General features: G+C 71.2%; 53 protein-coding genes, 1 tRNA gene and 1 rRNA gene (1 of these 55 running past the window's edge). 20 read left to right on the plus strand and 35 right to left on the minus strand.

All coding sequences use genetic code 11. The features are described from left to right. From EDF28_RS00260 to infC, 16 genes are all read right to left on the minus strand, one after another. Positions 1-216, minus strand: a 16S ribosomal RNA gene (locus EDF28_RS00260); the annotation flags it as partial. Between the two features lie 536 nt (positions 217-752). Beyond that, a complete protein-coding gene (gene tyrS / locus EDF28_RS00265; RefSeq protein ID WP_123936793.1) occupies positions 753-2,066 on the minus strand; it encodes a tyrosine--tRNA ligase in 1,314 nt (437 codons plus the stop codon). Between the two features lie 127 nt (positions 2,067-2,193). Beyond that, positions 2,194-2,889: a DNA-3-methyladenine glycosylase gene (locus EDF28_RS00270; RefSeq protein ID WP_185094101.1), complete on the minus strand. Its 696-nt coding sequence runs from the start codon at positions 2,887-2,889 to the stop codon at positions 2,194-2,196. Continuing rightward, complete coding sequence (gene argH, locus EDF28_RS00275) at positions 2,886-4,322, minus strand: argininosuccinate lyase (protein ID WP_123936794.1); 1,437 nt, start codon at positions 4,320-4,322, stop codon at positions 2,886-2,888. The genes EDF28_RS00270 and argH overlap by 4 nt, the downstream gene beginning before the upstream one ends. Positions 4,323-4,387: 65 nt before the next feature. Further along, the gene (locus tag EDF28_RS00280) at positions 4,388-5,584 is read right to left on the minus strand and encodes an argininosuccinate synthase (RefSeq protein ID WP_123936795.1); all 1,197 of its coding nucleotides are present in this window, start codon (positions 5,582-5,584) and stop codon (positions 4,388-4,390) included. Positions 5,585-5,593: 9 nt separating this feature from the next. Beyond that, positions 5,594-6,556 (minus strand): ornithine carbamoyltransferase, encoded by a 963-nt coding sequence (argF, locus tag EDF28_RS00285; protein WP_123338475.1) that lies wholly within the window; start codon positions 6,554-6,556, stop codon positions 5,594-5,596. Further along, a complete protein-coding gene (locus EDF28_RS00290; protein WP_260154610.1) occupies positions 6,553-7,722 on the minus strand; it encodes an acetylornithine transaminase in 1,170 nt (389 codons plus the stop codon). The genes argF and EDF28_RS00290 overlap by 4 nt, the downstream gene beginning before the upstream one ends. Before the next feature lie 50 nt (positions 7,723-7,772). Then, positions 7,773-8,825 (minus strand): acetylglutamate kinase, encoded by a 1,053-nt coding sequence (argB, locus tag EDF28_RS00295; RefSeq protein WP_123293376.1) that lies wholly within the window; start codon positions 8,823-8,825, stop codon positions 7,773-7,775. After that, positions 8,825-10,033, minus strand: coding sequence for a bifunctional glutamate N-acetyltransferase/amino-acid acetyltransferase ArgJ (gene argJ / locus EDF28_RS00300; RefSeq protein WP_260154446.1), 1,209 nt, complete (start codon positions 10,031-10,033; stop codon positions 8,825-8,827). Before argJ ends, argB begins: the two co-directional genes overlap by 1 nt. Further along, entirely contained in the window at positions 10,030-11,127 is a 1,098-nt protein-coding gene (locus EDF28_RS00305) for an N-acetyl-gamma-glutamyl-phosphate reductase (RefSeq protein WP_123936797.1), read from the minus strand. The genes argJ and EDF28_RS00305 overlap by 4 nt, the downstream gene beginning before the upstream one ends. Positions 11,128-11,205: 78 nt before the next feature. Next, complete coding sequence (gene pheT, locus EDF28_RS00310; RefSeq protein ID WP_123936798.1) at positions 11,206-13,698, minus strand: phenylalanine--tRNA ligase subunit beta; 2,493 nt, start codon at positions 13,696-13,698, stop codon at positions 11,206-11,208. After that, complete coding sequence (gene pheS / locus EDF28_RS00315) at positions 13,698-14,738, minus strand: phenylalanine--tRNA ligase subunit alpha (RefSeq protein WP_111086283.1); 1,041 nt, start codon at positions 14,736-14,738, stop codon at positions 13,698-13,700. Before pheS ends, pheT begins: the two co-directional genes overlap by 1 nt. 92 nt (positions 14,739-14,830) lie before the next feature. Next, positions 14,831-15,694 carry an RNA methyltransferase gene (locus EDF28_RS00320; protein ID WP_123936799.1) on the minus strand — a complete coding sequence of 288 codons (864 nt, stop codon included), beginning with the start codon at positions 15,692-15,694 and terminating at the stop codon, positions 14,831-14,833. Positions 15,695-15,759: 65 nt separating this feature from the next. Then, positions 15,760-16,143, minus strand: a complete 384-nt coding sequence (rplT, locus tag EDF28_RS00325) for a 50S ribosomal protein L20 (RefSeq protein WP_111086285.1) — start codon at positions 16,141-16,143, stop codon at positions 15,760-15,762. Positions 16,144-16,170: 27 nt separating this feature from the next. Further along, positions 16,171-16,365, minus strand: a complete 195-nt coding sequence (rpmI, locus tag EDF28_RS00330; RefSeq protein ID WP_111086286.1) for a 50S ribosomal protein L35 — start codon at positions 16,363-16,365, stop codon at positions 16,171-16,173. 60 nt (positions 16,366-16,425) lie between these two features. Further along, the gene (infC, locus tag EDF28_RS00335; protein WP_123293372.1) at positions 16,426-17,121 is read right to left on the minus strand and encodes a translation initiation factor IF-3; all 696 of its coding nucleotides are present in this window, start codon (positions 17,119-17,121) and stop codon (positions 16,426-16,428) included. Positions 17,122-17,409: 288 nt separating this feature from the next. Here infC and EDF28_RS00340 point away from each other — a divergent pair, with 288 nt between their 5' ends. After that, positions 17,410-17,766: a DUF1844 domain-containing protein gene (locus EDF28_RS00340; protein ID WP_173170823.1), complete on the plus strand. Its 357-nt coding sequence runs from the start codon at positions 17,410-17,412 to the stop codon at positions 17,764-17,766. Between the two features lie 102 nt (positions 17,767-17,868). Here EDF28_RS00340 and EDF28_RS00345 read toward each other — a convergent pair whose 3' ends face one another. Beyond that, complete coding sequence (locus tag EDF28_RS00345) at positions 17,869-19,188, minus strand: phosphotransferase (RefSeq protein ID WP_123936800.1); 1,320 nt, start codon at positions 19,186-19,188, stop codon at positions 17,869-17,871. Positions 19,189-19,329: 141 nt separating this feature from the next. Here EDF28_RS00345 and EDF28_RS00350 point away from each other — a divergent pair, with 141 nt between their 5' ends. From EDF28_RS00350 to EDF28_RS00365, 4 genes are all read left to right on the plus strand, one after another. Further along, a complete protein-coding gene (locus tag EDF28_RS00350; RefSeq protein WP_123936801.1) occupies positions 19,330-20,790 on the plus strand; it encodes a CHAD domain-containing protein in 1,461 nt (486 codons plus the stop codon). Positions 20,791-20,839: 49 nt separating this feature from the next. After that, positions 20,840-21,295, plus strand: coding sequence for a MaoC/PaaZ C-terminal domain-containing protein (locus EDF28_RS00355; protein ID WP_123293369.1), 456 nt, complete (start codon positions 20,840-20,842; stop codon positions 21,293-21,295). A gap of 87 nt (positions 21,296-21,382) precedes the next feature. Continuing rightward, positions 21,383-23,245 carry a glycoside hydrolase family 2 protein gene (locus tag EDF28_RS00360; RefSeq protein ID WP_123936802.1) on the plus strand — a complete coding sequence of 621 codons (1,863 nt, stop codon included), beginning with the start codon at positions 21,383-21,385 and terminating at the stop codon, positions 23,243-23,245. Between the two features lie 151 nt (positions 23,246-23,396). Continuing rightward, the gene (locus tag EDF28_RS00365; protein WP_185094102.1) at positions 23,397-24,626 is read left to right on the plus strand and encodes a hypothetical protein; all 1,230 of its coding nucleotides are present in this window, start codon (positions 23,397-23,399) and stop codon (positions 24,624-24,626) included. Between the two features lie 30 nt (positions 24,627-24,656). On the opposite strand, the gene EDF28_RS00370 is transcribed toward EDF28_RS00365, so the two are convergent. Further along, positions 24,657-25,706 carry an amidase domain-containing protein gene (locus EDF28_RS00370; RefSeq protein ID WP_185094103.1) on the minus strand — a complete coding sequence of 350 codons (1,050 nt, stop codon included), beginning with the start codon at positions 25,704-25,706 and terminating at the stop codon, positions 24,657-24,659. Positions 25,707-25,816: 110 nt separating this feature from the next. Between EDF28_RS00370 and EDF28_RS00375 the strand changes: the two genes are divergently transcribed. After that, positions 25,817-26,200: a hypothetical protein gene (locus EDF28_RS00375; RefSeq protein ID WP_123936804.1), complete on the plus strand. Its 384-nt coding sequence runs from the start codon at positions 25,817-25,819 to the stop codon at positions 26,198-26,200. 87 nt (positions 26,201-26,287) lie between these two features. Here the strand turns inward: EDF28_RS00375 and EDF28_RS00380 are convergent, their stop codons facing one another. From EDF28_RS00380 to galU, 5 genes are all read right to left on the minus strand, one after another. Further along, positions 26,288-28,120, minus strand: a complete 1,833-nt coding sequence (locus EDF28_RS00380) for a hypothetical protein (protein WP_123936805.1) — start codon at positions 28,118-28,120, stop codon at positions 26,288-26,290. 213 nt (positions 28,121-28,333) lie between these two features. Continuing rightward, positions 28,334-28,409 (minus strand) — tRNA-Ala (locus EDF28_RS00385). 73 nt (positions 28,410-28,482) lie between these two features. Beyond that, entirely contained in the window at positions 28,483-29,574 is a 1,092-nt protein-coding gene (locus tag EDF28_RS00390) for a hypothetical protein (RefSeq protein WP_123936806.1), read from the minus strand. A 99-nt stretch (positions 29,575-29,673) separates the two neighbouring features. Beyond that, on the minus strand, positions 29,674-30,333 hold the full coding sequence (locus EDF28_RS00395) for a GNAT family N-acetyltransferase (protein WP_111086296.1): 660 nt from the start codon (positions 30,331-30,333) through the stop codon (positions 29,674-29,676). A gap of 87 nt (positions 30,334-30,420) precedes the next feature. Next, positions 30,421-31,311: a UTP--glucose-1-phosphate uridylyltransferase GalU gene (gene galU / locus EDF28_RS00400; RefSeq protein ID WP_111086297.1), complete on the minus strand. Its 891-nt coding sequence runs from the start codon at positions 31,309-31,311 to the stop codon at positions 30,421-30,423. Positions 31,312-31,426: 115 nt separating this feature from the next. Here galU and EDF28_RS00405 point away from each other — a divergent pair, with 115 nt between their 5' ends. The 3 genes from EDF28_RS00405 (at position 31,427) to mscL (ending at position 32,869) form a co-directional block, all read left to right on the plus strand. Next, positions 31,427-32,011: a 5-formyltetrahydrofolate cyclo-ligase gene (locus EDF28_RS00405; protein WP_123293363.1), complete on the plus strand. Its 585-nt coding sequence runs from the start codon at positions 31,427-31,429 to the stop codon at positions 32,009-32,011. 1 nt (position 32,012) lies between these two features. After that, positions 32,013-32,297, plus strand: coding sequence for an FmdB family zinc ribbon protein (locus EDF28_RS00410; protein ID WP_123293362.1), 285 nt, complete (start codon positions 32,013-32,015; stop codon positions 32,295-32,297). Positions 32,298-32,368: 71 nt separating this feature from the next. Next, positions 32,369-32,869, plus strand: coding sequence for a large conductance mechanosensitive channel protein MscL (gene mscL, locus EDF28_RS00415; protein WP_123936807.1), 501 nt, complete (start codon positions 32,369-32,371; stop codon positions 32,867-32,869). Positions 32,870-33,010: 141 nt separating this feature from the next. On the opposite strand, the gene EDF28_RS00420 is transcribed toward mscL, so the two are convergent. Further along, complete coding sequence (locus EDF28_RS00420; protein WP_123936808.1) at positions 33,011-33,595, minus strand: CDP-alcohol phosphatidyltransferase family protein; 585 nt, start codon at positions 33,593-33,595, stop codon at positions 33,011-33,013. Between the two features lie 367 nt (positions 33,596-33,962). Further along, positions 33,963-37,844: an ATP-binding protein gene (locus EDF28_RS00425; RefSeq protein ID WP_123936809.1), complete on the minus strand. Its 3,882-nt coding sequence runs from the start codon at positions 37,842-37,844 to the stop codon at positions 33,963-33,965. Positions 37,845-37,985: 141 nt separating this feature from the next. Between EDF28_RS00425 and EDF28_RS00430 the strand changes: the two genes are divergently transcribed. From EDF28_RS00430 to EDF28_RS00445, 4 genes are all read left to right on the plus strand, one after another. Next, positions 37,986-38,858, plus strand: coding sequence for a CoA ester lyase (locus EDF28_RS00430; protein ID WP_111086303.1), 873 nt, complete (start codon positions 37,986-37,988; stop codon positions 38,856-38,858). Between the two features lie 10 nt (positions 38,859-38,868). Beyond that, positions 38,869-39,336: a DUF6264 family protein gene (locus EDF28_RS00435; RefSeq protein WP_123936810.1), complete on the plus strand. Its 468-nt coding sequence runs from the start codon at positions 38,869-38,871 to the stop codon at positions 39,334-39,336. A 108-nt stretch (positions 39,337-39,444) separates the two neighbouring features. Continuing rightward, positions 39,445-40,692, plus strand: coding sequence for an FAD-dependent oxidoreductase (locus EDF28_RS00440; protein ID WP_123936811.1), 1,248 nt, complete (start codon positions 39,445-39,447; stop codon positions 40,690-40,692). A 145-nt stretch (positions 40,693-40,837) separates the two neighbouring features. After that, the gene (locus tag EDF28_RS00445) at positions 40,838-41,716 is read left to right on the plus strand and encodes an aldo/keto reductase (RefSeq protein ID WP_123936812.1); all 879 of its coding nucleotides are present in this window, start codon (positions 40,838-40,840) and stop codon (positions 41,714-41,716) included. A gap of 95 nt (positions 41,717-41,811) precedes the next feature. On the opposite strand, the gene EDF28_RS00450 is transcribed toward EDF28_RS00445, so the two are convergent. Next, a complete protein-coding gene (locus tag EDF28_RS00450; RefSeq protein WP_123936813.1) occupies positions 41,812-42,297 on the minus strand; it encodes a hypothetical protein in 486 nt (161 codons plus the stop codon). After that, the gene (locus EDF28_RS00455; RefSeq protein WP_123936814.1) at positions 42,297-42,707 is read right to left on the minus strand and encodes a hypothetical protein; all 411 of its coding nucleotides are present in this window, start codon (positions 42,705-42,707) and stop codon (positions 42,297-42,299) included. The genes EDF28_RS00450 and EDF28_RS00455 overlap by 1 nt, the downstream gene beginning before the upstream one ends. A 114-nt stretch (positions 42,708-42,821) precedes the next feature. Here EDF28_RS00455 and EDF28_RS00460 point away from each other — a divergent pair, with 114 nt between their 5' ends. Next, on the plus strand, positions 42,822-43,787 hold the full coding sequence (locus tag EDF28_RS00460) for an NAD(P)H-quinone oxidoreductase (RefSeq protein WP_123936815.1): 966 nt from the start codon (positions 42,822-42,824) through the stop codon (positions 43,785-43,787). Here EDF28_RS00460 and EDF28_RS00465 read toward each other — a convergent pair. Continuing rightward, positions 43,784-44,503: a TetR/AcrR family transcriptional regulator gene (locus EDF28_RS00465; protein ID WP_123936816.1), complete on the minus strand. Its 720-nt coding sequence runs from the start codon at positions 44,501-44,503 to the stop codon at positions 43,784-43,786. The two genes, EDF28_RS00460 and EDF28_RS00465, sit on opposite strands and share 4 nt — an antisense overlap. 76 nt (positions 44,504-44,579) lie before the next feature. Here EDF28_RS00465 and EDF28_RS00470 point away from each other — a divergent pair, with 76 nt between their 5' ends. After that, entirely contained in the window at positions 44,580-46,022 is a 1,443-nt protein-coding gene (locus tag EDF28_RS00470) for a DHA2 family efflux MFS transporter permease subunit (protein ID WP_123936817.1), read from the plus strand. Between the two features lie 15 nt (positions 46,023-46,037). On the opposite strand, the gene EDF28_RS00475 is transcribed toward EDF28_RS00470, so the two are convergent. The 7 genes from EDF28_RS00475 to EDF28_RS00505 all read right to left on the minus strand — a co-directional run bounded on the left by EDF28_RS00475 (position 46,038) and on the right by EDF28_RS00505 (position 53,217). Beyond that, entirely contained in the window at positions 46,038-46,814 is a 777-nt protein-coding gene (locus EDF28_RS00475) for an amino acid ABC transporter ATP-binding protein (RefSeq protein ID WP_123936818.1), read from the minus strand. Next, positions 46,811-47,689 carry an amino acid ABC transporter permease gene (locus EDF28_RS00480; RefSeq protein WP_123293349.1) on the minus strand — a complete coding sequence of 293 codons (879 nt, stop codon included), beginning with the start codon at positions 47,687-47,689 and terminating at the stop codon, positions 46,811-46,813. The genes EDF28_RS00475 and EDF28_RS00480 overlap by 4 nt, the downstream gene beginning before the upstream one ends. A gap of 4 nt (positions 47,690-47,693) precedes the next feature. Continuing rightward, positions 47,694-48,515: an ABC transporter substrate-binding protein gene (locus EDF28_RS00485; RefSeq protein WP_123936819.1), complete on the minus strand. Its 822-nt coding sequence runs from the start codon at positions 48,513-48,515 to the stop codon at positions 47,694-47,696. Positions 48,516-48,763: 248 nt separating this feature from the next. After that, positions 48,764-49,561 (minus strand): DUF3800 domain-containing protein, encoded by a 798-nt coding sequence (locus tag EDF28_RS00490; RefSeq protein ID WP_123936820.1) that lies wholly within the window; start codon positions 49,559-49,561, stop codon positions 48,764-48,766. A gap of 25 nt (positions 49,562-49,586) precedes the next feature. Continuing rightward, positions 49,587-50,084, minus strand: a complete 498-nt coding sequence (locus EDF28_RS00495) for a cupin domain-containing protein (RefSeq protein ID WP_260154449.1) — start codon at positions 50,082-50,084, stop codon at positions 49,587-49,589. Next, positions 50,081-51,532 (minus strand): amidohydrolase family protein, encoded by a 1,452-nt coding sequence (locus EDF28_RS00500; RefSeq protein ID WP_311394730.1) that lies wholly within the window; start codon positions 51,530-51,532, stop codon positions 50,081-50,083. The genes EDF28_RS00495 and EDF28_RS00500 overlap by 4 nt, the downstream gene beginning before the upstream one ends. Continuing rightward, complete coding sequence (locus tag EDF28_RS00505; RefSeq protein ID WP_185094104.1) at positions 51,529-53,217, minus strand: adenosylhomocysteinase; 1,689 nt, start codon at positions 53,215-53,217, stop codon at positions 51,529-51,531. Before EDF28_RS00505 ends, EDF28_RS00500 begins: the two co-directional genes overlap by 4 nt. A gap of 49 nt (positions 53,218-53,266) precedes the next feature. Between EDF28_RS00505 and EDF28_RS00510 the strand changes: the two genes are divergently transcribed. From EDF28_RS00510 to EDF28_RS00530, 5 genes are all read left to right on the plus strand, one after another. Further along, complete coding sequence (locus tag EDF28_RS00510; RefSeq protein ID WP_123936822.1) at positions 53,267-53,542, plus strand: glutaredoxin domain-containing protein; 276 nt, start codon at positions 53,267-53,269, stop codon at positions 53,540-53,542. 124 nt (positions 53,543-53,666) lie between these two features. After that, positions 53,667-54,506 (plus strand): amidohydrolase, encoded by an 840-nt coding sequence (locus tag EDF28_RS00515; protein ID WP_123936823.1) that lies wholly within the window; start codon positions 53,667-53,669, stop codon positions 54,504-54,506. Between the two features lie 42 nt (positions 54,507-54,548). Then, positions 54,549-55,418, plus strand: coding sequence for a fumarylacetoacetate hydrolase family protein (locus EDF28_RS00520; protein WP_123293343.1), 870 nt, complete (start codon positions 54,549-54,551; stop codon positions 55,416-55,418). Next, positions 55,418-56,221 (plus strand): SDR family NAD(P)-dependent oxidoreductase, encoded by an 804-nt coding sequence (locus EDF28_RS00525; RefSeq protein ID WP_123936824.1) that lies wholly within the window; start codon positions 55,418-55,420, stop codon positions 56,219-56,221. The genes EDF28_RS00520 and EDF28_RS00525 overlap by 1 nt, the downstream gene beginning before the upstream one ends. Before the next feature lie 87 nt (positions 56,222-56,308). After that, positions 56,309-56,933: the 5' portion of a FadR/GntR family transcriptional regulator gene (locus EDF28_RS00530; protein WP_111086323.1), read on the plus strand. Its footprint extends 53 nt past the window's final position; the window shows 625 of its 678 coding nt (coding positions 1-625); the start codon lies at positions 56,309-56,311; its stop codon lies off the right edge, out of view.

Here is a 56,933-nt window from a genome sequence, read left to right on the forward strand (position 1 = left end):
AAAAAATCTTTCCACCACCAGACCATGCGGCCGGTAGTCATATCCAGTATTAGACGTCGTTTCCAACGCTTATCCCAGAGTCAGGGGCAGGTTACTCACGTGTTACTCACCCGTTCGCCACTAATCCACCCAGCAAGCTGGGCATCATCGTTCGACTTGCATGTGTTAAGCACGCCGCCAGCGTTCGTCCTGAGCCAGGATCAAACTCTCCGTAAAAAAATACAGACCCAACACCCGAAGGCATCAGACCGAGTTGATTCTGACTGTTGACTGTCTACTGACAATCTTCAATCCAAAAGGAATTGCATCATGACCTGAACAACCGAAGCTGCCCAGGCACGAGGTCAATCAATAAATTGGCATTGACAATGTGCACGCTGTTGAGTTCTCAAGGACCAGACGCACTCGCTCTTCGGCTCAGGTTCGAGCTCCAGCCACGAGGCTTGTGTACTTGGCTTGCCACCGGTGTGTCGTCGGACCCGGAGGTCCTGTGGCTCATCCCCGAGGGGAGAGAACCGGTGGGCTTGTCATCCTAGGCGTCGAAGCGATCGGGCACAAGGCCAGATCTGATCTTCAGTGGAGGATGGTCCCGCTTGAGGGCCGACGTGCTCTGGGCTTTCGCTCCAGCCGCTCCGCCGCACCTTTGGGGTGACGAGTAGGAACTTTACGCAGGCCTGGGCGAGTGTGCCAAGCCAGGCCCGATCCCGGGCGTGTCGCGTTGTGCAACACGCGTCGCCCGGGTGCCGGGGCGATCAGGCCAGCGTCACGCCGGCGAGGGTCTTCTTGCCGCGGCGGAGCACGAGGACTCCCCCGGGCAGGGCGAGGTCCGACAGCGGTGCGGTGGCGTCCTCGGCTCGGACGTTGTTCACGTACACGCCGCCCTGGTCGATCGCCCGCCGCGCTTCGCCGAGGGACTTCACGAGCTCGGTCTCGACGAGTGCCCGGGCCACGTCGGCTCCGGCCTCGATGGTGACCGACCCCGGCAGCTCCGCGATCGCCGACCGCAGGGTGTCCGGATCCAGCGCACCGAGGTCCCCGTTGCCGAACAGCGCGGCCGCAGCGTCGATCGCGGCCTGGGTGGCGTCGAACCCGTGCACGAGCGAGGTGACCTCGAACGCGAGGGTCCGCTGCGCTTCGCGCCGGAACGGTTCGTCGGCGACCGCCTGCTCGAGTCGCTCGATCTCGGCACGGGACAGGAACGTGAACTCCCGCAACCGGGCGATCACGTCGGCATCCGCCGTGTTGAGCCAGAACTGGTACAGCGCGTACGGCGACGTCATCTCGGCGTCGAGCCAGATGGCGTTGCCCTCGCTCTTGCCGAACTTCGTGCCGTCCGAGTTCGTGATCAAGGGTGTCCCGAGCGCGTGCACCGTCGCACCCTCGGCACGACGGATGAGCTCCGTCCCCGAGGTCAGGTTGCCCCACTGGTCCGAGCCACCCGTCTGCAGCGTGCAGCCGTACTGCCGGAAGAGCTCGCGGTAGTCGAGGCCCTGCAGGATCTGGTAGCTGAACTCCGTGTAGCTGATCCCAGCGTCGGAGTTCAACCGCGCGGCGACGGCGTCCTTCTTGAGCATCGAGTTCACCCGGAAGTACTTGCCGACGTCGCGCAGGAAGTCGATGGCGGACATCGGCGACGTCCAGTCCAGGTTGTTCACCAGCCGGACGCCGTTGTCACCGTCCGGGCTCAGGAACCGTGACACCTGCCCCTGCAGACGCGCCACCCACTCGGCGACGGTCTCGCGGGTGTTCAGCGTGCGCTCCGCCGTCGGACGTGGGTCGCCGATGAGCCCCGTCGATCCCCCGACGAGCGCCAGCGGCTTGTGCCCGGCGAGCTGCAACCGACGCATGGTCAGGAGCTGCAGCAGGTTGCCGCAGTGCAGCGACGGTGCCGTGGGGTCGAAGCCGCAGTAGTACGTGATCGGATCACCGTCGAGGGCCTCTTGGAGTGCGGTCTCGTCGGTCGAGACCTGCACCAGACCGCGCCAGCGCAGTTCGTCCCACACCGAGGCGAAGGTGGGGTCGTTCTGCTGGCGCGTCAGGACGTCTTGAGCGGTATCACTGGACACCCCGCCATCGTAGCGGCGGCGCACCACCGACAGCGCGCCGTCGACCGGGAGGCCCGTGGTGCGTCTGGGCCCACGCCGCCGGTTCCGGCGCGACGCGCCAGCGGCGGGCCGGCCGTGCCGGTGGGGATCAGTCGAGGGCACCCTTGTGCCGTCGGTACGTCGAGACCGTCGGGTCGCCCGTCAACCAGAAGCGCCAGGGGTACTGCGCACCGCCGGCGATGCCGCCGACGCCGGTGCGCGGTCCGCGCGAGATGCGCGGGACCGGACCCGTCCCGCCGGGGCCGGGTGTGGTCTCGGTCAGGAGTTCCTCGATGACCCGGGCCGGCGGGGCGGAGGCGAGCCGCGCCTCCAGGCCGGGTGCCAACGTGAGCACGAACGGACCGGACCCGTCGAGCAGCGAGGTGCCGTCGTCCTGTCCGAGCACCGCGCCGAGGGCACCACCGAGGTTGCCGGGGCCACGCGCCATCGCGACGTCGGCGACCGACGGGCCACGTCGTCCGCGTGCGGTGTCGACGCCCTCGATCACCTGCGCACCGCGGAGCAGGGAACCGGAGGAGGTGCCGGCCGGTGCACTCACGACGTTGACGCAGGTGTGGATGCCGTACGAGCGGTACGCGTACAGGGTGCCCGGCGACCCGAACAGGTGGCGGTTGCGCTCGGTCGGACCGCGGTGGCCGTGCGAGCCGGGGTCGGTGGGGCCGAAGTAGGCCTCGACCTCGGTGATGCGCAGGGTCACGCCACGGCCCGCGATCGTCGCGCCGAGCAGCGCCGGTGCGATGCGCGGCGCCGGCTCGGCGAGCATCGCGAGCAGCCCCTCGGTCATCGCGTGAAGGGTGCGCCCTCGGCCAGGTCGTGGACGCGACGCGTGACGGACGCCAGCTGCTCGGCCACACGGTCCGGAGCGGTCCCGCCGACACCCGAGCGGGACGCGACACTGCCCTCGATCGTGAGCACGGCACGGACCTCGGGGGTCAGGTGCTCGGAGACCGACCGGTACTCGTCGTCGGTCGGGTCGTCGAGCTCGATGCCGCGCTGTTCGCAGTACCGGACCAGCGCACCGGACACCTCGTGCGCATCGCGGAACGGGACGCCCTGGCGGACCAGCCACTCGGCCACGTCGGTCGCGAGCGAGAAGCCCTGCGGCGCGAGCTCGGCCATCCGGTCCGTGTCGAACGTGAGCGTCGCGATCATGCCGGTGAAGGCCGGCAGCAGGACCTCGAGCGTGGCGACCGAGTCGAAGACGGGCTCCTTGTCCTCCTGCAGGTCGCGGTTGTAGGCGAGCGGCAGTCCCTTCAAGGTCGCGAGCAGGCCCGTCAGGTTGCCGATCAGACGACCGGACTTGCCGCGCGCGAGCTCGGCGATGTCGGGGTTCTTCTTCTGCGGCATGATGCTCGAGCCGGTCGAGAACGCGTCGTGGAGCCGGACGAAGCCGAACTCCTTCGTGTTCCAGAGGATGACCTCTTCCGACAGACGCGAGACGTCGATGCCGATCTGCGCGAGGACGAACGCGAACTCGGCGACGACGTCGCGGGCGGCCGTGGCGTCGATCGAGTTGTCGGCCGGGCGGTCGAACCCGAGCTCCGCGGCGATCGCGGCGGGGTCGAGGCCGAGCGAACTGCCTGCGAGGGCACCGGCGCCGTACGGGCTCACGCTCGCGCGGCCCGCCCAGTCGCGGAGGCGCTCGAGGTCGCGGACCAACGGCCACGCGTGCGCCAGCAGGTGGTGCGCGAGGAGGACGGGCTGCGCGTGCTGCAGGTGCGTGCGACCCGACATGATCGCCGACGGGTGCTCGTTGGCCTGCTGGGTGATCGCGTCGACCAGGTCGATCACGAGTCGGCCGATGCGCCGCCCGTGGTCGAGCATGTGCATGCGGCCGAGCGTCGCGATCTGGTCGTTGCGGCTGCGGCCGGCGCGGAGCTTGCCGCCGAGTTCCGGACCGAGGTCGGCGATGAGGAGACGCTCGAGGGCACCGTGGACGTCCTCGTCGGACTCGTCGGGCTGCAGCGTGCCGTCGGCGTGCGCGGCCTCGAGCCGGTCGAGTCCGGCGAGCATGCGCTCGAGCTCGTCCGCCGTCAGGTACCCGGCCGTGTGCAGGGCCCGGGCGTGCGCGCGGGAGCCGGCGATGTCGTACGGGGCGAGCTGCCAGTCGAAGTGCGTCGACTTCGAGAGCGCTGCCAGGGCCGCACTCGGGCCGTCGGCGAAGCGGGCGCCCCAGAGGGCTCCGGTGTTGGTGGCGTCGGTCTTCTCGTCGGTCATGTCGTCCTGCGTCGTTGTCGTCGGGCCGGGTGGCGGCGGTGTGTCGTCCGCCGGGTGGCGTGCTGTCAGTTCGCCGCGTCGCGGCGGGCGGAGATCTTGCTGGGGAGCGACCAGAGTTCGATGAAGCCCTTCGAGAGGGACTGGTCGAACGTGTCGCCGGTGTCGTACGTGGCGAGGTCGAAGTCGTAGAGGCTCTGCTCCGAGCGACGGCCGGTCACCGTCGCGCGACCGCCGTGCAGCTGGAGGCGGACGTCGCCGGAGACGTGCTGCTGGGTGTGGTCGACGAAGGCGTCGAGGCTGCGCTTCAGCCCGCCGAACCACAGGCCGTCGTAGACCAGGTCGGCCCACTCCGACTCGACACCACGCTTGTAGCGGTTGACGTCCCGCTCGAGGGTGAGGCGCTCGAGCTCCTCGTGCGCCGTGATGAGCGCGATCGCCGCCGGGGCCTCGTACACCTCACGCGACTTGATGCCGACGAGGCGGTCCTCGACGACGTCGATCCGACCGACGCCGTGCTTGCCCGCCACGGCGTTCAGCTCCTGCACGATCCGCAGCACACTGAAGCGCTGCCCGTCGAGCGCCACCGGGACGCCGCGCTCGAACGTGATGATCACCTCGTCCGGGTCCCGCGGCACGGCGGGGTCCTGCGTGTAGGCGTAGAGGTCCTCGGTCGGGGCGTTCCACGGGTCCTCGAGGAAACCCGTCTCGACCGCACGGCCCCACACGTTCTGGTCGATCGAGTACGGCGACCGCTGCGATTGCTGGATCGGCAGGGCGTGCTGCTCGGCGTACGCGATCGCCTTGTCCCGGGTCAGGGCGAGGTCACGCACCGGTGCCACGCTCCGCAGGTCCGGGGCGATCGCCGCGACGGCGGCCTCGAACCGGACCTGGTCGTTGCCCTTGCCGGTGCAGCCGTGCGCGACGCTGTCGGCGCCGAGCTGCTTCGCCGTCAGCGCGAGGTGCTTCGCGATGAGCGGGCGGCTCAGCGCCGACACCAGCGGGTAGCGCTTCTGGTACAGCGCGTTGGCCTTGAGGGCCGGCACGATGTACTCGTCGGCGTACTCGTCCTTGGCGTCGACCACGATCGACTCCACGGCCCCGCAGTCGAGCGCGCGCTGTCGGATCGCGTCGAGGTCCTCGCCGCCCTGGCCGACGTCGACCGCCAGCGCCACCACCTCTTTGCCGGTGGCGTCACGCAGCCAGCCGATCCCGACGGAGGTGTCGAGGCCGCCGGAGTAGGCGAGGACGACGCGGTCAGCCATGCGGTGCGCCTACGCGGTCGCCACGGCGTTCGCCGTTGCCGTCGTCGCGCCGTTCGCGGCGAGGAGCCAGGCCAGCAGCGCCTTCTGGGCGTGCAGACGGTTCTCCGCCTCGTCCCAGATGATGCTGCGCGGCCCGTCGATGACGTCGGCGGTCACCTCGTAGCCACGGTCGGCGGGCAGGCAGTGCATGAACACCGCATCGTCGGCAGCGTGCGCCATCAGGGCGTCGTCCACGCGGTACCCGGAGAAGGTGTCGAGGCGCGACTGCTTCTCGGACTCCTTGCCCATCGAGACCCAGGTGTCGGTGACCACGACGTCGGCACCGGCGACCGCTGCCACCGGGTCGGTCACGACCAGGACGGAGCCGCCGGTCTCGGCCGAACGGTGCTCGGCGTCGGTGACGACCTGCGGGGACGGCGAGAACTCGGCGGGAGCCGCGACGCGGACGTGCATGCCCGCGGTCGCGCCGGCGAGCAGGTACGACTGCGCCATGTTGCTCGCGCCGTCGCCGATGAACGCCACGGTCTGGCCCGCCAGCGTGCCGCGGTGCTCGCGGATGGTGAGCAGGTCGGCGAGCAGCTGGCAGGGGTGGAAGTCGTCGGACAGTGCGTTGACGACGGGGACGGTCGTGCCGGCGGCCATCTCCTCGAGACCGGCCTGACCGTAGGTGCGCCAGACGATCGCCGACACCATGCGCTCGAGCACGCGGGCGGTGTCCGACGGGGTCTCCTTGCCGCCGAGCTGGCTGTTCGCCGTCGAGATGATGAGCGGGCTGCCGCCCAGGTCGGAGATGCCGACGTGGAACGACACCCGGGTGCGGGTCGACGACTTGTCGAAGATGACCGCGACGCTCTGCGGGCCGGCGAGGGGCTTCGCACCCCAACGGTCGGCCTTCATCTGGTCGGCGATGTCGAGGATCGCGGACTGCTCGGCCTGGCTGAGGTCGTCGTCCCGGAGGAAGTGGCGGGTCATGCGGAGGTCTCCTGGGCGGCAGCGACGGCCGCGAGGCTCTGGGCGAGGATCGACACGAACTCGTCGATCTCGGCGTCGGACACGATGAGCGGCGGCGCGAGGCGCAGGCTCGACTCGTTCGGGGCGTTGATGATGAGGCCACGCTCGAGGGCGGCGGAGTTCACCGCGGCCGCGATCGGGCCGGTGAGCCCGACGCCGATGAGCAGACCGGTGCCGCGGACCTCTTCGACGAGCGGTGAGCCGATGCCGGCGATGCCGGTCCGGATCCGCTCGCCCTTGACCACGGCGGCAGCGACGAGGTCCGCGCGTTCGATCTCCTCGAGCACCGCGTTCGCCACGCGGGTGCCGAGCGGGTTGCCGCCGAAGGTCGAACCGTGCTGACCGGCCGAGAACAGGTCGGACGCCCACCCGAAGGTCACGAGCGCACCGATCGGGAAGCCGCCGGCGATGCCCTTGGCCACCGTGACGGCGTCGGGGGTGAAGCCGTGGCCCTGGTAGGTGAACCAGTTGCCCGTCCGGCCGACACCGGTCTGGATCTCGTCGAGGATCAGCAGCGCACCGTGCTCCTCGGTCAGCCGGCGCGCGGCGAGCAGGAAGCCCTCGGGCAGGTCGACGACGCCGGCCTCGCCCTTGATCGGCTCGATGACGATCGCCGCGACCGTGTCGTCGATGGACGCCTCGAGCGCAGCGACGGTGGAGTCGATGTGCTCGACGCCCGGGATCATCGGCAGGAAGTCCTGCTGCAGCGCGGGCTTGCCGGTGAGCGCGAGCGCCCCCATCGTCCGGCCGTGGAAGCCCTGCTTCAGCGCGAGGATGCGGGTCTTCTGCCCGTCGGCGCCCTTGTTCAGGCGCGCGAGCTTGAACGCCGCCTCGTTCGCCTCGGCCCCGGAGTTGCCGAAGTACACCCGCCCGGCGTCGCCCGCACCGGTGATGCGCTTGAGACGCTCCGCCAGCTCGAGCTGGGGCGGCGTCGCGAAGTAGTTCGACACGTGCACGAGCTTCGCGGCCTGGTCGGCGATCGCCTCGACCAGCACGGGGTGCGCGTGGCCGAGCGAGTTCACGGCGATGCCCGCCAGGAAGTCGAGGTACTCGTTGCCCTCGACGTCCCAGACACGGCAGCCCTGTCCGCGCTCGAGCATGATCTTCGGCGGGGTCAGGGATCGCATGAGCGACGCCCCGAACCGGTCGTTCCAGGTCTCGGTCTGCGTCTCGCTGCTCACGGCTGCTGCCCCTTCTCGGTCGTGCTGGCCACGTGTTGGCCGGTGCTGGTGCTCGTCGACGGTGCTGCCACTCGTCGGCCGATCTCGGCGTGGGTCATCTGGTTCTCGGTGCGTCGGCTCGGGTCCGGGATCACCTCGGTGCCCGCACCGCGCAGGGTGAAGACCTCGAGCAGGATCGAGTGTGGGATCCGGCCGTCGATGATCGTCGCCCCGCCGACCCCGCCGACCACGGCGTCGAGGCACGCGGTCATCTTCGGGATCATGCCCGACTCGAGCGACGGCAGGAGCGCGCGGAGTTCCTCGACCGCGATGAGGTCGACGAGCGAGTCACGGTCCGGCCAGTTGCGGTACAGGCCGGGGACGTCGGTGAGCATGATGAGCTTCGACGCACGCAACGCGATCGCCAGGGCACCCGCGGCCGCATCGGCGTTCACGTTGAGCGCCTGGTCCGGGTGGGCGTCGTCGATCGCGATGCTCGAGACCACCGGGATGCGGCCAGCCTCGATCGCGGCGAGCACCCCTGACGGGTCGACGTGGGTGATGTCACCGACGTGCCCGAGGTCGTACTCCTGCCCGTCGACGACCACACCCTTCTGCTCGCCGGTGAACAAGGACCCGCCGTCGCCGAACACGCCGACGGCCAGGCCCTCGCCGTGCTCGTTCATCAGGTCGACGATCTCGCGGTTGACCTCGCCAGCCAGGACGTCGCGGACGACCGAGATCGCCTCGGTCGTGGTGACGCGGTAGCCGCCACGGAACTCGGACTCGATGCCCTGTTCCTTGAGCGCGGCCGAGATCTGCGGACCCCCGCCGTGCACGACGACGGGGTGCAGTCCCGCGTAGCGGAGGTAGACCATGTCCTCGGCGAACGCACGCTTGAGGTCCTCGTTCACCATCGCGTTGCCGCCGAACTTGACGACGACGACCTTGCCGGAGAACCGCTTGAGCCACGGCAGGGACTCGATCAGGGTCGCGGCCTTGACGGCGGCGAACTCGTGCTCTTCTTCCTTCGTGAGGGGCGTCCCGGCCCCTTCGGTGTCGTTCGCCATCAGCTGGAGTACGCGCTGTTCTCGTGCACGTAGTCGTGCGTGAGGTCGTTGGTCAGGATCGTCGCCGAGTGCGTCCCGACGCCGAGGTCGATGCGCACGTGGGTGTCCCGCGGCGTCAGGTCGACGGTGTCGCTCGGCTGGTCCGGGGCGCCGGCGTGGCAGACCCGGACACCGTTCATGCTGACGTCGACCGCGTACGGGTCGAAGTCGGCGTCCGTGGTGCCGATGGCCGCGAGGACCCGGCCCCAGTTCGGGTCGTTGCCGAAGACGGCCGCCTTGAACAGGTTGTTGCGCGCGACACTCCGGCCGACGGTGACGGCGTCGTCCTCGGTCGCGGCGTGCACGACCTCGATCGCGATGTCGTGGCTGGCGCCCTCGGCGTCCTGCTGCAGCTGGCGGGCCAGGTCGGCGCAGACCGCGGTCAGGGCTTCCTGGAAGTCGCCGACCTCGGGCGTCACCCCGCTCGCACCCGACGACAGCAGCACGACGGTGTCGTTCGTCGACATGCAGCCGTCCGAGTCGACGCGGTCGAAGGTGATGCGGGTGGCCGCGCGGAGCGCCTGGTCGAGCTGGTCCGGGGTCTGCACGGCGTCGGTCGTGATCACGACGAGCATCGTCGCGAGTCCGGGTGCGAGCATGCCCGCACCCTTCGCCATGCCACCGACGGTCCAGCCGTCCTCGGTCACCACGGACTGCTTCGCCCTGGTGTCGGTCGTCATGATGGCCGTGGCCGCGTCCGGGCCGCCATCACCGGTGAGCGCAGCGCCCGCGAGGTCGACGCCCCGGAGCACGTTGTCGCGGAACGTCTGGTCGCCCACCCCGATGAGGCCGGTGGAGCAGACGACGACGTCACCGGCGCCGATGCCGAGGGCGTCACCGACGGCTTCGGCGGTCAGGTGCGTGGTCTGGAACCCGAAGGGGCCCGTGAAGCAGTTGGCGCCGCCGGAGTTCAGGACGACGGCCCGCGCGACGCCGTCACCGACGACCTGGCGGGACCAGATCACCGGGTGCGCCTGCGCGCGGTTGCTGGTGAAGACCGCGGCCACGGCCGCGTCGGGGCCGTCGTTGACGACGAGTGCCACGTCCGGCTTGCCGCTGGTCTTCAGGCCGGCGGTCACGCCGGCAGCGCGGAAACCCGCTGCCGCGGTGACGCCCTGGAGGCCCGGTTCGCCCTGGGTGGGCTCGCTCACGTCGGTGAGATCGGTCACGGTGCGACTCCGTCCACGCTGAGGCCCAGGGTCTCCGGCAGACCCAGGGCGATGTTGGTCGACTGGACGGCGGCACCCGCCGTGCCCTTCGCGAGGTTGTCGAGTGCCGTCACGGCGACGACGCGGCCCGCGGCCTCGTCGACCGCGATGCCGACGAGTGCGGTGTTCGCGCCGATGGTGTCCGCGACCCGTGGGAACTCGCCCTCGGGCAACAGGTGCACGAACGGCTCGTCGGCGTAGGCCTGCTCCCAGGCGAGCCGCACGTCGCGGGCGCTGACACCCGGGGTGAGCTTGGCCGTCGTCGTCGCGAGGATGCCCCGCGACATCGGGACGAGCACGGGCGTGAACGAGATCGTCACGCCCGCGGCACCCGCCACGATCAGGTTCTGCTGGATCTCCGGGACGTGCCGGTGCGTGCCGCCCACCGCGTAGGCGCTGGCGGAACCCATGATCTCGGACGCCAGGTAGGTGTTGGCGAGCTTCTTGCCGGCACCGCTCGGGCCGACGCTCAGCACGGCGACGATGTCGTCCGACTCGACGAGCCCGGCCTGGATGCCCGGCTGGATGCCGAGCGTCACCGCGGTGACGTTGCACCCGGGGACCGCGATCCGCTTGGTGCCGACCAGGGCCGAACGCTGCTTGCCCTGCGACGCGATGTCCTCGACCTCGCGCCACTCGTCGGCCGAACCCGGGGTCGGGGCGGCGAGCAGGAGCTCCGGCAGACCGTAGGTCCAGGCGCCGTGGTAGTCGCCGCCGTAGAACTGCTCCCAGGCCGCGGGGTCCGTCAGCCGGTGGTCCGCGCCGCAGTCGACCACGAGGGCGTCGTCGCCGAGCTCCTCGGTGATCGCCCCCGACTGACCGTGTGGCAGCGCCAGGAACACGACGTCGTGCCCGCGGAGCGTCTCGGCCGTCGTCTTCTCGAGGGTCAGGTGCGACAGCGACCGGAGGTGCGGCTGCGTCGCGATCAGCGGCTGTCCGGCGTTCGAGAACGCCGTCACCGTCCTGACGTCGAACTCGGGATGGGCGGAGAGCACGCGCAGGAGCTCACCACCCGCGTAGCCGGAGGCTCCCGCCACGGCGACGGATACGGACATGGGATTCCACCTTTGGTCGGACTGGTCGTCGAGAGAGTCGGAGGCGGCGACCCCGGGCGGTGCTGATCCCGTCGTGGGTCAGTCGCGCAGGGTCGCCCCGAATCGCTCGCCGGCACGTCGGACTGCGCCGTCACGGGCCTCGGTGGCCTCGGCAGCGATCAGCGTGCGGTCCGTGGCACGGAAGCGCAGGGCGAACGTCAGGGACTTCTGTCCCACGTCCACGCCGGAGCCCCGGTAGTCATCCACGAGCCGAGCATACTCCAACAGGTCTCCGGCACCAGAGCGGACCGCATCCAACACGTCACCGGCCGGCACCCCGGCGTCGACGACCAGGGACAGGTCCTGCGTCGCTGCCGGGTACGACACGATCGGCGCGACCGCGACGAGGTCGGGGGCCGCGGCCACCATGGCGTCGAGGTCGAGCTCGACCACGGCCACCACGCGGGGCAGCACCGCAGCGGCGGACAGTTCCGGCAGGAGTTCGCCGGCGACGCCCACGACGGTGTCGCCAACGAGCAGCGACGCCGCGCGGCCCGGGTGCAGGGACGGGTGGGTGGTCTGCGTGACGCGCAGTTCCACGCCGACGGCCCACGCCACCTGGCGGGCTGCGTCGATCGCGTCGGCGATGCCGTACGGCTCCGCCGCGACGCCCGCCTGCTTGCCGACGCGGTTGCCGGTGAGCAGGGCGGACACGTGGAACGGCTGTGCGGGCAGGGACGCGTCGAGCGCCTCGAGCGTCGCGCGGTCGGGCAGCGCGGCACCGGCCGGGACCTCGTCGGTGCCGAGCGTCACGCCCGTCACCGGCAGGAACACCCGCGAGGTCTCGTAGAGCGCGACGTCGAGCAGGCCGCGCGAGACGTTCCGGCGAGCGGCGTCGACGAGGGCGGGCACACCACTGCGGCGGAGCAGGTTCTGCTCGCTGTCGAGGGCGTTGGCGAGGACGACGCTCGGGCCGCCCTGCGGGTCGATCCCCGGGTAGGCGTCCTGCGTCGCGGCGGAGACGAACGGCGCCGTCACCGCTTCGACCAGACCCGCGGCGGCGAGGGCCGCGGAGACCCGGCGGCGCGCCTGCTGGTGCGGGGTGAGCCCGCGTCCGGGCGGGGCCACGGGCAGCACGCTCGGGATGCGGTCGTACCCGACGATCCGCGCGACCTCCTCGACCAACGTGGTGTCGTCGGTCAGGTCCGGACGCCAGGTCGGCGGGGTGACGGCGAGCTGCGCACCGTCGACCTGCACCGTCGCGCCGATCGCACGGAGGGTGTCCACGACCTCGGCGGCGAGGTAGTCCACGCCGATGAGCTCGGCCGGACGCGAGGTCCGCATGGCGACCGTCGCACGGGGCTCGGTGTCGACGAGCGTGGAACCGAGAGCATCGGCCGTGCCGCCGGCCAGCTCGACGAGGAGGTCGACGGCGCGGTTCGCAGCAGCCTCGGCCACGAGCGGGTCGACGCCGCGCTCGAACCGACGGGAGGCCTCGCTCGGCAGCTTGTGGCGGCGAGCGGTCCGCGCGATCGAGACCTGGTCGAAGCCAGCTGCCTCGATCAGGACGTCGGTCGTGCTCGCCGAGATCTCGGTCCGGGCACCGCCCATCACGCCGGCGAGCCCGACGGGGCCGTCGTGGTCGGTGATGACGAGGTCCTCGGGGTCGAGCTTCCGCACGGCGCCGTCGAGGGTCTCGAGCGTCTCGCCGACAGCCGCACGACGAACACCCAGGCCGCCGCGGACGGTCGACAGGTCGTAGCCGTGCAGCGGCTGGCCGAGCTCGAACATGACGTAGTTCGTGATGTCGACCGGCAGCGAGATCGAACGGACGCCTGCCAGCGCGAGACGCGACACCATCCAAGCCGGTGTCTTCGCGGTGGGGTCGATGCCACGGACGACGCGGGTGACGAAGGTGCTCGCGCCGACGCGACCGCGGATCGGGGCCTGGTCGTCGATCGTGACCGAGAAGCCCTCGGCCGTGCGGGGCGCGACCCGGTCGACGGGGTCGTGGAAGCTCGCGCCGGTGGCGTGGGCGTACTCACGCGCGACACCGCGCATGCTCAGCACGTACCCGCGGTCCGGCGTGACGTTGATCTCGACCGCCGCGTCGTCGAGGCCGAGGAGCGCGATGGCGTCCTGGCCGACGTCGGGCTCCATGTCGAGGTCTGCGAAGCGGAGGATGCCCTCGTGCTCGTCACCGAGACCGAGCTCGCGTGCCGAGGCGATCATGCCGTCGGAGACGTGGCCGTAGGTCTTGCGGGCCGCGATCGGGAACGGTCCGGGCAGCACGGCGCCTGGCAGCGTCACGACGACGAGGTCGCCCACGTCGAAGTTGTGCGCACCGCAGACGATGCCGCGGGGCTCGGGCTCGCCGACGTCCACCTGGCACCAGTTGATCGTCTTGCCGTTCTTCTGCGGTTCCGGGACGCGCTCGAGCACCCGGCCGACGACGACGGGGCCGGTCAGGTCGAAGGTGTGGACGTCCTCTTCCTCGAAGCCGACCGACACGAGCGCCGCGTGGACGTGCTCGAGGGTGACGTCCTCGGGGAGGTCGACGGACTCGCCGAGCCAGCGGAGTGGGACGCGCATCAGACCACCGTTCCGAACTGCTGCGAGAAGCGGATGTCGCCCTCGAGGAAGTCACGCATGTCGTTCAGGCCGTTGCGGAACTGCAGCGTCCGCTCGATGCCCATGCCGAAGGCGAAGCCCTGGTACTCGTCCGGGTCGATGCCGGCGGCACGTAGGACGTTCGGGTTGACCATGCCGCAGCCACCCCACTCGACCCACCGGGCGCCGCCCTTGGCGTTCGGCTGCCAGACGTCCATCTCGGCGCTGGGCTCGGTGAACGGGAAGTAGTTCGGGCGCAGGCGGATCTGCGCTTCCGCGCCGAAGACCTGGCGGGCGAAGTGCTCGAGCGTGCCACGCAGGTGTGCCATCGTCAGGCCCTTGTCGATCGCGATGCCCTCGACCTGGGTGAAGACCGGCAGGTGCGTGGCGTCGAGCTCGTCGGCGCGGTACACGCGGCCCGGAGCGATGACGTAGAGCGGGAGGTCGCGGGACAGCAGGGACCGCACCTGCACGGGCGACGTGTGGGTGCGCATGACCAGGTGCCGGTCGACCGGCTCGACGAAGATCGTGTCCGCCATGGCCCGGGCCGGGTGGTCCTGGTCGAAGTTCAGGGCGTCGAAGTTGAACCACTCGTGCTCGAGCTCGGGGCCCTCTGCCACTTCCCACCCCATGCCGACGAAGATGTCCGCGACGGCTTCGTTGAGCAGCGAGAGCGGGTGGCGCGAGCCGGTCGGGCGGTGGGTCGGCAACGCGGTGACGTCGACACGCTCGGCTTCGAGCCGCGCGCGCTCTTCGGCCACGGCGAGGACCGACTCCTGCTCCGCGATCGCCGCGTTCAGCCGCCCGCGGGCCTGACCGACGAGCTTGCCGGCCGCGGCCTTCTGCTCCGGCGGGACGCTGCGCATCGACGCGTTCATCCGAGCCAGCGGCGACTGCTCACCGGTGTGCTCGGCCCTGGCCTGCTTCAGTTCGGCGACCGTCGTCGTGGCGCGGACGGCGGCGAGTGCTGCGTCCACGGCGTCGGCGACGGCCGATTCGCTGATCTCGAGAGGTTCTGACACGAGACCCAAGCCTACCGGCCGACGGGATACCACCCGCCTGCACCGGTCGGACTGTGGATGGCCGATGCCGACGACCGACCTGTGGAGGGAGGTCAGCTCCGGAGTGCGAACGCCGACTCGTACAGGCAGACCGAGGCCGCCGTCGCCAGGTTCATCGACTCCGCCTGGCCGTAGATCGGCACCTTCACCGCACGGTCGACGAGCGCGAGGTCCTCGGTGGTGAGCCCGCGGGCCTCGTTGCCGAACACCCACGCGGTCGGACCGTCGAGCATGCCCTCGGCCCGGACCACCGGCAGGTCGTCACCCGAGACGTCGGCCGCGAGCACGGTGTACCCGAGTGCCTTCGCCCGCGCGATAGTGTCGGCCAGGGTCACGCCGACCGACACCGGCACGTGGAACAGCGAGCCCGTGGTCGACCGGACGACCTTCGGGTTGTACGGGTCCACCGACCGCCCGGTGAGGACCACCGCGTCGGCGCCGGCGGAGTCGGCGGCGCGGATGATCGTGCCGGCGTTCCCCGGGTCCCGTACCTCTTCGAGGATGGCGACCAGCCCCGGCAACGCGGCCGGCTCGTCGGTGTCCCCACGGGCCTCCAGGTCGACGGCAGCGGCAGCGTCACCGACGCGACGGTCCGGGAAGACGTCCTTGACCGACGTCGGGAACTGCTGGCAGACGGCGACGACGCCCTGCGGCGTCACGGTGTCGGCCATCGCGTCGAGGACCTGCTCCGTCACGAACCAGGTGTCGACCGGCGCGTCGTCGAGGCCGTAGCGGGCTGCGGCAGTCGGCGTCACGTAGAGCTCGCGCAGGAGCTCCGGGGCGTACTCGAGTGCTTCACGCACCGCCTGCGGCCCCTCCAGCAGGAAGAGGCCCGTTTCGGCACGGACGTCCTTCTTCGACAGGGCCGCGACGGCCTTCACGCGTCCGGCACGGGGGTTCTCGAGGAGTTCGCTCACGACCCAAGTCTAGGAACGACGAAACCCCCGCCGTGCGGCGGGGGTTTCGCGAGCAGAAGAACTGACTACGCAGCCTTCGGGGCCGAGGTGTCGGCCGGGAGGGCCTTCTTCGCGGTCTCGACGAGCGCGGTGAAGGTCTCGGGGTTGTTCACCGCGAGGTCGGCGAGGATGCGACGGTCGACCTCGACACCGGCCAGACCCAGACCCTGGATCAGACGGTTGTAGGTCAGGCCGTTCGCACGGGACGCAGCGTTGATGCGCTGGATCCACAGGCGACGGAACTCGCCCTTCTTCGCGTGACGGTCGCGGTACGCGTAGACCAGGGAGTGGGTGACCTGCTCCTTGGCCTTGCGGTACAGACGCGAACGCTGGCCGCGGTAACCCTCGGCGCGCTCGAGGATGACGCGGCGCTTCTTGGCGGCGTTGACCGCTCTCTTTACTCGTGCCATTGCACTATTCCTTTACGATCCGGGGGCTCAGTGGCCGAGGAGCTTCTTGACGTTCTTCGCGTCTGCCTTGGAGAGGACCTGGTCCTCGTTCAGGCGGGCCTTGCGCTTGGAGCTCTTGACCTCGAGGTTGTGACGCATACCGGCCTGCTGCTTCATGACCTTGCCGGTACCGGTGATCTTGAAGCGCTTCTTCGACCCGGAGTGGGTCTTCTGCTTGGGCATGGTGGTGCCTTTCCGTGGGATGGATGGGAGCCGCGTCGTTGCGGGGTCGGTCTGGGTGACCTACTCGGCGGGAGCGTCGCTCTTGGCCGGTGCCGTGTCCTGCGCGGGAGCCTCGGCCGGGGCCTCGGTCTCCGTCTCGGCGTCCGAGTGGTCCTTCGCAGCGTGCTCGGTGGCACGACGCTCGGCCTTCTGTGCAGCGCGCTTCGCGTTCTGCTCGCCCTTGACGTCGGACTTGTTCTTCAGGGGGGCGATGATCATCGTCATGTTGCGGCCGTCCTGGGTGGGACGGGACTCGACGACGCCGAACTCGGCGATCTCCTCCGCGAACTTGTGGAGGAGACGGACACCCTGCTCCGGACGCGACTGCTCGCGGCCACGGAAGAGGATCATCGCCTTCACCTTGTCGCCACCGAGGAGGAACCCCTCGGCGCGCTTGCGCTTCGTCTCGTAGTCGTGCACGTCGATCTTCAGGCGGAAACGGACCTCTTTCAGGTCCGTGTTCACCTGGTTGCGACGGGCTTCCTTGGCCTTCTGAGCGGCTTCGTACTTGAACTTGCCGTAGTCCATGATCTTGGCCACGGGCGGCTTCGAGTTCGGCGCGACCTCGACCAGATCCAGTTCGGCTTCCTGCGCGAGGCGCAGTGCCATGGCGATCGGGACAACGCCGACCTGCTCACCCTGCGGGCCGACGAGTCGGACTTCGGGAACGCGGATTCGGTCGTTGGTACGGGGATCGGTGATGCGGAGCTCCTTCAATCAGGTGGTGGTCGTCCGGGACGTTTGCCCTGGACGACAGCACGAGAGAGGAGATCTGACGCACGGATCGGAACCCGTTCGGCAGCCGCCCTGCGTCGGATCCGTGGACCCGACCGACGTGTGCACCCAGTTGCTGTGCACTCGTGGAGCGGTGGTGACCCGGTAGCCTGGTGGAACGCGGCCGCGGGTGGGAGAGACTCCTCTTTCGTGACACCGTCCGAGCGCTTCAGGAGAACCTGATGGCACACGGACAGCATCTGCCGCGAGCGAGTCTAGCAGAGGAGCACCGTGACCGACACCCCGATCGACGACGACGGCAGCGGCATCGACGCCGCCAGGGACATCTCGGAGGTGCCGGCCGTCGAACTCATCAACACCGTGGCCGTGCACCTGCTCAGTGCCGCCGCCGTGAAGGTCGGCCTGGCCGACGACCCCCAGGAGCAGACCGACCTGGACGAGGCGCGCAAGCTCATCACCGCACTGGCCGGACTGGTCACCGCCGCGGCGACCGAGATCGGCGACCACCACGCCCGTCCGCTGCGCGACGGGCTGCGCTCGGTGCAGCTCGCGTTCCGCGAGGCGTCGGCGATCCCGGACGCACCGGGCGCCGGACCGGGCGAGAAGTACACCGGCCCCGTCAACTGACGGCTGGCGGCTGACGCACGACGGGCACTGTCCGTCACGGCGTTCGACGGGAGGCCCGTGGCGGGATCGCCACGGGCCTCCCGTCCGCCTTCGGGTGCGCGGTCAGGACCCGCTGCGGCCGACCAGGCGCGTGACGGCCGTGAGCGGGATGCCGACCCAGCCGGGTCGGTTCCGGGTCTCGTAGACGACCTCGTAGACGGCCTTGTCGAGCTCGAACGCATCCAGGAGCTCCCGGTGTGCGCCGAGGTCGGTGCCGGTCCCCCGCTGGTACCCGTCGAGGAACCGCACGCGTGCCTCGTCCGCCCAGCCCGCTGCGTCGACCGGTTCCGCGTCGTGCGCCAGGGCTCCGGCGACGTAGTCGAACGACCGGAGCATGCCGGCCACGTCACGGAGCGTGACGTCCGGCAACGAGCGTTCGGCCAGGGGACGGAGCGGCTCCCCCTCGAAGTCGAGGAAGACCCACCCGCGCGGCTCGGGGGCAGCGAGCACCTGCCCGAGGTGCAGGTCGCCGTGGATGCGCTGCAGGTCCGGCCAGGGCGTCGCCGTCGCCGCCGCGTACACCGCTCGGATCGCGTCTGCGTGCTCGGCGACCGCCGGGGCCTCGCGCGCGGCGGTGTCGAGCCGCTCGTGCATCGTCGCGACGGCGGTCCGTCGTCGCGCCTCGTCGGCGGGCTCGGACGGTAGTGCCTCGGCGAGGGTGCGGTGGACGTCGGCGAGCGCCGCCCCGAGCTGCTCGGCCCGATCGCCGAAGGGCGTGCCGGCGTGCGCTTCCTCGAGGGCCACGCGCCAGGCGTCCTCGAGGCCCGGCAGGAACTCCTGCGCGAACGCGAGGTGACCGGTCGCCGTGCCGCTACCCTGCCCGACGTCGGGCCAGCTACCCCGCAGTGCGCCGTAGACCTGGGGGACGCGTGCGCTGCCAGCTGCGGACAACGCGAGCTGCGTCGTGACGTCGGGGTTGTCGCCGTGGTGCAGGACGCGGAACGCCTTGATGATGACGCGGGCACCGGACTCGGTGTCGCAGATGACCGAGGTGTTGGACTGCTCGCCGGTCAGGACGCGGGCAGCCGTGACGGTGCCGATGGGGCGGAGGCTCTGCGGGTCCGCGTCGATGCGTGCGGCGAGCGCCGTGATCCACGCGTGGTCGGTGGTGGCGTCGGCGATCGTGCCGTCGGGGCCGCTGGTCACGGGTGACTGGTAGAGGACCGGAGCCGCTGGTGGTGCGGGGGCTTCGTCGAGGACGAGCCGGGTGCCGTCGGCGGTGGAGAGGGTGCGGAGGCGCGGCACGGACCCCTTCGAGGCGTACCACCGGCGGTCGGCGATCCAGGACTCGAGGTCGTGGTCGCTCGGGGCGGTGGCGTTCGGGGGTGCGGTGTCGCGGGTGTCGGGTGCGGTGTCGCTGGGGTGGCGGGCTCCGTCGCTCATGCAGCGGACCGTACGCGCCGAGTGCTGGCGAGGTGCCGAGTCCGTTCCTCATCCCTGCACAGGGAGCGGTTCTGGGCCGTCCGTCCACAGAACGCGCCTGCGCTCGGACCGCACGGGTGCTGGCGGACGACACTTGCGGACATGCCGAGCCAGCACCCCGCCCCCGACACCGCCCGCACCGATCCCCGCCGGAGCTGGCGGATCCCCGACGACCGCCGGTTGCCGGCACTCGAGCCTCTCGCATCCGCCGTCGAACGGCACGAGCCCGTGTCGCTCCGCGAGACCGTGTGGGACTCCGACGAGCGCGTGCTCGCGGCCGAAGGGGTGACGCTCACCCGCGCCCAGGACGGCGCCTGGAGCCTCGACCACGGCGACGGCCCGGTGCCGGTGGGCGCGGACCTCGATCGACCGGACGGCGAGCAGCCCCCGCGTGACGGGGTCGAGGTGTTCCTGCGCGGGCGGGCGGCGGCGACGGTCCGCCTCCGGGACACCACGACGACGCTCGTGACCCTGCGCGGCAAGGACGGTCGGGTCCGAGCCGAGATCGCCGACGTCCGGGTGGACGAAGGCGCCCCGGACACCTCCGTGCTGCGGTCCGCACGGTGGTGGGCGCTGTCGGACGACGGGCGCGACGGCACCACGGCACGGGCCGCGGAGCGAGCACTGGACGACGCGGCCACCGAGCCGCCGTCGACCTCGGCGGTCGCGGTTGCGCCCGCCCCCGTGCTCGCCCCGGAGCGGCGCGGCAACCGGGCGAAGCGACCACGTTCGGGCACCGCTGCGGCGTTCGTGCTGCGGGTCCTCGAGTCACTCCGCGCCGACCTCGTCGCGGTCGACCCCCGAGTCCGCGCCGACGACCACGAGTCGGTGCACGACTTCCGGAAGGTGGTCCGTCGGCTGCGGAGCGTGCTCGCGGCGTACCGCGGAGCCCTCGACCGCGAGGCGACCGAGGCACTGCGGGCCGCCCTCGCCGAAGCCGGACGGGTCGCCGGGGTCGCCCGCGATGCCGAGGTCCTGCACGGCGGGCTGTTCCGGTCGGCGGCTCGGGCCCCCGAGGGCTTCGTCGACGCCCCCACGCTGGACCGGATCGGCGAGCAGGCGGCGGCTCTCCGCAGCGCGGCCGCAGCGGAACTCCGCCAGGCGCTGCGCTCGGACGACTGGTTCCGTACCCTCGACGCGCTCGATCAACTGCTGCTCCGCGCCCCGGCCGGACCGCACGCCGACGACGCCGCCGCCGCCTTCGTCGCGAAGCGCATCGACCGCGAGCGCGCTCGGGTCCGACGACTGGTCGACGGTGGCGCGGCGGGTCTCGACGTCCTGCACGAGATCCGGAAGGCGGCACGGCGCCTGCGGTACGCGCTGGAAGCAGCCGGTGACGTCGCCGACCTCGGGAAGCGGCGGCTCAGCCGGCTGCGGCGGGTGCAGGAGACGCTCGGTGACGCCCTCGACGCGGCACACGCGGCAGATGCCTACCGGCGGCTCTCCGGGCCCGCGGCCCGGGACGGCGCCGACACCTTCGGGTACGGGGCGCTGGCGACGGCCGAGCACGCCGTGCTCGAGCGGGGGCTGCGACGTTCGCGGAAGGTGCTCGCCCGACTGTGAGCGCGGCCGGGCGTGAGGCTCGTCGCGCTCCTCTGCGAGAATCGCGGACGTGCCCCACTACCTCGAGGACCTCGCCGCCGGACAGACCTTCACGACCCCGGGTCGCACGATCACCGAGGCGGACGTCGTGTCCTTCGCCTCGTGGACGAACGACAACAACCAGGTGCACACCGACGTCGAGTTCGCCGGCAAGACCCGGTACGGCCAGCGGGTCGTGCACGGGCTGCTCGGCACCTCGCTCTGCCTGGGGCTGATCGCACGGACCGGGGTGTTCGAGGGGTCGGCCGTGGCACTGCTCGGGATCGACCAGTGGCGGTTCACCGCGCCGGTGTTCATCGGGGACACCGTGACCTGCGAGGTCGAGATCCTGTCGACGCGCCTGACGAGCTCCGGCACCACCGGCATCGTCGAGCGGACGGTCTCACTGCGGAACCAGCGCGGCGACGTCGTGCAGCAGGGACGCATGGACGTGATGGTCCTGACGCGCGACGCCGCGATCGCCTGACGTCGCCCCGAGCACCCGCCGGGTTCTCCGGATGGCAATCGTTGCGACGCTCTTTACAACGATGTACCGGCGCGGGACCATGGACCCATGAGCACGCTCGACGGCACCGTGGCCGCACCTGACACCGCATCCGCTCCCGCACTCCCCCTCGCCTCGCGGCAGGACGGCACCTACCCCCGGCCGCAGATGCTCCGCACCGCGTGGGCCGACCTCGACGGCACGTGGTCCTTCCGGAACGACGGCGACGACACCGCCTGGAGCACCGGGTTCCCCGACGCCCGCGACATCGTCGTGCCGTTCCCGCCCGAGTCGGTCGCCTCGGGCATCGACGAGCCCGGCTTCCACCCGGTGGTCTGGTACTCCCGTGCGATCACCCGCGCCGACCTCGAGGCCGCCGGTCACGGCACCGCCGCACCCCGACTCGTCCTGCACTTCGGCGCCGTCGACTACCGCGCCCGCGTCTGGATCGACGGCCAGTTCGTCGGCGAGCACGAGGGCGGCCACACGCCGTTCTCGTTCGACGTGACCGACGCCCTCGCCACCGACCCCGACGCCGTCCACACCCTGGTCGTCCGCGCCGAGGACGACCCGCACGACCTGACCCAGCCCCGTGGCAAGCAGGACTGGCACGAGGACCCGCACGCCATCTGGTACCGCCGCACCACCGGCATCTGGCAGACCGTGTGGCTCGAAGCCGTGCCGACCGCCTCGATCGAGTACCTGCGTTGGACGAACGTCGACCACGCCACCGTCCGCCTGACGGTCCGGATCGCTGGCGGCCGCACCGGCGGCGAGCGCCTGCGCGTCGTCGCCCGGTGGGACGAGCGCGACGAGCACCTCGCCACCGTCGAGGCCACGCTCGGCGACACCTCGGACGAGTTCGACGTGGTCGTGCCGATCGCGCGCCAGACGAACGGGCAGGCCGAGGACGAACTGCACTGGACCCCGGACGCCCCGCGCCTGGTCGACGCCACGGTCTCGCTCCTCCCCCGTACCGGCACGACGCCGATCGACTCCGTCGCGTCCTACTTCGGGCTCCGCACCGTCGGCGTCGACGGCGGCACCTTCCTGCTGAACGGCCGCAGCTACGACGTCCGCAGTGTCCTGAACCAGGGCTACTGGCCGGACTCGCACATCGCCGCGCCGTCGCGCGGAGCACTGCGCCGCGAGGTCGAGCTCATCAAGGAGCTCGGCTTCAACGCGGCCCGCAACCACCAGAAGATCGAGGACCCCCGGTTCCTGTACTGGGCGGACCGACTCGGCATCCTGGTCTGGGGCGAGGCCCCCGGCGCCTACGCCTTCTCACCGCGTGCCGTCCAGCGCCTGATGCGCGAGTGGATGGACGCCGTCGAGCGTGATGCCTCGCACCCGTCGATCGTCACGTGGGTGCCGGCGAACGAGAGCTGGGGCGTGCAGCACATCAGCACGGATCCGGCGCAGCAGGCCTACGCCCGGTCCCTGGCCGACGTCACGCGGGCGATCGACCCGACGCGTCCGGTGATCTCGAACGACGGGTGGGAGCACACCAACTCCGACATCGTCACGATCCACGACTACGAGGGTGCAGGCGACGCACTCGCCCGCACCTACGCCGACGATGCAGCACGCACGGCGCTGTTCACCCACTTCGGCCCGTCGGACCGCTGGGTGCTCGTGGGTGGCGCGCAGGACCTCGGCCAGCCGGTGATGCTCACCGAGTTCGGTGGCGTGAACTACCAGCCGGGTGCACAGCGCGAGGACGGCTGGGGCTACACCTCGGCCACCGACGGCGACGACTGGGTCACCCGCATCACGGCACTGTACGACGCGATCCGGGCGAGCTCGTTCCTGGCCGGCTCCTGCTACACGCAGCTGACCGACACCATGCAGGAGACGAACGGCCTGCTCAACGCCGACCGCTCCCCGAAGGTCCCGATCGAGCAGATCCGTCGCGCGGTCACCGGTCGCTAGCCGGGAGGCCCGCACTTCGTGAGCAGGAATGGTCGGGTCCGGTAGACGGACCCGACCACCGCTGCTCACCATGAGGGCAGGTCAGCGCGCGGCCCGACGCACGGCCGCCCGCTGACGCGGGCACGGGCCCTGGTCTGCGAGGATCGGGCGGGTGACGAGCGTGGCGGAGACGAGCCGGGCCTCCCGGTCGGGGGTGCGCAGCCTGCTGACCGGACCCCGCAGCGCGTGGACCGCGCCCCTGCTCATCTGGGCCGCCTCGCGCCTGGTGAGCACGCTGCTGCTCGCCACCATGTACGTGCTGGCGACCGCGAACGACTGGACGTTCGCGTCGTACCGGCAGGACCCGTCGTTCTTCACGTTCTCCGGATCGTGGGACGCCTCGTTCTACCGGACGATCGCGGAGCACGGGTACCCGGCCACACTCCCCCTCGACGACGCGGGCCACGTCGCGCCGAACGCCTGGGCGTTCCTGCCGGTGTTCCCGGCCATCGTGCGTGCCGTCATGGCCCTGACGGGTGCGTCGTTCTGGGTCGCGGGCGTGCTCGTCGCGACGATCGCGGGCGCCGGTGCCTGCGTGCTGCTGTACCGGCTCGTGCTCGCGGTGGGCTGCTCGCACCGGGCTCGCTGGGCCACCGCACTGTTCGCGTTCGCGCCGACCGGGTTCCTGCTGCAGGTCGCCTACGCCGAGAGCCTGCTGCTCGTGCTGCTGTTCGGCGCGCTGCTGGCGCTGGTCCGGCGTCGGTACTGGCTGATCGCGCCGCTCGGGGTGGTCGCGGCGTTCACGAAACCCGGGGTCCTCGCGTTGGCCGTGGCGCTGGCCGTGCACTTGGTCGTCCGGTGGGTCGGGTCCCGCCGGTCTGCTCGACCTGCCGAGGTGTTCCCGTGGCGTGACCGCATCACGATCGTGGTCTCCGGCCTCGTCGTCGCGGCGGCGGGTCTGGCCTGGCCGTTGATCGCCTCGGCGGTGACCGGGCGGCCGAACGCCTACCTGGACACCGAACTGTCGTGGTGGGTGGGGTTCGTCGGGCGACAGCACTTCGCCCCGCTGATGCCGTGGTTCACGATGGCATCGACGTGGCTCGGACCGGTCGGCATCGTGCTCGTCGTCGCGGTGCTCGCCGGCGCGGTGTGGTTCTTCTCTCGCAGGAGTACCCGGGCCCTCGGACCGGACGTCCTCGCGTTCACGGCGTCGTACGGGCTGTACCTGGTCGCGGTGTTCCTGCCGCAGCAGTCGTTGCCGCGGCTGCTCATGCCGATGGCGCCGTTGCTCGGGTCGGACGTGTTCGTGCGGACGCGGCGGCGAGCGGTGACGTGGCTCGTGGTCGGGGTGTGCCTGCAGCCCGTCGCGATCGTGCTGCTCTGGTTCCTCGGGTACCCCTGAGCGGCGGGCCGATGCTGCCGGCCTGTCGGCCTATGCGTCGAAGGTGTGGAACCAGGCGCTTCCGCCCGGGTGCTGCACCGTGATCATCTCGTCGAGGTCGCGGTACGGGCCGTCCTGGTTGTGGCTCGCCGACTTGATGCGAATGGTGCCGTCGGACTCGGTGAAGACCTCGGACACGATGGTGGTGTGGTCCGGCGATCCGTTCGCGTTCCAGTCGTAGAAGACGATGTCGCCGACCTTGACCTTGTCGCGCTCGTCCGAGCTCCGACGCGTCAGACCGAACTCCGCGGCGTTCGTCTCGAGCCACGGGTCCATCGTCGGGCAGTACGTCCACGTGGCACTGTGCTCGGCGCCGGCGGCCCGGTTGTACCAGTCGGAGCGCTGCTCCCAGCCGCGGGCGATGAGCGTCTGGCTGACGTAGTTCGCGCAGTCGCCGCCGATCGGGTTCATGGTGCCGTACTCGGACAGGTTGTAGTCCTTCCAGTGCGCCATCGCGTACTGGAGCTGCCGGTCGACGTCGGTCAACGCGGCGTAGGCCATCGACGACGTCGCCACCGCGGTGGACGCATCGGGCACCGGCGCTGCCGTGGGGGTCGGCGTCGCAGTGGCCGAGTCCTGCGTCGCGCCGGTCTGCCCGTCGTTCGCGGCGCTGCCGTTGCCGTCGGACGACTGGTTGGCGGACGGGGTCGGCTCGATCGACTCGGTGAAGAGCGCGACGGCGGCGTCACCGGCGGTGTACATCGCCTGGTGTGGAGCCGTGAAGGTGACCTTCGACTCGGTGGCCGTGACGTCGCGGGCAGCGACCCCGCCGACGGTGACGCCCTTGACCGCGGCGAGACCGGTGCCCGCGACGGTGACCGTGACGCCGCCGACGAGCGGGACCTGCGCCGGGGTCAGGGACTTCGTGGCGGGCTTCGGGGTGGTCGTGCTCGTGCCGCCCTCGGCGTTGTCGTCCTTGCCGCTGCTGCTGTTCTTCTTGCCGGCATCGTCGCTGCCGGACGAGCACGCGGCGACCGCGAGCCCGATCCCGGCGACACCGGCGAGGGACAGGAGTGCGCGGCGGTTCATCGAGGCAGTCATGACACAGCCAGCGTAAGCGACGCACCTGACGTTCCGACACGGCATGATCGTCTCCGGGGGGCGAGCGTCCTCCGTGTCCGCACGGACGCGTTCGAGAGGATCAGCAGACCATGCCCGAGAGCCACGACTTCTTCGTCGCCACCGACCCCGAGACCGCTCGCGGTCAGGTCCGACTCGCCCTCAGCCGCGAGGGCTACACGGTGGACGACGCCGAACAGGGCGCGCTCCGGGCCGCCCGCGGCAGCATGGGCCTGACGCTCCTCATCGGCGGTCTCGCGAACGACCGCACCTTCCACACCCGGCTCGACGTGCAGATCATGGTCACCGCGGACGGCCGCACCGTCGCTCGACTGCTGCGCGGCTCCGGCAAGTCCGCGATCAAGGGCGGGGCGATCGGGATCTCGCGTGGCAACCGCGCGTTCGAGCAGGCCGCGAACGCGATCCACACGTCCTTCGCGCAGGCGGGCGTCCTGACGGACAGCTTCGCGAGCTGACGCGGTGGCCGCGGGCGCTGGCACGCGTTTTCCGACAGAACACCCGACGAACGACTCGTGGATCGTCGCGAACCGCGTGCGGCCTCGTCAGGAGCAGGACCAGTTGCGATCGATCTCCGTCGAGCCGAACGGCGTCTTGTACTGCGTCATCGCGATCGGGCCACCGAGCAGCCGCGCACCGGAGCATGCTGCCTGCGCCTGGTCGAGACGGCCGTCGCCGATCGCGATCCAGCTCGGCAGCGGCCGGAGCGGGCTCGCGGTCGGGACGGTGCCCATGATCGTGCGGAACTGGTACGAGGTCGAGTACACGCCGATCTGCGTGACACCGCTGCTCTTCAGCGCCGCGACCATGCCCTCGAGCGCCACCCGGTTCTGACCGGTGTCGCTCAGATGGGACAGGCCGGTCTCGACGTCGAGCCACCAGCGGTACTGCCCCGGGTTGGCGACGCCCCGGGTGTTCGCTGCTTCGTAGGCCCTTGCGTAGCCGTACATGTACGAGCACGCCGACGTCGTCTTCCAGGTCGGCTTCGCGCCGGACTGTGCCGTGCACGTGCCGTACGGGTTCGTCACGGACTGCCCGTTCGGCGCGGCGTTGGACGTCGGCCAGACCGATGCTGCCGCCGCCCCGGGGTTGGCGAACAGCGCGTACACCTGCGTCTTCGGCTGCGCGGTGCCACCCGCCGATGCCGCCGCCCAGGACAGCTGCTGCTGCAGGCACGGGTTCGTGGTGTTGCCGAGGCTCGAGTTCACCCCGACGATGCCGAACGACTGGTCGGTCGGCACGCTCTTGCCGCACTGCGGGTACGAGACGTCCACACCCGTCCCCGACCCGCTGTTGCCGTTGAGGAAGTACCCCACGACGTCGACGTACACGGTGGCCCTGCCCGCGGACACCTTCGCCTGCACCTGCCCACCGGACGCCAGCGGCGCGATGAGCGCGTTGCCGATCGTCTGCCCCTTGGCGTAGATCTGCGTCGGCACGCTCGAGGCGAGCCCCGCACCGACGACGCGGAGCGATCCCCCGACGCTGCCGCCGCCGACCTTGGCGTTGATGACGGCCGCGGTTGCGTTGCGCGGGACACCCGCGGTCCCGGCGACGGTGACCTTCGTAGCGGTGGTGCCCGCTGCGACGGTCGCGGCGCGAACCGGGTGCGCCGACACGAACACGGATCCGTTGGCGTTCGGTGCGTAGTACCCGACGACGTCGGCGAGCACGCGCGCGGACCCGGAGGAGACCTTGGCCTGGACGGCACCGCCGGACAGCCGGACCGTCGTCGTGTTCGCGACGGTGGTGCCCTTGGAGTACATGAGTGAGACGACGCCGGCGTTGTTGCCGTACGGGGTGAGGCGCAGCCGGCCGCTCGTCGCGGGACGGGACACGTCGGCCTGCAGCACGACGGCGGTGGCGTTCGACGGCACGCCCGCCTTGCCCGCGACGACGATGCGCTTGGCGCCGGTGGTCACGGTGCCGTTCAGCACGTTCGTCGGCGCGAGCGGCGTGTAGGTCGACCCGGTGGCGCTGGTGCCGTACCAACCGGCGACGTCGAGGGCGACGGTCGCCTTGCCGGCCGAGACCTTCACCTGGGCCTTGCCGCTGGTGAGTCCGACCGTGGTGGTGCCGGAGATCGGTTGCGCCCTGGCGAAGTTCTGGATGGCGGGGCTGGCGGTGCTGCCGAACGGGGCGACGCTCACGTACGCCGCCGCGCTCGAGGAGGTCACGGTCGCCGTCAGCACGACCGCGGTCGCGTTCGACGGGATGCCGTTGCGACCGCCGAGCGTGACGGTCGTCAGCTTGCTCGTCGCGGTGCCGGACCAGGCTCGCGCGGGTGCCACCGGCGTGAACCTGCCGGTGGTCGGCGCTGCGGCGGACGCCGGTGCCACCGGGGCGACCACGAGCAGCCCGGCAGTGACGGCGAGCACCGTCCCGATCGATGCGATGGCAGTCCTGAAGCGCAACGTGTTCCCCCGTTCCCCGCGCCCCCTTGGCGCACCGGGAGTCTAGAACGATGCGCTCAGCAACACACCACCCCTGTTCGCGAACTGTGCACGACGACACAGTGACGCGACCCTGTGGAACACACCGAACGCAGAACGGCCCGGAACCTGTCGGTTCCGGGCCGTTCGGCATTGCCTTGGTGGAGCTAAGGGGATTCGAACCCCTGACCTTCTCATTGCGAACGAGACGCGCTACCAACTGCGCCATAGCCCCAAGTGCTCGACCACACTAGCACCACCGTTCGGCCGATCCGAAATCGTGGACAGCCGGTCGGGCGAGCCGCGACTCAGACCGCGCGGCGCCGACGCATGATCGCGTCGAGGTCGGCCTGCTGGTACGCGTCGTCGTCCAGGACACCCATGCCGGCCCACTTGCTCGGCGGACCAGTCGGCGTGGTCGGCTCGTCCGGCGTCTCGGAGACGAGCTCCGGGACGGCGGGAGCACGGAGCCCCAGCCGTTCGGCGAGACGCCCCTGGTCGTGGGCGGACAGCGACGCGGCAGCGTCCTCGAGCTCGGGCCGCATGCGTGACACCCGGGCGAGCGACGGGTCGGCCTCGGCCGCTCGGATGGCAGCGGCTTCGGCATCCGCCTCCGCCTTGGCCTCGGCGACGCGCTCCTTGAGTCGCGCAGCGAGCTCGGCGGACGACTCCGGCGAGGCAGCGGGCGCTGTCGGTCGCTCCACGTACAGCGGCTTCGGCACCCGGTTCGGGGTCCAGCTGCGGTCCTGCGCGGGTTCTGCGGACTGCTCGGTCGTCAGCGGCGGTGCCGGGTCCGTCCACGTGCTCGCAGGCCGGGAGGCACGGGTCGCGCCCGCCTCGGCCGCCGCGACACGGGTCTTCCGCGCCGTCGCCACCTGGTGCAGCTGGGCGAGGACCGCTGCGGACCCACCCGCGGCGAGGAGCCCCGCGACACCGACGAGCCACAGGGCGGGTGCCGCGACGAAGACGACGAGCGCGACGACGACGCCGAGCGTGCCGAACAGGGTGGCTCCGAGGCGGGAGCGGCGCATGCGCATCGCGGTCAGTGCGGGCACCGACGACGCGCGCTCGAGGACCGGGGCCTGCTCGGCCAGCCGGCGGGTGATCTCCCGCTGACGCGCGGCTTCGTGGGCGCGGACGATGGCGGTGCGTTTGGCTTCTTCGGACCGGGCGACGCGCTGCGCCTCGGCCAGGGACTTCGCGTTCATCTCGACACGGACCTCGTCGGGCAGTTCAGCGGTCTGCGCCAGGATCCGCAGGGTCTGCTGCAGCCGGATCGCGTTGCGTTCGGTGGCGAGGTACTGGCGTCGGGCGGCCCACGACGGCATCAGGTATACGAGCCAGAGGACGGCCGCGACGAGCAGGACGATGCCGCCACCCCACGAGCCGATTCCTGCCATGGGGACACGGTAGGGGCGGGGGTATCCCCGTCGCGTGATTGCGGAACGCGTGTTGCGCGTGTCGCGGCGGAATCCGTGGGACGTGCCACGGGCCTCCCGTCAGAGACGCGGCGTGGTGGTGATCGGCAGCGCCGCTTCGTCACGGGCCGCGAGCGGCACGGCACCGAGGCCGGGTGGCACCTGCCCGCGGACCCAGCGCTCGAGGACGCCCTCGCGGACCTCTTCGGCGACGAGCGCGAAGCAGAAGTGGTCGCGCCAGTCTCCGTTGATGTGGATGTACCGGCGGCGCAGCCCTTCGTACCGGAAGCCCAGCTTCTCGACGACGCGCAGGGACGGGGCGTTCTCGGGTCGGATGCAGATCTCGATGCGGTGCACGCCGACCGCGCGGAAGCAGTGGTCGACGGCCAGGGCGACCGAGATCGGGGTCACGTTGTGTCCGGCGGCGTCCTCGACGACCCAGTAGCCGATCGAGGCGCTGGCCAGCGACCCGTAGGTGATGCCGGAGACGTTCAGCTGCCCGACGAACCGGCCGTCGAGTTCCATCGCGAACGGCAGTCCGAGTCCCGCGCGGGCGTTGGCCTGGAGCGCGCGGATGCTGCCGCGGACGTCGGTGGAGACGTGCCCTGAGGGGTTCGTGGCCTCCCAGGTGCGGAGCCACGAACGGTTGGACGCCAGCGCGAGGTCGAGGTCGCGCGTGTCACGGAGCCGGAGGGGCCGGATGGTGACCCGCCCGTGGGACAGGGTCGGGATCGTCGTCATCGCTTGGTTCCTCCGGGATCCCGCCGCTGTGCGGGACGGGGTGTCCCGCCCGGGTCCGTGTGCACGGTCCCGGGCGGGATGGCCGACTCATTCGCCCGCGTTGAACTCCTTCAGCCACGACTTGAGGTCGGGGCCGAGGTCTTCGCGGTCCGAGGCGAGCTGCACGATCGCCTTGATGTAGTCGAGTTTGTCACCGGTGTCGTACCGGCGTCCACGGAACACGACGCCGTACACGCCGCCGGTCCACTCCTCGGCGCTCGCCATCTTCATGAGCGCGTCGGTGAGCTGGATCTCGCCGCCCTTGCCCGGCTCCTGCTTCTCGAGGACGTCGAAGACCTCGGGGCGGATGACGTAGCGGCCGATGATGGCCAGGTTCGAGGGCGCCTCGCCCTGCGGGGGCTTCTCGACGAGCCCGGTGATCTTCACGACGTCGTCGGTGTCGGTCGGCTCGACCGTGGCGATGCCGTACAGGTGGGTCTGCGACTCGGGGACCTCGAGCAGCGCCACGATCGTGGCGTTCTTCTCGCCCTGGACCTCGATCATGCGCTTGAGCAGCGGGTCGCGGGCGTCGATGATGTCGTCGCCGAGGAGCACGGCGAACGGCTCGCGACCGACGTGCATCTTCGCGCGGAGCACCGCGTGGCCGAGGCCGAGCGGGTCGCCCTGACGCACGTAGTGCATGTCGGCGAGGTCCGTCGACTGGTTGACCTTCTGCAGCTTCTCGTGGTCACCCTTCTTCTTCAGGGTCTCCTCGAGCTCCGACACGTGGTCGAAGTGGTTCTCGAGTGCGTTCTTGTTGCGGCCCGTGATCATCAGGACGTCGGTGAGTCCTGCGTCGACAGCCTCTTCCACCACGTACTGGATGGCTGGTTTGTCGACGACGGGGAGCATCTCCTTCGGCATCGCCTTGGTCGCGGGGAGGAAGCGAGTGCCCAGCCCTGCCGCTGGGATCACCGCCTTGGAAATCTGGAAGCCCATGCCCCAGACCGTATCCGATCCGGGTTTCCGGGGCATGTCATCGCTACTGGGGACACGGCATCAGCGCGTTTCCCGGCGGGAAGCCGCAACGGATGCGCTCGGTAGACTCCTGCGCATGATCGCTGATCTCGGGAACGAGAAGCGCGCCCTGCGAGCCGAACTCCGGCAGCGGCGGCGCACCCGGACCACGACGGAACGCGACGCGGACAGTGCGGCGCTCACCGCGACCCTGCAGCGCTTCGCCGAGGAGCGCCAGGTCACCTCGCTGGCGCTCTACCTGTCGGCGTCGGACGAGCCGAACGTCCGGCCGTTCCTGAACTGGGCGTTCGCGCACGACATCCGGGTGCTCCTGCCGGTCACGCGCGAGGACGGCCTGCTCGACTGGGCGGTCGGCGACGGTGAGAGCGAGACCGAGGGCATCTTCGGCATGCCCGAGGTCGTCGGCGAGGTCCTGTCCCCGATCGCCATCAACGACGTCGACGCGATCCTCGCCCCCGCGGCGGCGGTCGGGCACGACGGCGTCCGGATGGGATGGGGTCGCGGCTACTACGACAAGACCCTCGGGTCCATGGCGAAGCGCCCGCCCGTCTATGCTGTGATCTTCGACGCGGAGTACCTCGACGAGGTCCCGCGCGAACCCCACGACGAACCCGTCGACGGCATCATCACGCCGTCGCGCATCATCACGTTCCGGAGCTGACGTGCCCACTTACTCGTACCGTTGTACCGAGTGCGACAACGCGTTCGACATCAAGCAGTCGTTCTCCGACGCCACCCTGACCGAGTGCCCGGTGTGCGGCGGTGTCCTGCGCAAGGTGTTCTCCCCGGTCGGCGTGACGTTCAACGGCGGCGGCTTCTACCGCACCGACTCGCGCCCGGCGCCGAAGTCCGAGGGCTCGTCGAGCACGCCGGCCAAGTCGGAGACGAAGTCCACCCCAGCCAAGACCGAGTCGAAGCCGAGCACGCCGAAGCCCAGCGCCTCCTGACCACGAGCGCTCCTCGCCGATAGGTTGATGGGGTCGCCGTCCGGCGACTGTCCTCGACCGGAAGGAGTCCCGTGAAGGGCTTCAAGGAGTTCCTGCTCCGCGGCAACGTCATCGACCTGGCCGTCGCAGTCGTCATCGGTGCTGCGTTCACCGCGATCGTCACCGCGATCGTCACCAGCCTCATCAACCCCCTGATCGGCGCGGTCTTCAACGCGTCGAGCCTCGACAAGGCGCTCGTCTGGTCCATCCCGACGGTGTCCGGCGGAAGCGCGAAGATCCTGTTCGGCGCGATCATCGGCGCGGTCATCAACTTCGTGATCGTCGCCGCGGTCGTGTACTTCGCCCTCGTCGTGCCCGTGAACCACCTGAAGAAGGTGGCGTTCGAGCGCGTCAAGAACGACGAGGAGCAGACCCCGCAGGACGTGCCCCCGACGGACGTCGAGGTGCTGCTCGAGATCCGCGACCTGCTGCGCTCCCAGAACGGCGTCTCCACGAGCACGGGAACCGGCGCGCACATCGCGCCGAGCACCGCTCCCGAGGGACCCGGCATCGGCGGCTCGACGAAGCTCTAGCAGGGTCGTCCCCGCCGAAAGCGCCGCGATCGCGCCCCTCCACGGCCATCGCGCCCCGACTCTTCGGGGCGCGATGCCCGTTCGGTGGCGCGATCGTGCGCTACCGGCCGCAGCCGGCCTCACGCTGCGGCAGGGGGCGCGTCAGGCGGCCGTGACCGCTCGCCGCTTGGCGAACATCGCCGTCGCGTACTGGATACCCGCCAGGACGTGGCCCACGGTGCCGAGGTAGACGAAGACCAGTGCGACGACCCGCACCCACGGCGCGTTCTCGTCGACGGCGTGCACGGCCGAGAACAGCAGCACCGGCAGGCCCACGAAGAGCAGCGCGGAGCGGATCTTGCCGGTCCACGTGACGTCGAGGTCCGGGTTGCCGTGGAACAGCACGCTGGAGAGCACCACGAGCACCAGGTCGACGAGCACGACGACGGCGACGACCCACCACGGCAGCAGGCCGGTCAGCACGAGCGACAGCACGATCGCGATGATGGCGAGTCGGTCGGCGACGGGGTCGATCGCCTTGCCGAGCTTCGAGCCCTGGTCGAACTTGCGCGCGATGAAGCCGTCCGCCCAGTCGCTCACGCCGATGACGACGAGTGCGACCAACGCCCAACCCGGGTGTCCGGCGACGACGAGCCACACGAAGACCGGGATCAGCAGCAGCCGGAACAGCGAGATCAGGTTCGGCCAGGTCTGCCAGTCGGGGCGCTCCCGCACGGTGTCAGTCATCGCAGGCCAGGCTACCTGCTACCAGTGGGGCGGGACGTCCGCCCGGAGACGGACATCGTTCTCGCCGGATCCGTGCCGCGCCGGCTCCGGCGCGGGGGTGGGGTCCGAGCCCGGCACCGGCTGGGTGGTGACGCGTCTGCCGCGCCGCACCGGGCCTCCCGACAGGTCGTCCGTGTCGCGTTCCGGAGACGCTGACCGGACGGGAGGCGCGGCTGACGACGCGTCGTCGGCTCGCGTCCACGTGCCCACCAGCTGCTCCGTCTCCGGCGTCACCGGACCGGCGGGCCGGGAGGCCCGCCGACTCGGCCGAGGAGTCATCGGCGGGCGGGGCCGATGGCGGGCACGCGGGGATCGAGATCCTGCGTGTTCATCGGCGGGCGGGGATCGGGGGGATCGAGATCTCCTGCGTGGCGCCGCGGTCGACACCGAGCACGGCGGCGACGGTGTTCGCGACGCGGTCCGGGTCGGAGAACAGCTGGAACGCGTGCACGCGGACGTAGTGCCATCCGAGTCGGCGCAGGACCTCCGGGCGGAGGCGGAGTGACTCGCGCAGCGATCCCCTGACCAGCGACGCGTCGGTCTCGATCGTGACGCAGACCCCGCCGTGCGCGGCCACCAGGCCGAGCTTGCCACGGTGTCCGAGCGCGACCGGGATGCCGCGCATCTCGAGTCGGCGGGCCAGGTCGACGAGCAGCGGGTCGGAATCGTCCGGCACGTACTCGGCGGTGGTGCGCGCACGCACCTCGGCCAGGATCTCGGCGAGGGCGACGGTGCCGTGGCCCATGCGCTCGGCCTCGATGTCGGACGGCTGGAAGCACGTCACGATCACCATCGAGCGGCGCGCACGGGTCATCGCGACCGCGAGCAACCGCTCGCCGCCGGGTTTGCCGAGCGGACCGAAGTCGCGCAGGACGCGGCCGTGCGGGGTACGGCCGTAGCCGATGGAGAACACGACCCGGTCGCGGCTCTGCGCCACCGACTGCTCGAGCGTCGCCACGATGAACGGCTCAGCCCGGTCGCCGATGACGAACTCGGTCAGGTCCTTGTGGCCCTGCGCCGCGGTCAGCACGGCCTGCTCGACGCGCACGGCGTGCTTCGCCGAGGCGGTGATGACCATGAGCGACTCGGACGGGCGGGTGCGGGCGTGGTCGATGACGAGGCGGACGACGCGGTCCACCTCGGCGTCGACGCTCTCGACGGCGCCGGACTCGGGGTCCGGCACGGCCTTGCCGTCGCTGACGTAGTCGAGCGCGATCGAGCCGTGCCCGAGGAACGAGCCGGCCCACGGCAGCGACTCGATCTTGCCGCCGTAGAAGCGACGGTTCACGAGCTCGGCCAGGTCCTCGCCGCCGGCGCGGTACGACCGCGAGAGCGACAGGGTCGGCAGCAGTGTGGAGAGCTTCGCCAGGGCGGAGTCGGCGTGGAAGGCGTCGAGGGTGCCCTCGTCGACCTGCAGCGCACGGTGCTCGGGGTCGACGGCGATGCGGAACGGCGACGGCGTCTGCGTGACCGGGTCACCGAAGACGACGGTCTGGCGCGCACGACGCACGGCTCCGACGGTCTCGGCGATGGTCACGGCGCCGGCGTCGACCAGGATCACGGTGTCGAACGGCATCGTGTCGGCGATCTGCGACACCTCGTACGGGCTCGCGAGCCACACGGGCGCGATCGACCGGGACAGGTGCGGTGCGGAGTCCTGGAGCAGCCGCGAGGTGATCGCACCCTCGCGCAGCTGGGTCTTCAGCGCTGTGGCCTCTTCCGGCCAGTCGACGAGTCCGACCTTCCAGTTCTCGGCGAGCTGCCACGCCAGGCCCTGGGAGACCCCGGCTGCGTGGGCGTCGTCGACGAGGCGGAAGTCGGCCTCCACCCGGTCGAGCATGTCGGTGTTCGCGCCGAGCAGTGCCCGGTCGGACTCGAGCATGGTCTCGAGGGCGGACTGCCACCAGGCGAGCTCGAGCTCGGCCGGCACCTGCAGGTCCGGCACGTGCCGGTTCGCCAGGTCGGTGATGAGCGGCTCGAGCTGCAGGTCGCGCAGGGTCTGCATGAGCTCGGTGCGCTCCTGCAGGTTGTGCAGGACGTCGGACTCGGCCGCGAGCTCGGCGATGGTGGGGACGAGCTGGTCGACCGGGGTGTTCGCGAGCTGCCGGTCGCGCTCGGACCGGCCGAGCGGCTCGTCGAGCCGCGCGAGGTCCTCGGCGACGTTCGAGAACAGCACCTGCACGTCCGCGATGCCCGTGGGCACCTCGGGGTTCACGCCGGCCGCGACGTAGCGCTGCCACAGCACGCGCTGCTGCTGCACCCGGGTCAGGGCCTCGTGCAGGTCGGAGACGTGCACGCCGGGGCGGACGTACTCACGAGCGAGCTTCTTCAGACGACGACGGTTCGTCGACGACATCGGAGCGCCCTCGCCACGCGGGGCGGTGGCGGCGACGAGCTCGGACACCGACCGGTCGAAGACCACCGGCAGGAAGCGGTCGAGGGTGTCACGGATCTCGGTGAGCAGGCGCAGGTAGATGCCGAGCTCGTTGATCGTCGTGAACTGGCGCATGTGCGTCGAGCTCACCAGGTCGTGCGCCCGGCGGAGCAGCGTCGGCAGCCCGTCGGAGTCGAGGTCCTTCGCGATGCGGTGGGCGCGCTGGGCACCGTCGCTGGTGGAGAACTTCGCGCCGTACCAGGGCGAGTCGTCGGGGCCGTAGCGGAACTCACCGAGGTTGGCCGCGCTGACCATCGTCTCGGCGACGCGCGAGCGCCCCTCGACCATGGATGCCACGGACTGCTTCGACAGCCGCGCGGTCGTCGACGGCGGGACCGGCAGGAGCGACAGGCGCGAGAGCTCGACCAGGCAGTCGAGCACCGAGACGCCGAAGTCGGCGTCCTTGCGGGTCAGTGAACCGCGGTAGTCCTTCAGGACCTTGCGGAGCCGGACCAGGGCGTCGTCGACCTCGCGCAGGTTCGGACGGGCCGCCTTCTCGTTCCGGGCGATGGCACGGACGACGTCGCGGCGCAGGGTCGACGGTGTGACCGCGACGCCGGGCAGCTGGACCTCACCGAAGCGCGCCGCGATGCCCCGCAGGGTCGCACGGCGCGGGCTCACCACGAGGACGCGCTTGTTCGCGGCGACCAGGCCGCCCAGGGCGTTCACGATCGTCTGGGTGCCGCCGGTGCCGGGCAGGGTCTTGACGACGATGGAGTTGCCGGCCGCGATCTGCGCGATCACGTTCTCCTGCTCGTCGTCGGCGTCGAGCAGGAGCGTGTCGGTCTCCGGGCTGCGCTCGTCCGACGGGGTCTGCTCGACCGGGTGGTACGACTGCTCGACCTGCCACTTGGCGCTCGGGTTGCCGGCCAGGGCGTCGAGCACGGGGTGGGACAGGTCGCCGGTGTCCTCGACCAGACCGGTCGCGACCTCGGCGAACGTGGAGACCACGAGCCGGGCGTGCACGGAGAAGCCGGGGATGTGCGCGGTCAGGCCACGCAGGCGGTCGATGACGGGGTTCGGGGTGAACGAGCCGTCCTGCTGCGCGAGCGCCACGAAGGACTGCGCGTCGAGGATGACGCCGAACTGCTCGTGCAGGGCGTCGGCGAGACCCGGGTTGAGCACGGGTTCGCCGAGGAGCCGGACCTCGAAGTCACGGCCGTGGCGGCGGATCGCCAGCGGGCGCAGGAGCACCGGCCCGCGGAACTGCTCGTCGCCGTGCTTCCAGTCGGCCATGCCGATGCCGAGCTTCACGGCGTCGATCCCGCGCACGGTGGCGAGCTCGGTGCCCTTCGCCTCGACCTGGCCGGCGGCGACGCGGGCGGCACGGAGCGCGACCTCGTCGCGGATCAGGCTGGACAGCAGGGTGGTCTTGCCGGTGATGAACTGGGCGAGGCCGCCCGGGTGCGTCGTCGACAGTTCGATGCGCGCGCGGGGGTGGTCGCTGAAGTGGGTGAGCGGGCTCGTGCCGCCGACGCCGGTGAGCTGGCCGCGCCAGCCGTCCCACGTCGGTTCGGCCGCGTTGCCCGCCTGCAGCCGGGGGTCGCCGAGGCTGATCGCCTGCGGGCTGGTCAGCTGCAGTTCCGGGCGGAGCGTGCGGTCCGGTTCGTCGTCGGTCCGGTCCTCGTCCACGTCCTGCTGCTCGTCTCGGTCGTCTCGCTCGTCGCGGTCGTCGCGGTGGTCGCGCTGACCGCGGTCGTCTCGGTCGTCGTCGGGGCGCTCGTGGGCACCCTCGACGGGGACGTCGTCGTTCACGTCGTCCTCACCGTCGGTCACCCTGTCCGCTCGCCACACATCCGACACTGTAGGCGGGAACGAGCGCCCTCTCTGGCAATGAACCGAGGTTTCGGGGTTTCCGGTGCACGGTGAAGCGCTCAGGGTCCGCGATCGACGCGCCCGATGTGGTACCAACGGGGCATGGCCATCGACGACCGCACCACCCCGTCCGCCCCCACGCCGAACCGGCGTCGATCGGTCCCCGCCGAGATCTCCCGCTCGTGGCTGCTCGTCTCCGGCACCGCGACCGACCGGTTCGAGAAGTCCCAGCGGTCCCGCGCCGACCAGATCATCCTGGACATCGAGGACGCCGTCGACCCCGCCGCCAAGCCCTCGGCTCGGCAGGGCGTCGCCGCGTGGCTGGCCGGAGGCGGCGAGGCCTGGGTCCGGATCAACGACGTCACGACCGACTTCTGGGCCGACGACGTCGAGGAGCTCCGCGGCCTGCCCGGACTGCAGGGCGTGATGCTCGCGAAGACCGAGTCCCCGGCCCAGGTCACCGACACGTGGCACCGGCTCGGCGGCCAGACCCCGGTGATCGCCCTGGTCGAGTCGGCGCTCGGCATCGAGGAGTCCGTCTCGATCGCGCGGGCCCAGGGCGCGTTCCGGCTCGCGTTCGGCTCCGGCGACTACCGCCGCGACACCGGCACGAGCGCCGACACCCTGGCGATGGCGTACCCGCGGTCGAAGCTCGTCGTCGCCTCGCGCGTCGGCGACCTGCCCGGCCCGATCGACGGCCCGACGGTGGGTTCGTCGCACCCGATCCTGCGCGAGCAGTCCCAGGTCGCGGTGTCACTCGGCCTGACCGGCAAGCTCTGCCTGGACACCGAGCAGCTGCCCGTCATCAACGAGGTCATCTCCCCCACGCCGACCGACGTCGCCTGGGCGCAGGACTTCCTCGACGACTTCGAGGCCCGCGGCAAGGTCATCCGCGACGGTTCCGACCTGCCCCGCCTGGGTCGGGCGCAGAAGATCCAGCGGCTCGCACAGGCGTTCGGCGTCGAAGCGCGGTAGGACTGCTCCCATGACCTGGTCCAACGTCCCCGGCGGTCCGCCGCAGTCCTCGCCCGGCCCCCAGGACCCGCAGCGCGCGGCCTGGGAGCGCAGCGGCACCACGTTGTTCCCGCCGGCGAAGCTCGCCGACCGGATCTCCACCGTGCTGCTGCTGGCCTTCGGCGCCGTGATGACGATCGTCACCGCCGTCGTCGGCATCATCGCGGTCATCTCGGCGACCGCGACCTGCGATGCCTCGGCCGGGTGCTCGCCCGGCGGGTACATCGGCGGCACGGCCATCGCGGTCGGCGGCGCGTTCGTGATCGGCGTCGCCACGATCGTGCTGGCGATCGGCGCGTGGATCCGCCGGAAGTCGTCGTGGTGGATCGCCGCGGTCGGCTTCGTGCTCGCGATCGCCGTCATCACGTGGGGCGGGGTCGTCTTCGCGAACGCCGCCGACGACGGGACCGCGTCGTCCTCGGTGTCCGCGAGCGCCTAGCGCCGTCGCGCACCACTTCTCCGACAGGACACGAGGTGATCACCTCGTGTCCTGTCGCGTTGTGCGTGCGCACAGTGCGCGGGTCCGACAGGGCGTAGCGTCCACGGCATGGTGACGGTGTCGCGGACGACGGTCGCGGTGGTCGGTGGTGGCCCCGCCGGGGTCGTCCTCGGCCTGCTGCTCGCCCGGGCCGGCATCGCCGTGCGCGTCATCGAACAGCACGACGACTTCAACCGGGACTTCCGGGGCGACACCGTGCACGCCTCGACGATCCGGCTGCTCGACGAGCTCGGCCTCGGCGACCGCTTCCGGGCCCTGCCGCAGTCACGGCTCGACGACTTCTCCCTGCCCATGCCCGACGGCTCACGGCTGCTGCTCGGCGACTTCTCGCGGCTCGATCCCCCGTACGACCACGTGGCGATGGTGCCGCAGTGGGACCTGCTCGACCTGCTCGTGACCGCTGCGCGGCAGGAACCGTCGTTCGACATCGCGATGGGCCGCGCGGCGACCGGGCTCATCGAGGAGAACGGCGTGGTCACCGGGGTCCACCTCCGCCCGCGCGACGGCAGCGGCGAACCGGAGGAGCTCCGCGCCGACGTCGTGATCGCGTGCGACGGACGGAACTCGGTCCTGCGCCGGGCAGCCGGGTTCGTGCCACGGGCGTTCCCGGTGCCGTTCGACACCTGGTGGTTCCGGCTCCCCCGACGGCCGGGCGACTCGGCGAGCGCCCTGACCCCCGCGTTCTCGGGGAAGGACGTGCTGCTGAGCTTCCCGCGGCCCGACTACCACCAGGTCGCGTACTTCGCCCCGAAGGGCGCGGACGCGGCGCTGCGAGCTGAGGGGATCGACGCCTTCCGGGAGCGGGTGGCCCGGCTCCGTCCGGACTTCGCCGACCGGGTCGACGCGATCGGGTCGATGGACGACGTGCACGTGCTCGACGTCCGGATGGACCGGTTGCGGCGGTGGTGGCGGCCGGGGCTGCTGTGCATCGGCGACGCGGCGCACGCGATGTCGCCCGCGGGTGGGGTGGGGATCAACCTGGCGGTGCAGGACGCCGTGGCGACGGCGGGGATCCTGGTTCCGTCGTTGCGGCACGGGCTCCGAGGTGCGGGGCTGGACGGTGCGCTGGCCGCGGTGCAACGCCGCCGGAGGCCGCCGGCAGTGATCGTCCAGTCGGCGCAGGCTGTGCTGCACCGCGTCGTGTTCGAGCGGGCCTTCGCCGGACGGCTGCAGGACGGGCCACCCCTGCTGCCCGTGCTGCTCGCCCGGTACGTGCCGCCGTCGCGGGGTCTCTACGCCCGGGGCATCGCATTCGGGCCGCTTCCGGAGCACGCGCCGAGCTGGGCGCGGCGCTGAACGGAGCGGGCGCGGTGGACGGGACCGGACGGCGGACGGGAGGCGCGGGGCGGGGCCGCCACGGGCCTCCCGGTCGGCGGGTGGTCACCACCACTGCGCGACGCACCCTGTGCGCGACCGCGCACCCCCGGCGCATGCTGGGGCCATGAAGCAACGAGTCATCGGAGACGTGTCGGTCAGCGCCATCGGTCTGGGCGGGATGCCCATGTCGATCGAGGGGCGCCCCGACGAACGACAGTCCATCGCGACCATCCACGCCGCGCTCGAGAACGGTGTCACGCTCATCGACACCGCGGACGCGTACCACCTGGCCGCCCACGACGAGGTGGGGCACAACGAGGAGCTCATCGCCCGGGCGGTCCGCGAGTTCCACGGCGACACCGAGTCGATCCTCATCGCCACGAAGGGCGGACACCTGCGACCGGAAGCTGGCGCCTGGGCGCAGGACGGCCACCCGGAGTACCTGAAGCAGGCGGCGAAGGCGTCGGCGAAGCGCCTCGGCGTCGAGGCGATCGGCCTGTACCAGTTCCACCGTCCGGACCCCGCGGTGCCCTACGCCGAGTCGGTCGGCGCGCTCGGCGAGCTGCTCGACGAGGGCGTCATCCGGATGGCCGGCATCTCGAACGCAGACCCCGACCAGATCCGGACGGCGAACGAGGTCCTCGACGGACGACTCGCCTCGGTGCAGAACCAGTTCTCGCCGAAGTTCCGGTCGAGCGAGCCGGAACTCGAGCTCTGCGACGAGCTCGGGATCGCGTTCCTGCCGTGGAGCCCGCTCGGTGGCATCGCGAACGCCGCCGACCTCGGCACCGCCTACGAGGACTTCGCGTACATCGCACGCGACCGTGGCGTGACCCCGCAGGTCATCGCGCTCGCGTGGGAGCTGCAGAAGAGCGACGTGGTCGTCCCGATCCCCGGGGCGTCGCGGCCGCAGTCGATCCTCAACTCGCTGACCGCACCGACCGTGAAGCTGCGGCCGGAGGACGTCGCCCGTCTGGACGCGTCGCAGCCGGCGGCCGTCTGAGTCGCCTTCGTCCTGCCGCTCCACGACGCGTGACGACGCCCCGCAGTTCCGGTCGGAGCTGCGGGGCGTCGTGGAGTCGGGGCCGGGTGTGGCGACTAGTTGCTCGGGCAGACCGCCGAGACCTCGTTGAGCGAGGACTGCACGTCGGTCTGGGCGTCCTTCGCCTCGGCGGAGTCGCTCGAGCCGCTGGAGGTGAGCGCCGAGGCGTACTCCTTCGCGTCCTCGGTGAAGTCCTCGAAGGCGTCGTGGACGTCGTCGTTGGTGACCTTCGGCAGCGCGGCGTCGAGACGGTCGGTGAACTCGCCGACCAGCTTCGCCCGCGCGGCGGGGTCCGCCGGCGCCGAGGACGACGTCTGCTCGGCGATGAACGACTTGAGCTCGTTCTCGACCAGGGCGCACGCCTCGGTCTTGGTCTGCGCGGGAGCGGCGGCCGAGGTCTTCGACGGGGCGGACGTCTTCGACGTCTCCGTCGGGGCGCCGTCGTCGGACGAGCCGCCGTCGCTGGACGAGCCGCCGGAGCAGCCCGCCAGTAGCGCCACGGCGACGAGCGCCGTGGTCACCGCGGTGAGGGTGCGGCGCATCAGGAGTTGCACTCCTTCTGGAAGGCGTTGCCGGCGTCCTGCACCTTGGTGCTGGACTTCGTGAGCGCCGAGACGTCCGCCGACTGCGGGTCCTTCGCGATGTCCTCGATCTGGTCGACGAGGTCGCCGTAGGCGTCCTCGAAGGCCTCGCCCTTGTCCTGCAGGGCGTCGTCGGACAGGTCGTCGACGCCGTCGGAGATCTTCTCGTCGAGCTCCTTGAGCTTCGTGACGGCGGCGTCCGGGTCGGACTGCAGGTTCGCGGCTTCGGACTGCACGCCCTCGGCGGCGGACTTGACCGTCTTCTCGAACTGGGTGCACTGGTCGGCCTTCGACGGCCCGGTCGAGCAACCGGCGAGCAGGGTGAGCGCGAGGCCGGCGGTGGCGAGCGCGATGAACTTGTTCTTCGGCATGGTGGAGAGTCCCCCTCGATCGGTCCGCACTCCCCCGGATGAGGTGCAGATCCGTCATCGAGCGTACATGGGGCACTCACAGGATGACCGGCCGCCCGGCGTACCGTCGAGGGCATGCGCGCCATCACGTTCGACGACACCACCATGTCCGTGACCGATCTGCCTGACCCGGTGCCCGCCGCGGGCGAGGTGCTCATCGAGGTCGCCGCCGCCGGGGTGAACAACGCCGACCTGCAGCAGCGCGCGGGGAACTACCCGCCGCCGCCCGGGGCCTCGGAGATCCTCGGTCTCGAGGTCTCCGGCACCGTCCGGGCACTCGGCGACGGGGTGACCTCGGTGGCCGTCGGCGACCGCGTGTGCGCCCTGCTGTCCGGCGGCGGCTACGCCTCGCTCGTCGTGGCTCCCGCGACGCAAGTGCTGCCGGTCCCCGACACGGTCGACCTGGTCGAGGCTGCCGGCCTGCCCGAAGCCGCCTGCACCGTGTACTCGAACATCGGCATGCTCGCCGGACTCCGCCCCGGGCAGACGCTGCTCGTGCACGGTGGCACCGGCGGCATGGGCTCGCACGCCGTCCTGTGGGCGAAGGCCCTCGGTGCCACGGTGATCGCGACGAGCGGTGGCGACCGCAAGGTCCAGGCGTCGCGTGACCTGGGTGCCGATCTGGTGGTCGACCACCGCACCGAGGACTTCGTGGAGCGCGTCCTGGCGTTCACGGACGGCGTCGGGGTCGACGTGGTGCTCGACGTCGTCGGACCGTCGTACCTGGCGCGGAACCTGCAGGCCCTCGCACCCAACGGGCACATCGCCGTCATCGCCTCGGGCAGCGGCAGCACCGCCGAGCTCGACCTCGGCGCGCTGATGCGGAAGCGGGCGTCGATCAGCGGGACGACCCTGCGCGCCCGGCCGCTCGCCGAGAAGGCCGCGATCGTCGCCGCCGTCCGTGAGCACGTCTGGCCCCTCGTCGCCGACGGCAGCGTCCGCCCGGTCATCGACACCGTCCTGCCGCTCGCCGAGGTCGAAGAGGCGCACCGGAAGGTCCGCGACGGCGAGGTCGTCGGGAAGGTGCTGCTGACGCTCTAAGCGCGTGGGCGGGCTGCGCCCGGGTGCCCTGCGCCCGGGTGCGCTGCGCCCGGGTGCCCTGCGCCCGGGTGCCCTGCGCCCGGGTGCCCTGCGCCCGGGTGCTCTGCGCCCGGGTCTGCCGCGCTCGGCCGCACCAGGTCGAGCACCTGCCCGCACTTCGCGCCGAACGTCGCACGGAGCAGGTCCGCCGCGTCGCGGTCCTCGTCGAACCGCGCCGGCATGTCGATCGCGAGCATGATCGCGAAGATCATCCCGCTGCCCAGGAAGCCCTGCACCTGGTCGTCCGGGATCCCCGCCTCGTCCCGCAGGAACCGGTAGATCTCGAGGAAGCCGTCACGTGCGGCCGCCCCGATCGCGGGCTCGGCACCGGAGACGAACCCCTGCAGCAGCACGGTGTGCAGGCCCTGCTCGGCAGCGAGGTCGACGAACTGCTCACCGATGACGTGCGCCGGCACGTCATCCGGGCCGAGGGTCGTCAGGGTCTCGCGCCAGGCGTCGAGCAGGATGCCGAGCGTGTCGCGGAAGACCTCGAGGAACAGCGCTTCCTTCGACCCGAACATCCGGACGACGTACGGCTGGCTGATGCCCGCCGCCGAGGCGATCTGGTCGGTGGTGGTGCCGTGGTAGCCCTGGCGGCCGAACACCCCGCGTGCGGCTTCGAGGATCATCGCGCGACGCTGCGCTGCCGGCATCCGGACCGCTGTCTCCGCGCTCATGGTTGACAGGTTATCAGTCGATTACTACAGTCCGTCGAGACAAGTAATCATCGGATTACCAACGACTGGAGACACCATGTCCCGACGCATCCCCGTGTGGCTCGCGATCGCCGCCGCGTCCCTCCCGATGTTCATGGCGACGCTCGACAACCTCGTCGTCACCAGCGCACTCCCCGCCGTGCACGCCGACCTCGGCGCCTCGGTCGAGGAGCTGCAGTGGATCACCAACGCCTACACGCTCGCCTTCGCCGCCCTGATGCTGCTGGCCGTCGGCCTCGGCGACCGCATCGGCCGCCGCCACCTGTTCATCGCCGGCATCGGCGTCTTCACCGTCTCATCGGCCTTCGCCGCGATGAGCACCGACCCGACCGCCCTCATCGTCTGGCGCGCGGTCGAGGGGGCCGGCGCCGCGGCGATCATGCCCCTGTCGCTGACCCTGCTCGTCGGCAGCGTCCCGGACCGCCTGCGGACCGTGGGCATCGGCGTCTGGGGCGGCATCTCCGGCCTCGGCGTCGCGCTCGGCCCGCTCATCGGCGGAGCCGTCGTCGAGAGCTGGAGCTGGGAGGCGATCTTCTGGCTCAACGTCCCCGTCGGCGTGATCGCGATCCCGCTCGCCCTGTTCGCCCTGCCGAACACCCGTGGCGCCCGGGTCCGGACCGACGTCCTCGGCGTCGTGTTCGCGGGTCTCGGGGTGCTCGGCGTCGTGTTCGGCATCGTCCGCGGCAACGACGCGGGCTGGACGAGCACCGAGGTGCTGGTCGGCCTCATCGGTGGCGGTGCACTGCTCGTCGCGTTCGTCGTCCGCCAGGCCACGACGGCCGCACCGCTCCTGCCGCTCCGGTTCTTCCGCGACCGCAGCTTCACCCTCGCCAACCTCGTCGCCATGACCTTCTCGTTCGGCGCGTTCGGGTCGGTCTTCATCCTGATCCAGTTCCTGCAGGTGGTGCAGGGCCGGTCACCGCTCGAGGCCGGCGTCTGGACGATGCCGTGGACGCTCGCACCGATGATCGTCGCGCCGCTCGCCGGGATCATCGCACCACGGGTCGGCACCCGGGTGCTCATCGCCGGCGGCATGGCGTTCCTGTCCGCCGGACTGTTCTGGATCGCCGCCACGATGTCCGCCGACGTCACCTTCACCGGCCTCCTGCCCGGCTTCCTGCTCGCCGGCATCGGCATGGGCGCCGTGTTCGGGCCGATCTCGACCGCCGTGCTCGCGCGGATGCCGCAGGACGACCACGCGAAGGCCTCCGGCGCGAACTCCACCCTGCGCGAGATCGGCGTCGCACTCGGCATCGCGGTGCTCACCGCCGTGTTCACCGGTGCCGGCGGCCAGCTCACGCCCACCGGTTACGTCGACGCGGCACAGCCCGCCGTGCTGGTCGGAGCGGCCGTCGTCGCAGCCTCGGCACTCGTCGCCGTGTTCCTGCCGGCAGGTCGCGGATCCCACGTCCCCGACGTGGTCGCCGATGATGCTCGGGAGGCGCGCCCCACGCCCGCCGTCCCGGCTCCCGTCGCGTAAGCGCCCGGTCTGGTCCTAGGCGTGGACGCGGGAGAGGAACTCGACCAGCGCCGGGTGCTGCGGGGCGTCGAGGACCTCGGCGGGGACGCCCTGCTCGACGACCTCTCCCCGGTGCAGGAACACGATCCGGTCGGCCACGTTCCGCGCGAAGTGCATCTCGTGCGTGGTCATCAGGATCGTCGACCCCTGCCGCTTCAGCTCGGTGACCAGGTCGAGCACCTCGCCGACGAGCTGGGGGTCGAGGGCGCTCGTGACCTCGTCGAGCAGCAGGAGCTCGGGGTCGGACGCGATCGCCCGGACGATGGCCACGCGCTGCTGCTGGCCGCCGGAGAGCCGATCCGGGTAGGCATCGGCGAACTCCGCGAGCCCGATCCGTTCGAGCAGCCGACGCGCGGTCGCCTCGGCCTCGGCCCGGCCGACGCCGTGCACCTGCCGCGAAGCGAGTGTCACGTTGTCGAGCACGCGCATGTGCGGGAACAGGTTGAACTGCTGGAAGACCACGCCGATCCGCGCACGGACACCGTCGACCGCGACGCGGGGATCGGCGATGTCGGTGCCCTGCAGCAGGATCTCGCCGTCGTCGATGCCCTCGAGCAGGTTCACCGTCTTGAGCAGGGTCGACTTGCCCGAGCCGGACGCCCCGATGACGCAGATGACCTCGTGGCGGTGCAGCGTCAGGTCGATGCCGCGCAGGACCTCGTGCTCGCCGAAGGCCTTGCGCAACCCGCGCAGCTCGAGGACCGCAGCGTCCGCACCGGACGCACCACGGGCCTCCTGGCCGACCTCACTCATACGGTCCCTCCGATCTGCTCGCGCCGCTGCTGGCGGCGCGCGATCGCGTCCGTGACGCGGATCAGCGGCAGGCTGATCACCACGAACAGCAGCCCCGCGACGAAGTACGGCGTGAAGTTGTAGGTCTCCGCCTGCGCGATCTGCGCCGAACGGACCGCGTCGACGGCGCCGAGGATCGACACCAGGCCGACGTCCTTCTGCATCGAGACGAAGTCGTTCATCAGTGCCGGTGTGACCTTGCGGATCGCCTGCGGCAGCACCACGAGTCGCAGCGTCTTGGCGTGCGAGAGCCCGAGCGACCGCGCGGCCAGACGTTGCGAGGGGTGCACGGCCTCCATGCCGGCACGCAGGACCTCAGCGATGTACGACGAGTACGTCAGGACGATCGCGATGGTGCCCCAGACCTCGGCGGGCAGCCGCGGGAACACCCCGAGACCGGGGATCCCGTAGCCGACCAGGTAGAGCACGATGATGAGCGGCAGGCCGCGGAACAGGTCCGTGTACCCGGTCGCGAGCATCCGCAGCGGGAAGAAGACCGGGTTCCGCAGGCCCCGCACCACTGCGAGCAGGGTGCCGAACACGGCGACGCCGATGGCGCTGAAGAACAGGATCCGGACGTTCAGCCAGAGGCCCAGCAGGATGTCCGGGAACGTGTCGATCGCGGTCTGCGGGTCGAAGAACGACTGCTGGACCGCTGCCCAGCCGGGGGTGTTCACGACACCGAAGTAGGCGATCGCGATCACCACGAGCGTCGACACCACCGACACCACGATCGACCGGCGTCCGCGCTGCCGGCGGTAGAGCCGCCGCTCGGCCTCGACCTGGCTCGGCGCGGCTGCGGCGACCGGGGTACCGGCGCCTGCTGGAACGGTCATGCGGTTACCTCAGGACCGGGGTGTTGGTCTCCGAGGAGAGCCACTTGGTCTGCAGGTCCTCGAGCGTGCCGTCGTCCGTCAGCGACTTGAGCGCCTTGTCCACCTTGCTCGTGAGCTCCGAGCCCTTCGGCAGGACGAAACCGAACTGGTCGCCCTTGCCGTCGGACGGGAACTGCGCCGACACCGTGCCGTCGTCGAGCTGCGCCGCGGCCATGTAGAACGCCGTCGGCAGGTCGGTGACGATCGCGTCGATCTGGCCCGACTTCAGTGCGAGCACGGCGTCATCGTTCGAGTTGAAGACCTGCGGGGTGATCCCGAGCACGCCCTTCACGCTGGCGATCGACGTGGACCCGGTGGCGACGCCGATGGCGTCCTTCTTGAGCGCGGCGATGCTCGTGTCGTCGACGGCCTTCGAGGTGCTGGTCGTCACCACGGCCTGCGTGGTCGTGTAGTACGCGCTCGACATGTCGACGGCCTTCTTGCGCTTCGCGTCGATCGAGAACTGCTGGACGTTGAGATCCCAGTCCTTCGGGCCCGGTGCGATCGCACTGTCGAAGGTGCTGCGCTTCCACACGACGTCGGACTTGCTGTAGCCCATCTCCTTCGCGACCGCGTAGGCGACGGCGGACTCGAAGCCCTTGCCGGACTCCGGCTTGTTGTCCTCGATCCACGGCGAGTACGCCGGCTCACCGGTGGCGACCGTCAGCTTGCCGTCGGTGACGGTGCCGTCTTCGTTGCTGCCGCTGCCGGCGGCGCACGACGTCAGGGCGAGGGCGGCGACCGCGGCTGTTGCGACGGCGAGGGTGAGGCGGAGGGATCGGGTCACGGTCGGGCCTTCGTGCGAGGGGGGGGGGTGGGGGCAGGTCGAAGTGTACTTCGCGGTGGGATACCAACGCGACTCCGGGCGCTCCTCGTGACCCGGTCTCGTGTCACACACCAGTCGACGGGTCGACGTCTGGCTGGTAATCTGGCGACGCGGGCTGAACCGAGCGCATGCTCGGCTGAGGTCTGAGATCAAGGGGCGTCCCAGCACGGGGCGCCCCCTTTCTGTTCTCGGAACGCTCCCGAACGCGATCACGGCCAGACGACGATGGCGTCGCGCCGAGCGTTCGTCACCTCGGTGCGCCAGACGGGCCGCAGCTCGTCCCACATCGTCTCGTCGCAGACGCTGCCGCTCTTCGGGCCAGGCGACTGGAACCGCCGGAACCCCGCGTACGCGACCAGGTCGGCCGCCTGGACGAAGTAGGACGACGCCGAGTCACGAGGGACCGGATCCTCGACGAGCAGCGGCGCGCTGACACGAGAACCCCCTGGTGCGAAGCTGTGCCGCCGGAAGCGCCCGCGGATCGCGCGGACCGTCGCGTCGTCGCCCGCGTCGTGCACGAGGATGATCGGCTTGCCGGATTGCTCGGACCGGATCCGGAGACGCTGGAGTAGGTAGGTCCAAGCCCGGTCCTCGGGCCGGTAGTCCATCGGCCGGGCTTCCTTGTCGATGACGATGGCGAAGACCCCGGAGGCCACGACGCTCAGCGCACCGAGCGATCTGCGGAACACGTCGCGACGCTGGCCGTCACCGAGCCCGAGGTGGCGGAGGTCCCCTCGCCCGCGCAGGAGCACGTTCGCCTTGAGCTCATGGCGGAGGAGGACGCCGTACGTGTCCCGGATCTCGCGACGGACCCCCGTCAGCCAGTCGAGACGATCGGTCCAGTCACCGCCAGGGACGAGCACGCATCCCAGCGTGTAGGTGCGCGTCGCGCCCGGGGACACAGCCGGATCCCCCTTGTCACCGGTCTCGTCCACGTACGCGAACTCGAACTCGAACGGAGCGTCGAGCGCCGCACGGGCGAGGGCGGGAACGCGACCGGACTCCATCCGACCAACATACCAATGTGGTACGTCAGTCGGCCATCGTGAAGTCCTCGAACGAGAAGCCCGGCGACACCAGGCAGCTCAGCAGGACCTCGCCGTCGTTCGGGATCGTCCGCTGCCACACGCCGCCGCGCACGAACGCCTGTGCGTCGTTCACCCGGTCGCGGCCGGCATCGGGCCCGAGGGTGATCCGCGCACCGGGCTCGGGAGCATCGCCGGAGCCGCCGAGTTCGAGCTCGACGGTGTCCGGACCGTGCCACATCCAGATCTCGTCGCTCGTCACCCGGTGCCAGGCCGAGGCCTCGCCCGTGGGCAGCAGGAAGTGGATCAGGGTCGCGGCGGGGCGGTCCCCCGCGGGCGTCGTCACCGTGGCCGGCGAGGTCCAGGTGCGGACGTACCAACCACCTTCGGGGTGCGGCTCCATGCCGAGGGCGATGGCGCGCTTCGGCACGTCGAGCCACTCGATCAGTTCGCCGTCGACGGTGCGACGGGCGGCCATGCCGGGGCGGGGTGCGGTCTCGGTCATGATTCCTCCACAGGGATGACAGGGCGGGCAGGGCGGTCGGGCGATGACGCGGGCACGCCGGTCAGTGCTCCGTCGACGGCGCGGACGACCCCACGGATGACGGTCGCGGACGCACGCCCGGCACCGTCCTCGACGAGCTCGGCGAGTGCGTCGGGCACGGTCCGGGCGTCGACGTCGAAGACGGCCAGGTCGGCGCGGGCGCCCACGGCGAGGTGGCCGATGCGGTCCGGGCCGACGGCGAGTCCCATGGCGTGCGCACCACCGAGCGTCGCCGCAGACAGGAGCCGCTCGTGCAGGTCCCGGTGCCCGTAGCCCTGGGCACGGGCGATCCGGTGCAACGCCGTGACGTCGGCCATCAGGTCGAGGGACGGTGACGACGACAGCGAGTCGGTGCCGATGGCGATCGGGCTGCCCTCGCGCAGGTAGTCGGCGACGGGAGGCGGGTCGAGGCCGATGACGGCGTTCGACCGCGGGCACAGTGCGACTGCGGTGCCGCGAGCGCGCAGGAGCGCCCGGTCGGCAGCGGTCATGTACACGCCGTGCGCGATGTGGCAGTCCGGGCCGAGCACCCCGAGCCGGTCGACGAACGCGGTGGCGCTCGCCCCGAACCCGAGTGCCCGGAGCGCCCGGAACGAGGGCACGTTCGCCAGGTGCCAGTCGTTGCCGTGGCCGACGCCGTCGACGCCGTCGAGTCCGGGGACCGGTCCGAGGGCGATGCGCTCACCCTCGAAGGCGGCCTCGCCGAGGTGCAGGTGCAGGCGGAGCCCACGCTGCCGGACGATGTCGGGGAGTTCGAGGAGAGGCGCGACCTCGAGCGAGTACGGCGCATGCGGCGAGAGGCCAGCGCCGGGGGTGGTCGGGATTCGGGCGAGTTCGTCGAGCACCTGGTCGCGGCCGTGCGACTGCCAGGCATCGTTCTCCCAGTCCATCACCTCCCAGTAGGCGATGCCGCCGAGCCCGGCGTCCTCGAGCGCGGTGGAGGCCTCGATGTCGGTGACGATGTCCGCGATGCTCGTCACGCCCGCGCGGATCGAGGCGGCGGCACCAGCGGCTGCTTCGGCCCGCCAGTCGTGCGGTTCGGCGTAGTCCTGGTTGAACGCGGACGCCCAGTCCTCGAAACCGTCGTACTGGCCTCGGCCGACACTGGCCATGCCGGTGTACTGCAGGTGCGAGTGCGCGTTGACGAGGCCCGGCAGGAGGGCTCCGCGCCACTGCCGTTCGGTGAACGTCGCACCCGAGCCGGTGAGCTGGTCGACGACCCAGGACCGGTCACCGACGTGCAGGATGCGGCCGTCCTGCACGGCGACCGCGCCGTCGGCGATCGGGGGCGCGGTCATCGGCACGACGACGCGCGCCGAGTGCACGACGACGGAGTGGTCGGCACGAGGGTGCGCGGCGGTCGGGCGCGCGGTGCTCGGGTGCGAGTCGCTCGGGTGCGCAGCGCTCATGCGGGGTCTCCGAAACGACGCGTCCGGACGTCCGGCTCGCGGTCCGCAAGGTGTTCAGGGGGAAGGCCGGGAGGAACGGGGCGCGCTCCGAACGCGGCGAGCGCCACGCGGGCGGTCGCGTCGTCGACCGCGGGATCGATGGGCACGACGGCTCGCTCCAGTTCGTCGCCGCGCTCCAGCAGCATGCGGACGGCCCCGAGCTGCGCGGCGAAGGACAGGTCCATGATCTCGATCGGGTTGCCCTCGGCCGCGGTGATGTTGATGCAGCCGCCGCGGTCGAGCACGATCGGTCCGCCCTCGGCGTCGGGGAACACGAGGCGCTCGGCCTTCGGACCCACCGGCCGCAGTCCGGCTCCGGCGGCGCGGGCGTCGTCGAGCGCGACCTCGTGGTCGACCCCACCCGCGACGGCGACGACGGCCCCGTCCGCGCACGAGCGCAGCACGCGCAGGTCGATGGTGTCGGCCACCCCGGTGGCGCTCACTACGAGGTCCGCGTCCTGCACGGCCTCGGCGAGCGGCGCGACGGCGTGGCCGGCGAACAGCGCCTGCAGGGCGCGCACCGGGTCGGTCTCGGCGACCGTGACCCGGAACCCGAGGGCGGAGAGCACCAACGCGACCCCCTCGCCGACGTGCCCGAACCCGGCGACGACCGCCGCGCCTCCCGAGATCGCTCGGTGTGTACCGGACGGGAGCCCGTCGACCAGGTCGAGCATCGCGAACACCGTCGACTGCCCGGTGCCGTACCGGTTGTCGAAGAACGTCTTGGTGCGGGCGTCGTTGACGGCGACCACGGGGATGCCGAGCTCGCCCCGCGACGCCATCACGCGCAGGGGTCGGAGGCCACTCGTGGTCTCCTCGGCCGCGCCGAGCATCGTCGGCAGCAGGTCCGGACGCTCCTGGTGGGCGAGCCGGATGACGTGGGAACCGTCGTCGAGCAGGATGTGCGGCCGGGTGTCGAGCATCGCGAGGGCGAGCGCCTTCTGCTCCGGCAGCGAGGCCGCGCTGCTCGCGTGCACCGTGAGCCCCGCTGCCCGGAGCGACGCGGCCACGGCGTCGTCGGTCTCGTCGGCGTGCGCGTAGACGACGACCTCCGCACCGGCGTCGCGGAGGAGCAGGCTCAGCACCGCCGTCTTCGGCTCGAGGAACATCGCGACGCCGATGCGGGTGCCGCGGAGCAGTCCACCGTCGCGGAGTTCGGCGGCGACCGCGCGCGAGACGGGCATCGAGCGTCGCGCCCAGCGCAGCCGGGCGTCGGCGGCCGGGTCGTCCTCGGGGTCGCGGCCGGTGGAGACCAGGAAGACGTCGTCGGAGAGCATCGGGACGCCGAGCACGCCCGGGCGGGCGGTGACGACGGGGCCGAAGGCGTCCTCGTCGACCGCGGGCAGGTGCCAGCCGGCGTCGATCACGATGAGCGTGGCGCCGCGGGGGCGGTCGGCCTCGCGCTCGATGACGGGGGTGGAGTCCTCGGGGGAACCGAGGCACCAGAGCTGGTCGATCGGCTCGTGGTCCGCGGCCGGGCGTGCACCGAGGCCGGTCAGCAGGCCGTGCAGCGCCGACGCGTCGCGGGGGTCGCCACCGACGATGCGGAACCGACGGGCTGCGACGAGCAGGTTCGTGACCGCGGCGAAGCGTCGGACGGCCGCCGACGCCCAGGATCGCGTCTCGGGGTCGGGTCCTGGCGGCATGCCCCAATCGTAGGGAATGCGCGGGGCCCCGCCGACGTACTCTCTGGGCATGAGCGATGCATCCACGACCGAAGTGTTCGACAAGGTGACGATGTTCGGTGCGGACTGGTGCCGCGACTGCCGCCGGTCCAAGGCGCTGCTCGACACCCTCGGCGTCGACTACGAGTACGTCGACGTCGAGCAGGACCTGTCGGCGGCCGACCGTGCCGAAGCGATCAGCGGGCGGAAGAACATCCCCGTCGTGGTGCTGCCGAACGGCAAGCACTTCGTCGAGCCGTCGGACGCCGAGCTGCGCGCCGAGCTCGAGGCCTCCGGCGCCCTCTGAGCCGCGGACTTTCGCGCCCAGCGACACGTCACGCCGACAGGCGCCCGTGACGTGTCGCTGGGCGCGAAAAGTCGTCGGCCGGCACACCCGGGCGGACATCGGATGAATCGGGCATCATGAGGGCGTGATCATCGACGCTCACCACCACCTCTGGGACCCCGCCGACCGGCCGTACCCCTGGATGGACGACTCCGTCGCCCCGATCCGCCGCCGGTTCGACGTGGACGACCTCCGCGCAGCGACGCAGGACACCGGCGTGACGCGGACCATCGTCGTGCAGGCCGTGCACGATCCCGACGAGACGGCCTGGCTCCTCGAGCAGCCCCGACCGGTCGCGGGCGTCGTCGGCTGGGTGGACCTGACCGCGCCGGACGTGGCGGACCGGATCGCCGCCGTCCGTGCGCTCCCCGGCGGTGATCGCCTCGTCGGCATCCGGCACCTGGCACAGGACGAACCGGACCCCGGCTGGCTCGGCCGCCCCGACGTCGCCCGCGGGGTGCGAGTCCTCGCCGGTGGCGGCCTGGTGTTCGACTTGCTCGTCCGCGCCCGAGAGCACTCGGCCGCGCTGGCCCTGGTCGACGCCGTCCCCGACGCATCGTTCGTGCTGGACCACGCCGGCAAACCATCGATCGACACGGGTGACCCGGCCTGGCACGGACGGATGGCCGACTTCGCTGCACGCCCGAACGTCACGTGCAAGGTCTCCGGCTTGCTCACCGAGGCCGGACCGGACTGGCGCGACCGCCCGGTCGACCGGTACGTCCGTGAGGTCGTGGAGCAGTTCGGCCCCGAGCGGTCGTTGTTCGGCTCGGACTGGCCGGTGTCGACCCTGGCGACCGGGTACGCGGCGGTCGTGCAGCGGACGACGGACGCACTCGCCGACCTGTCGACGACCGAGCACGACGCCGTCTTCGGCGGAACCGCGGAGCGCATCTACCTTGTCCCGAGGACCACGCAGACATAGGATGTTTCTGGCTGCACTGGCGCAGCCGGAGAGCGAGGAACGATGCAGTTCGCACGACTCGGCCCGGCGGGGAGCGAGATCCCCGTGGCCATCGACACCGACGGCGAGGTCTTCGACCTCCGCTCGATCACCAGTGACATCAGCGGGTCCTTCCTGGCCTCGGACCCGGTCGGCCGCGTCGACCACGCCCGCAGCGCCGGCGACCTGACGATCATCGGCCGGGACCGGGCCGACGGCATGCGGCGCGGGGCACCGATCGCCCGCCCCGGCAAGGTCGTCTGCATCGGCCTGAACTACCGCGACCACGCCGCCGAGACCGGCGCCGACATCCCCACCGAACCGATCGTGTTCATGAAGGACCCGATGACGGTGATCGGCCCCGACGACGAGGTCCTGATCCCCCGGAACAGCACGAAGACCGACTGGGAGATCGAGCTCGCGATCGTCATCGGCCGCACGGCTCGGTACTGCGAGACCGATGCGGACGCCGAGGCCTCCATCGCCGGCTACGCCATCGCGAACGACGTGTCCGAGCGGGAGTTCCAGCTCGAACGCGGCGGGCAGTGGGACAAGGGGAAGTCCTGCGAGACCTTCAACCCGCTCGGACCGTGGCTGGTGACGCCCGGGTCGCTCACCGCCGCCGGCCTCGACCCCGCGGCACTCGCGCTCCGGCTGACCGTCAACGGCGAGGTCCGGCAGGACGGCACCACCGCCGACATGATCTTCCGTCCTGTGGAGATCGTCCGGTACCTGTCACAGTTCATGGTGCTGTACCCCGGCGACGTCATCAGCACGGGGACCCCGGCGGGCGTCGCGCTGGCCGGACACGCGCCCTACCTGCAGCCCGGCGACGTCGTCGAGCTCACCGCCGACGGGCTCGGCTCGCAGCGCCAGACGGTCGGAGCAGCCTGATGGCGGACGCAACCGGCAGCGCCGGCAGCATCGGCAGCACCGGCGGCGCTCGCAGCGCTGCCAGCCACGACGGCGTCCGGGCCATCGTCACCGGTGGCGCGTCCGGCATCGGCGCGGCGATCGCCGCCGCCCTGCAGGACCGCGGTGCCACGGTCGCCGTGCTCGACATCCAGCCGTCGACCGCCGAGGGGTTCCTCTCCATCACGTGCGACGTCAGCGACGACGCCTCGGTCCGCACCGCCGTCGCCACCGCCGTCGAGCAGCTCGGCGGCCTCGACGTCCTGGTCAACAACGCCGGCATCGGCGCCCAGGGCACGGTCGAGGACAACGGCGACGACGAGTGGCGCCGCGTGTACGAGGTCAACGTCCTCGGCGCCGTCCGGCTGTCGCGCGCTGCGCTCCCCCACCTGCGGGCATCGGGCAACGCGAGCATCGTGAACACCTGCTCGATCGCCGCCACCGCCGGGCTGCCCCAGCGGGCGCTCTACTCGGCGACCAAGGGAGCGATCGCCGCCCTGACCCGCGCGATGGCCGCCGACCACATCCGCGAGGGCATCCGCGTCAACGCCGTCAATCCCGGTACGGCCGACACTCCGTGGGTCGCGCGGTTGCTGTCCGCCGCGGGCGACCCGGCCGCCGAACGCGCTGCCCTCGAGGCCCGGCAGCCGCACGGTCGGCTCGTGCAGGCGGAGGAGGTCGCCGAGGCGGTCGCCTACCTGACGAGCCCGCTCGCCCGGTCCACGACGGGCGTCGACCTGGCCGTCGACGGCGGGATGCAGGCCCTCCGGCTGCGGCCCGCCTGATGGTCCGGCCGTGACGACCGGGAGGCCCGGCTATCGTCGACCTGTCGGCTCGCGTCCGCGAGCGGGCCGGGATCAGGAGGTGGTGACGTGGCGTCACTGACCGACGATGCGATCGCACGCATCCAGCAGATGATCGTGAGCGGTGAGCTCCAACCCGGGCAGCGCCTCCCGCCCGAGAAGGAACTGAGCGAGTCGCTCGGCCTGTCCCGGAACAGCCTGCGCGAGGCGGTGAAGGCCCTCGAGCTCATCCGCGTGCTCGACGTCCGCCGTGGCGACGGCACCTACGTGACGTCGCTGGAACCCGGCGTGCTGCTCGAGGCCGTGTCGTTCGTCGTCGACATGCACCACGACCGGTCCCTCGTCGACCTGCTCGAGGTCCGCCGCATCCTCGAGCCCGCGTCCGCCGTCCTGGCGACCGCGCGGGCCTCGGAGCAGCAGATCGACGAGCTCGCCACGCTGATGCAGTCCGTCGGCGAGGACACCGGTGTCGAGGACCTCGTCGCGCACGACCTGCTGTTCCACTCGACGATCGCGGGCATCGGCGGCAACCAGTACCTGTCCGGGCTGCTCGACGCCCTGTCGAGCAAGACCGTGCGGGTGCGGGTCTGGCGAGGGCTGACGCAGAACGGCTCCGTGCAGCGCACGCTCGACGAGCACGCCGCGATCGTGGACGCCATCCGACGGCGCGATCCGCAGCTCGTGCAGGCCCTGG

The organism is Curtobacterium sp. PhB137 (assembly GCF_003814955.1).
Taxonomy (GTDB): domain Bacteria; phylum Actinomycetota; class Actinomycetes; order Actinomycetales; family Microbacteriaceae; genus Curtobacterium.

Coding starts and splice junctions, on each gene's coding strand:
- EDF28_RS00270 (WP_185094101.1), bottom strand. CDS start 2,889: ATGACCGAGGGGCTGCTCGCGATGCTCGCCGAGCCGGCGCCGCGCATC.
- argH (WP_123936794.1), bottom strand. CDS start 4,322: ATGACCGACGAGAAGACCGACGCCACCAACACCGGAGCCCTCTGGGGC.
- EDF28_RS00280 (WP_123936795.1), bottom strand. CDS start 5,584: ATGGCTGACCGCGTCGTCCTCGCCTACTCCGGCGGCCTCGACACCTCC.
- argF (WP_123338475.1), bottom strand. CDS start 6,556: ATGACCCGCCACTTCCTCCGGGACGACGACCTCAGCCAGGCCGAGCAG.
- EDF28_RS00290 (WP_260154610.1), bottom strand. CDS start 7,722: ATGCGATCCCTGACCCCGCCGAAGATCATGCTCGAGCGCGGACAGGGC.
- argB (WP_123293376.1), bottom strand. CDS start 8,825: ATGGCGAACGACACCGAAGGGGCCGGGACGCCCCTCACGAAGGAAGAA.
- EDF28_RS00305 (WP_123936797.1), bottom strand. CDS start 11,127: ATGTCCGTATCCGTCGCCGTGGCGGGAGCCTCCGGCTACGCGGGTGGT.
- pheT (WP_123936798.1), bottom strand. CDS start 13,698: ATGCGCGTCCCACTCCGCTGGCTCGGCGAGTCCGTCGACCTCCCCGAG.
- rplT (WP_111086285.1), bottom strand. CDS start 16,143: ATGGCACGAGTAAAGAGAGCGGTCAACGCCGCCAAGAAGCGCCGCGTC.
- rpmI (WP_111086286.1), bottom strand. CDS start 16,365: ATGCCCAAGCAGAAGACCCACTCCGGGTCGAAGAAGCGCTTCAAGATC.
- EDF28_RS00345 (WP_123936800.1), bottom strand. CDS start 19,188: ATGAGCGACGGAGCCCGCCACCCCAGCGACACCGCACCCGACACCCGC.
- EDF28_RS00350 (WP_123936801.1), top strand. CDS start 19,330: ATGCCGAGCCAGCACCCCGCCCCCGACACCGCCCGCACCGATCCCCGC.
- EDF28_RS00360 (WP_123936802.1), top strand. CDS start 21,383: ATGAGCACGCTCGACGGCACCGTGGCCGCACCTGACACCGCATCCGCT.
- EDF28_RS00370 (WP_185094103.1), bottom strand. CDS start 25,706: ATGACTGCCTCGATGAACCGCCGCGCACTCCTGTCCCTCGCCGGTGTC.
- EDF28_RS00375 (WP_123936804.1), top strand. CDS start 25,817: ATGCCCGAGAGCCACGACTTCTTCGTCGCCACCGACCCCGAGACCGCT.
- EDF28_RS00390 (WP_123936806.1), bottom strand. CDS start 29,574: ATGGCAGGAATCGGCTCGTGGGGTGGCGGCATCGTCCTGCTCGTCGCG.
- EDF28_RS00395 (WP_111086296.1), bottom strand. CDS start 30,333: ATGACGACGATCCCGACCCTGTCCCACGGGCGGGTCACCATCCGGCCC.
- galU (WP_111086297.1), bottom strand. CDS start 31,311: ATGGGCTTCCAGATTTCCAAGGCGGTGATCCCAGCGGCAGGGCTGGGC.
- EDF28_RS00405 (WP_123293363.1), top strand. CDS start 31,427: ATGATCGCTGATCTCGGGAACGAGAAGCGCGCCCTGCGAGCCGAACTC.
- EDF28_RS00420 (WP_123936808.1), bottom strand. CDS start 33,595: ATGACTGACACCGTGCGGGAGCGCCCCGACTGGCAGACCTGGCCGAAC.
- EDF28_RS00430 (WP_111086303.1), top strand. CDS start 37,986: ATGGCCATCGACGACCGCACCACCCCGTCCGCCCCCACGCCGAACCGG.
- EDF28_RS00435 (WP_123936810.1), top strand. CDS start 38,869: ATGACCTGGTCCAACGTCCCCGGCGGTCCGCCGCAGTCCTCGCCCGGC.
- EDF28_RS00440 (WP_123936811.1), top strand. CDS start 39,445: ATGGTGACGGTGTCGCGGACGACGGTCGCGGTGGTCGGTGGTGGCCCC.
- EDF28_RS00445 (WP_123936812.1), top strand. CDS start 40,838: ATGAAGCAACGAGTCATCGGAGACGTGTCGGTCAGCGCCATCGGTCTG.
- EDF28_RS00450 (WP_123936813.1), bottom strand. CDS start 42,297: ATGCGCCGCACCCTCACCGCGGTGACCACGGCGCTCGTCGCCGTGGCG.
- EDF28_RS00455 (WP_123936814.1), bottom strand. CDS start 42,707: ATGCCGAAGAACAAGTTCATCGCGCTCGCCACCGCCGGCCTCGCGCTC.
- EDF28_RS00460 (WP_123936815.1), top strand. CDS start 42,822: ATGCGCGCCATCACGTTCGACGACACCACCATGTCCGTGACCGATCTG.
- EDF28_RS00465 (WP_123936816.1), bottom strand. CDS start 44,503: ATGAGCGCGGAGACAGCGGTCCGGATGCCGGCAGCGCAGCGTCGCGCG.
- EDF28_RS00470 (WP_123936817.1), top strand. CDS start 44,580: ATGTCCCGACGCATCCCCGTGTGGCTCGCGATCGCCGCCGCGTCCCTC.
- EDF28_RS00475 (WP_123936818.1), bottom strand. CDS start 46,814: ATGAGTGAGGTCGGCCAGGAGGCCCGTGGTGCGTCCGGTGCGGACGCT.
- EDF28_RS00480 (WP_123293349.1), bottom strand. CDS start 47,689: ATGACCGTTCCAGCAGGCGCCGGTACCCCGGTCGCCGCAGCCGCGCCG.
- EDF28_RS00490 (WP_123936820.1), bottom strand. CDS start 49,561: ATGGAGTCCGGTCGCGTTCCCGCCCTCGCCCGTGCGGCGCTCGACGCT.
- EDF28_RS00495 (WP_260154449.1), bottom strand. CDS start 50,084: ATGACCGAGACCGCACCCCGCCCCGGCATGGCCGCCCGTCGCACCGTC.
- EDF28_RS00500 (WP_311394730.1), bottom strand. CDS start 51,532: ATGAGCGCTGCGCACCCGAGCGACTCGCACCCGAGCACCGCGCGCCCG.
- EDF28_RS00505 (WP_185094104.1), bottom strand. CDS start 53,217: ATGCCGCCAGGACCCGACCCCGAGACGCGATCCTGGGCGTCGGCGGCC.
- EDF28_RS00510 (WP_123936822.1), top strand. CDS start 53,267: ATGAGCGATGCATCCACGACCGAAGTGTTCGACAAGGTGACGATGTTC.
- EDF28_RS00520 (WP_123293343.1), top strand. CDS start 54,549: ATGCAGTTCGCACGACTCGGCCCGGCGGGGAGCGAGATCCCCGTGGCC.
- EDF28_RS00525 (WP_123936824.1), top strand. CDS start 55,418: ATGGCGGACGCAACCGGCAGCGCCGGCAGCATCGGCAGCACCGGCGGC.